Origin of the sequence: Enterobacter cloacae complex sp. S2, assembly GCF_015159675.1 — a bacterium.
In the GTDB taxonomy this organism is placed as follows: domain Bacteria; phylum Pseudomonadota; class Gammaproteobacteria; order Enterobacterales; family Enterobacteriaceae; genus Enterobacter; species Enterobacter intestinihominis.
Window position 1 is genome coordinate 1 of sequence record NZ_JADDTS010000016.1, and the last position, 57,671, is coordinate 57,671.

Genomic DNA, 57,671 nt, shown 5'->3' on the forward strand with positions numbered 1-57,671 from the left:
CATCCGCCGTGTCGATGGAGGCGCATTATAGGGAGTTCTCCGCAGGCCGCAACCGCTAAATGACAGAAAAATGACTGACTGCTGCATTCCCCAGCAAAACCCCGCCTTATACCATTTTACGCACAGAGTTATCCACAGCGCTTCGAAAAAGTGAAAATATGCGAGCGTTGCGCAAACGTTTTCGTTAAAATGCTCGCGCTTAACAAGGAGGCCTCGTCAGGTGTGTTAGATGAGTTTTTCGCTGGAAAATTCATCTAACGCTCTCTGTAATCGTGAAATCCAGGGGATTTACCATGCAACAACGTCGTCCAGTCCGCCGCGCTCTGCTCAGTGTTTCTGATAAAGCCGGTATCATCGAATTCGCTCAGGCACTTTCCGCACGCGGTGTGGAGCTGCTTTCTACAGGCGGTACCGCTCGCCTGTTAGCAGAGAAAGGTCTGCCGGTATCCGAAGTGTCCGACTACACCGGTTTCCCGGAAATGATGGATGGACGCGTCAAAACCCTGCACCCGAAAGTGCACGGCGGCATTCTGGGTCGTCGCGGTCAGGACGACGGCATTATGGAGCAGCACAATATTGCCCCCATCGACATGGTTGTCGTTAACCTCTATCCCTTCGCCCAGACCGTCGCCCGCGAAGGCTGTTCTCTGGAAGATGCCGTAGAGAACATTGATATCGGCGGCCCGACCATGGTGCGCTCCGCAGCCAAGAACCATAAAGATGTGGCCATCGTAGTGAAGAGCAGCGACTACAGCGCCATTATTAATGAGATGGACGCCAACGAAGGGTCCCTGACGCTTGATACGCGTTTCGACCTCGCCATCAAAGCCTTCGAACACACCGCCGCGTACGACAGCATGATCGCCAACTACTTCGGTAGCCTGGTTCCTGCCTACCACGGTGAAAGCAAAGATCCATCTGGTCGCTTCCCGCGCACCCTGAACCTGAACTTCATTAAGAAGCAGGATATGCGCTACGGCGAGAACAGCCACCAGCAGGCAGCCTTCTATATAGAAGAAGAGGTGAAAGAAGCCTCTGTTGCGACTGCTCAGCAGGTACAGGGCAAAGCCCTCTCTTATAACAACATTGCCGATACCGACGCCGCGCTGGAATGCGTGAAAGAGTTCAGCGAGCCGGCCTGCGTTATCGTCAAGCACGCCAACCCATGCGGCGTCGCAGTAAGCACCTCCATTATGGATGCCTACGATCGCGCCTACAAAACCGACCCGACCTCCGCGTTCGGCGGCATTATCGCCTTCAACCGCGAGCTGGATGCGGAAACCGCGCAGGCCATCATCTCCCGTCAGTTTGTCGAAGTGATCATCGCGCCATCCGCATCCGAAGAAGCGCTGAAAATCACCGCGGCGAAACAGAACGTGCGCGTGCTGGTTTGCGGCCAGTGGGCAGAGCGCGTGCCGGGCCTGGACTTCAAGCGCGTGAACGGCGGTCTGCTGGTTCAGGATCGCGATTTGGGTATGGTGACAGAAGCCGACCTGCGCGTGGTGACCAAACGTCAGCCGACCGAACAGGAGCTGCGCGACGCGCTGTTCTGCTGGAAAGTGGCGAAGTTCGTGAAGTCTAACGCCATTGTTTACGCCAAAGAGAACATGACCATCGGGATAGGCGCAGGCCAGATGAGCCGCGTTTACTCTGCGAAAATCGCGGGTATTAAAGCAGGTGACGAAGGTCTGGAAGTCAAAGGTTCCGCCATGGCCTCTGACGCCTTCTTCCCGTTCCGCGACGGTATCGATGCGGCCGCTGCTGTGGGCATCACCTGTGTGATCCAGCCTGGCGGTTCAATCCGTGATGACGAAGTGATTGCCGCTGCCGACGAACACGGCATCGCAATGATCTTTACCGACATGCGCCACTTCCGCCATTAATTTCCGGAGCAGAAAATGAAAGTATTAGTGATTGGTAATGGCGGGCGCGAGCACGCTTTGGCGTGGAAAGCAGCGCAGTCTCCGCAGGTTGAAACCGTCTTTGTGGCACCGGGTAACGCCGGTACCGCACTGGAGCCCGCGCTACAGAACGTCGCCATCGGCGTAACCGATATCCCGGCGCTGCTGAGCTTTGCCCGGAACGAGAATATCGATCTGACGATTGTGGGCCCGGAAGCGCCGCTGGTGATCGGCGTTGTAGATGCCTTCCGCGCCGCGGGCCTGAAAATTTTCGGCCCAACGGAAGGTGCCGCACAGCTGGAAGGTTCAAAAGCCTTCACCAAAGATTTCCTCGCGCGTCATAACATCCCGACGGCGGAATATCAGAACTTCACCGAGGTAGAGCCTGCTCTGGCTTACCTGCGTGAAAAAGGCGCGCCGATTGTGATTAAAGCCGACGGTCTGGCTGCCGGGAAAGGCGTTATCGTGGCGATGACCCTTGAAGAAGCGGAAGCCGCTGTGCAGGATATGCTGGCGGGTAACGCCTTTGGCGATGCGGGCCACCGCATCGTGATTGAAGAGTTCCTCGACGGCGAAGAAGCGAGCTTTATCGTGATGGTTGACGGTGAGCACGTCCTGCCGATGGCCACCAGCCAGGATCACAAGCGCGTAGGCAATGCCGACACGGGTCCAAACACCGGCGGGATGGGTGCTTACTCCCCTGCTCCGGTGGTCACTGACGAAGTACACCAGCGCACCATGGACCGCATCATCTGGCCAACCGTGAAAGGGATGGCGGCGGAAGGCAATACCTACACCGGTTTCCTCTACGCAGGCCTGATGATCGACAAGCAGGGTAACCCGAAGGTGATTGAATTCAACTGCCGCTTCGGCGATCCGGAAACTCAGCCGATCATGCTGCGCATGAAGTCCGATCTGGTTGATCTGTGTCTGGCGGCGTGCGAAGGCAAGCTGAATGAGAAAACTTCCGAGTGGGACGAGCGTGCCTCTTTAGGTGTGGTGATTGCTGCGGGTGGGTATCCGGGTAGCTACAACACCGGGGATGAGATCCACGGCCTGCCGCTGGAAGAGATTGACGGTGCGAAGGTGTTCCACGCCGGTACAAAGCTCTCTGACGATGACCGCGTGCTCACTAATGGTGGACGCGTGCTGTGTGCGACCGCGCTGGGTCATACCGTGGCAGAGGCGCAGAAGCGCGCCTATGCGTTGATGGCGGATATTCACTGGAACGGCAGCTTCAGCCGCCAGGATATCGGCTATCGTGCCATTGCGCGGGAGCAGGGGGAGTAATTTCCCCCTCACCCTAACCCTCTCCCTCAAGGGAGAGGGGACTTAAATCAAAAACTCTTTTCTGTCGGCTGCCAGGTGCAGAAATCTTCGTTCGCCACCAGCAACAGCTGAGAGCCTTCCGGCGCTTCCAGCCATGCCACACTCACCTCCACAGATGAATGCCGCTGACGACGCTGAATGTGTTCGGTTGCCCAGGATTCAAGCTCAGGCTTCACTGTCTGCCCTTCGCAGGTGGTCACCGTGCCGTCGGCATGCCAGCGCCCCTGGCGCAGCACCACGCGGCCCTGACGCAGCGCATCGCTGGTCTGGCGAAGTTGTTCAGCACGGTAGCGGTAGAGCGCGACCTGATCGCTGGAAAGCTGCTGTTTCAGTCCACTGACCTCATGCTGCATAAAGCTCAGCTCGCCTTGGTCGTCAAAACGCACCTTCACGTGTTCGGGAGTCTTACTGTAGATATTCAGTTCAATGAGCGACAGCGCATCGCCCTGCCAGCGGTATTCTGCGGTCGAGGTATTGCCGTTATGCCACGGGCTGAATGCGGTGAGCATATGGACTTCATCGCTGGAATCTTTGCGCCAGATCCTGACCGCACCCTGGTTGTCAGCATAGCCGCTGGCGGTAAACGGGGGGAGTGAGGAATCATGGCTACAGGCAGACAGCAACAGTACGCCTGCCAGCGCGAGCGTTCCACGCCAGAATGACAAAAGGGGCGTTGCCGCCCCTTCGTTAAAACTGTTCACTGCCACGCGTCTTACTTAACTGCGTCTTTCAGTGCTTTACCAGAAACAAATGCCGGCACGTTAGCTGCGGCGATTTTGATTTCTTTACCGGTCTGCGGGTTGCGGCCAGTACGCTCAGCGCGGTGGTTCACTTTGAAGGTACCGAAACCAACCAGTTGTACAGCATCGCCTTCTTTCAGAGACTCAGTAATAGCAGCCAGGGTAGATTCCAGAGCAGCTTTAGCCTGCACTTTAGACAGATCAGCCTTGTCCGCAATTACATCAATCAGTTGAGTCTTGTTCATAAGTTATCCTTTCAATGTGTTTATCGCTTGCTAAGCATCGAGTGCGACGAAAATGCCAAAAAAGCACTCTCCTGCATACACGCACCGATAGCCACTTTTTTTCGCCCCCCAAATGTAGACCAGACGGGGGGCGAAAGGGAAGAGTCGAGGAGTGACAAAACAGGCGTTAAATCACGTTTTGTTGTCTCATTGGTTAAAAATTATACCAATATTGCTCTCACCGGCCTCGCGCAGGTCCGCGCGAAGCCCTTTGATCAGCTCAATATCACGTTCTTCACACTCCGCCAGCAGACGGAAAATTTCCCACTGAATATCCCATTCCTGTTCAACCGCCGGGTTAGCACGCAGCTCTTCGTCGGTCATTTCACGGCCTTCCTGGGTCATTTCCAGCATCGCGACGGTGGTGATGGATGCCTTACTGACTTCAATGGCGTGCTCCAGGGTTTCACCGCTCAGACGGGAGTGGATCAGCTCGCTCAACGCCACACAGGCATCGATAGCCGGGTAGACGCCATACAGGTCGAAATCATCCGCAGCCGGAATAGCCTCTTCCAGCTTTTCGAGCTGAGAGTCAAAATTTACCTTCGCATCTTTGACCGTCAGCGTCTCCCAGATTAAATCCAGGATACGACGATAAATCTGGCCTTCGCCAAACGCCGTCTGCTTGCAGAACGCGGCATAGTTGGGATACATGCGCTCGCACAGGCAAGCCATAAACGTCACGTGCTGCCAGCTTTCCAGCTTCTCAAGGCGCAGATGAATCGGGTTTTGTAACATGATGATGTCTCGAATCGAAAATTAGCCGCAGTTTACCTGAATCACGGCTGAATTTCCTGCCAACGAATGAATGCCGGACGTGAAGAGGCCACGGCGTCAGCCCAGCGGGTTGGCTCCGGTAAACGGTAGCCCTTCATACAGCGTTGCACCCACGCCAGTGCGCTGTCCATGCTGACCCGATGCCCGGTGGCGATAAACAACGGGTTGCAGCGCGCTTTACTGCGCCAGACCCACGCCAGCTGCTCGCCTTTATGGATAAGCGGCGCCAGTGCGCCCGGTTCGGCAGAGAGCGGCTCAAACGCGCCGCACAGGCGTTTTTTCGCTACGCCGATGGTCGGCACGTCCACCAGCAGACCAAAGTGGCTGGCGACACCTAAGCGACGCGGATGGGAGATACCATGCCCATCAACAAACAGTAGATCGGGTTTTTGCGAGAGTTGCTCCCACGCGGCCAGCAGCGCGGGATATTCGCGAAAGGAGAGAAAGCCGGGGATATAGGGCATGGTGGTGGCGATACGCGCCACCTTGTACTCCACCAGCTCCAGCGAAGGGTATTTCAACACCACCATCGCCGCTCGCGTCACTTCACCGCCCTGCTCAAACCCGACGTCCGCCCCGCCAATGTACCGCGGAGGGTCCGTATCCAGACGATCCTCGCGGATCACTGATGAAGCCAGTTCGATTTGCTGAGCGCGTAGCGACGCGAGATCCATAACCACTCCTTACTTATGATACTGGGCAGAAAGCCGATGCACCGCCTCCACAAATACGCCAGCGTGTTCTGGCGGTACATCCTGATGAATACCGTGACCGAGGTTGAAGACGTGGCCTTCGCCCTGGCCGAAACCAGACAGTATAGTCGACACTTCTTCTTCGATACGGGCAGGCTGCGCATAGAGCATGGACGGGTCCATGTTGCCCTGGAGCGCCACTTTGTCCCCCACGCGACGGCGCGCATCGGCAATATCGGTGGTCCAGTCGAGGCCCAGCGCGTCGCAGCCGGTGGCCGCCATCGCTTCCAGCCACTGACCGCCGCCTTTGGTAAACAGCGTCACCGGCACGCGACGGCCTTCGTTTTCACGCAGCAGGCCATCGACAATTTTGTGCATGTAGTACAGGGAGAACTGCTGATAATCACGTCCGGTCAGCACGCCGCCCCAGGTGTCGAAAATCATCACCGACTGCGCGCCCGCTTTAATCTGCGCGTTGAGATAGAGCGTGACGCTCTTCGCCAGCTTGTCGAGCAGGGCATGCAGGGCCAGCGGCTCGGCGTACATCATCTTTTTGATGACGGTAAAGGCTTTGCTGCTGCCGCCTTCCACCATGTAGGTGGCCAGCGTCCACGGACTACCGGAGAAGCCAATCAGCGGCACGTCGCCTTTCAGTTCGCGGCGAATGGTGCGCACGGCGTTCATCACATAGCCCAGCTCGCCTTCAGGATCGGGGATCGGCAGCTTATCAACGTCGGCTTTGCTTTTGATCGGAGAGGTAAAACGCGGGCCTTCTCCGGTTTCGAAATAGAGCCCAAGGCTCATCGCATCCGGAATGGTGAGAATGTCCGAAAAAAGAATGGCGGCATCGAGCGGGAAGCGGCGCAGCGGCTGGAGCGTCACTTCACAGGCCAGCTCGGCGTTTTTGCACAGCGACATAAAATCGCCTGCCTGCGCGCGCGTGGCTTTGTACTCTGGCAGATAGCGTCCCGCCTGGCGCATCATCCACACCGGGGTGACATCAACGGGCTGGCGCAGCAGCGCACGCAGATAACGATCGTTCTTCAGTTCGGTCATTTTGCAGTTCCTTATTGCGTCAGTCCGTCAGTGTAACACTACTCATACTCGGCCCGACACATTGCCACGGTATCTTCTATCAGGCGACGCGCCACCGTTCCCGGTGGGGGCAGCAGCGGTAAATCGTCGTAGCGATACCAGTTCGCCTCCAGCAGCTCTTTCTGATCGATAACAATCTCGCCGCTGTCGTATTCCGCCATAAACGCGGTCATCAGGGACATCGGGAACGGCCACGGCTGCGACGTCACATAGCGCAGGTTTTTCACCTTAATGCCGCTCTCCTCCATCACCTCGCGCGCCACCGCCTGTTCCAGCGTTTCGCCGACTTCCACGAACCCGGCGAGGACGGTGTGAATGCCGTTGCGATGGCGGGTATGCTGCGCCAGCAGGATGGAATCATCACGGCGGATGGCGACAATGATGCACGGTGCGATTTGCGGGTAGTAGCGTTCACGGCAGTGGCCGCAGAGCATTGCCCACTCGGTTTTGCTCGGGTGCATGGTATGGCCGCAGTAGCCGCAGTATTTGTGCGAGCGATAAAACTCCGCCAGCTGCACGCCGCGCCCCGCCAGCTGGAACAGGCCGACGTCCAGATCCAACACCTGACGAACGGATCCCATATCCTGACGACGAGCCTGTTGGATCAACCATACCGGATCGCCCTGCCACTCGCCGATCCGCAGCGCAGGTTGCCCGACGAGATCGAAGATGTCTGCCGCGCCGTAGGGTATCTCCCCACCGGGCAGCCATAATTTTTGTTCGTGACTGACGATCCACCAACCCAGATCTGATTTTTCAATAATACGATCCATATCTATTGCACTACCTTCGCTTCACTGACATGTTGTTAGCATTGTGGTTACATTTTGGATAAGCAGATCCCATTCTAAACCTTATGGAGTCGACCATGTTAAACCAGCTGGAAAGCCTGACTGAGCGCGTTGGAGGAAGTAACACCCTGGTGGATCGCTGGCTACTTGTGCGCAAGCATCTACTCGTGGCGTATTACAATCTGGTTGGTCTTAAGCCTGGCAAAGAATCCTTTATGCGACTCAATGAAAAAGCGCTGGACGACTTTTGTCAGAGCCTGGTCGACTACCTCTCCGACGGCCATTTCAACCTTTATGAACGCATTATCCGCGAAATGGAAGGGACAACGCCGTATTTAGCGGCCAGTAAACTCTGTCCGTTGCTTGAAGCCAACACCCAGCAGATCATGGACTACTACGATTCCACGCTGGAGAACGCTATCGATCACGATAACTATCTTGAGTTTCAGCAGGCGCTTTCCGACCTTGGCGAAGCACTGGAAGAGCGATTCACGCTGGAAGACAAGCTCATCGCCCTCGTGCTGGACAACAACCTGACTATCAGCACCAGCGATAACGTTGCGCGCCCTGCTTGAGTTCTTAATCGTTAACGAGTAATTTACAACCATTCGCCCCTCTGCGGAGGGGGATTTTTCTTGTCGGAGTGCCCAGTGTGAAAGCACGGGCTGAGACCGTTAATTCGGGATCCGCGGAACCTGATCAGGTTAATACCTGCGAAGGGAACAAGAGTCACACTGCTGTTGTATCGCCTTCGGGCGATCTTCTCTTGCTTCATCCGTCGTCTGACAAGCCATGTCCTTCACATCTGGAATGAGCTATGTCTACAACAAAACTGACCCGCCGCGAACAGCGCGAACACGCACAACGCTTCATCGACACCCTGGAAGGCACCGCTTTCCCGAACTCAACGCGCATCTACATCACCGGTTCACAGGCCGATATCCGCGTGCCGATGCGCGAAATCCAGCTCAGCCCGACGCTTATCGGCGGCAGCAAAGAGCACCCGCAGTTTGAAGACAACGAAGCCGTGCCGGTGTATGACACCTCCGGCCCGTACGGCGATCCTGATGTTGCTATCAACGTGCAGCAGGGTCTGGCAAAGCTTCGCCAGCCGTGGATTGACGCCCGTAACGACTGCGAAGAACTGAGCGTGCGCAGCTCGGCGTACACCAACGCGCGTCTGGCCGACGACGGTCTGGACGAGCTGCGCTTTACTGGCCTGCTGACGCCAAAACGCGCTAAAGCGGGCAAATGCGTAACCCAGTTGCACTACGCGCGACAGGGTATCGTCACGCCGGAGATGGAGTTCATCGCCATCCGCGAAAACATGGGCCGCGAGCGCATTCGCAGCGAAGTGCTGCGCCACCAGCATCCGGGTGAAGGGTTTGGCGCTCGCCTGCCGGAGAACATCACGCCGGAATTCGTGCGTGATGAAGTAGCCGCCGGGCGCGCGATTATTCCCGCCAACATCAACCACCCGGAATCCGAGCCGATGATTATCGGCCGCAACTTCCTGGTGAAGGTCAACGCCAACATCGGCAACTCTGCCGTCACCTCTTCCATCGAAGAAGAGGTGGAAAAGCTGGTCTGGTCAACGCGCTGGGGCGCGGACACGGTGATGGACCTCTCCACCGGCCGTTACATTCACGAAACCCGCGAATGGATCCTGCGTAACAGCCCGGTGCCGATTGGCACCGTCCCGATTTATCAGGCGCTGGAGAAGGTCAACGGCATCGCCGAAAACCTCACCTGGGAAGCGTTCCGCGACACGCTGCTGGAGCAGGCGGAACAGGGCGTGGACTACTTCACCATTCACGCGGGCGTACTGCTGCGCTACGTGCCGATGACCGCGAAGCGTCTGACCGGTATCGTCTCACGCGGCGGTTCGATTATGGCGAAATGGTGCCTTTCCCATCATCAGGAAAACTTCCTCTACGAGCACTTCCGCGAAATCTGCGAGATCTGCGCCGCTTATGACGTTTCTCTGTCGCTGGGCGACGGCCTGCGTCCTGGCTCCATCCGTGACGCGAACGACGAGGCGCAGTTTGCCGAGCTGCACACGCTGGGCGAGCTGACCAAAATCGCCTGGGAGTACGATGTGCAGGTGATGATTGAAGGCCCGGGCCATGTACCGATGCAGATGATCCGCCGCAACATGACCGAGGAGCTGGAGCACTGCCACGAAGCACCGTTCTACACCCTGGGGCCGTTGACCACCGATATTGCGCCGGGCTATGACCACTTCACTTCCGGGATCGGCGCGGCGATGATCGGCTGGTTCGGCTGCGCCATGCTCTGCTACGTGACGCCGAAAGAGCACCTCGGGCTGCCAAACAAAGAGGACGTGAAGCAGGGGCTGATCACCTACAAAATTGCCGCCCACGCGGCGGATCTGGCGAAAGGCCATCCGGGCGCGCAAATTCGCGACAACGCCATGTCCAAAGCGCGCTTTGAATTCCGCTGGGAAGACCAGTTCAACCTGGCGCTGGATCCGTTCACCGCCCGCGCCTACCACGACGAAACCCTGCCGCAGGAATCGGGCAAAGTCGCGCACTTCTGCTCCATGTGTGGGCCGAAGTTCTGCTCGATGAAAATCAGCCAGGAGGTACGCGACTACGCCGCCGCGCAGACCATTGAAGTCGGCATGGCAGACATGTCCGAAACCTTCCGCGCCAAAGGCGGCGAAATCTACCTCAAAAAGGAGGAGGCGTAATGTACCAGCCCGATTTCCCACCTGTCCCCTTCCGCTTAGGGCTTTACCCGGTGGTGGACAGCGTGGCGTGGATAGAGCGCTTGCTGGAGGCAGGCGTTCGCACCCTCCAGCTGCGCATCAAGGATAAACGCGACGAAGAGGTGGAGGCCGATGTGGCCGCCGCTATCGCGCTGGGACGTCGCTACCACGCCCGCCTGTTTATCAACGACTACTGGCGGCTGGCGGTTAAACACCAGGCGTATGGCGTGCATCTGGGACAGGAGGATCTGGAAACGACCGATCTCAACGCAATCCGTAACGCCGGTCTGCGGCTGGGCGTTTCCACCCACGATGATATGGAGATCGACGTGGCGCTGGCGGCCCGCCCCTCCTACATCGCCCTCGGGCACGTTTTCCCGACGCAAACCAAACAGATGCCGTCTGCCCCACAGGGTTTGGCTCAGCTGGCGGCGCACGTTAAGCGCCTTGCCGATTACCCCACCGTCGCCATCGGCGGGATCAGCCTTGAACGTGCGCCCGCCGTGCTGGAAACCGGCGTCGGCAGTATCGCCGTCGTCAGCGCTATCACCCAGGCCGCAGACTGGCAGACCGCCACCGCACGGCTTTTACAACTGGCAGGAGCAGGCGATGAAAGATCGTGATTTTATGCGCTACAGCCGCCAGATCCTGCTGGAGGATATCGCCATTGACGGGCAGCAAAAGCTGCTCGCCAGCCGGGTACTGATTGTCGGTTTGGGTGGCTTGGGCGCGCCCGCCGCGCTGTATCTGGCCGGGGCGGGCGCGGGAACGCTGGTACTGGCCGATGACGATGAGGTACACCTCAGCAACCTGCAACGGCAAATCCTCTTCACGACAGAAGATGTTAACCAGCCTAAAGCACAGGTTACGCGCAAGCGGCTGAACCAGCTTAACCCCGATATTGAACTGGTGGCGCTCCAGACGCGGCTGAGCGGAAAAGATCTGCAACGCGAAGTTGCCCTTGCCGACGTGGTGCTGGACTGCACGGACAATATGGCGACGCGTCAGGCCATTAATGCGGCCTGTGTTGCACAGAACACGCCGCTGATCACCGCCAGCGCGGTCGGTTTCGGCGGGCAGATAATGGTGCTTACGCCGCCGTGGGCGCAGGGCTGCTACCGCTGCCTGTGGCCGGACGAGGCTGAACCGGAGCGTAACTGCCGCACGGCTGGCATTCTTGGGCCGGTGGTGGGCGTGATGGGTACCCTTCAGGCGCTGGAAGCCATCAAGTTGCTCAGCGGCATGGAAACAGAGCGCAACACGCTCCGGCTGTTCGACGCCCGTTCCAGCGGCTGGCGCCATCTGGCGTTAAACCGCGCCAATCGCTGCCCGGTATGCGGAGGCCGCGATGCGCATTCTGTTTAACGATGAGCCGATGACGTGCGACGACGATCTCACCGTTGCCGCCCTGCTCGACACGCTGCGCCAGATGAAGCCGGGAACGGCGCTGGCGCTCAATCAACAGATCCTGCCGCGCGAGCGGTGGGAACATCAGCAGGTCAATGAAGGCGACCAGATCCTGCTGTTTCAGGTTATCGCTGGGGGCTGAGATGTTACGTATTGCCGACAAAGTCTTTGATTCACATCTGTTTACCGGAACCGGAAAATTCGCCTCCCCGCAGCTAATGGTGGATGCTATTCGTGAAAGCGGCAGCCAGCTGGTGACGCTGGCGATGAAGCGTGTGGATCTGCGTCAGCACAACGATGCCATACTTGCGCCGTTACTGGAGGCAGGCGTGACGCTCTTACCCAATACCTCCGGTGCGAAAACGGCCGAGGAAGCAATTTTCGCTGCGCATCTGGCCCGGGAAGCGCTCGGCACCTGCTGGCTGAAGCTGGAAATTCATCCGGACGCCCGCTGGCTGTTGCCCGATCCGATCGAAACCCTGAAAGCGGCAGAGACGCTGGTGCAGCAGGGATTCACCGTTCTGCCCTACTGTGGTGCCGATCCCGTGCTGTGTAAGCGTCTGGAAGAGGTCGGCTGCGCGGCCGTGATGCCGTTAGGGGCGCCCATTGGCTCCAACCAGGGACTGGAGACCCGCGCGATGCTGGAGATCATCATCGAGCAGGCGACCGTGCCCGTGGTGGTGGATGCGGGCATCGGCGTACCCAGTCATGCCGCGCAGGCGCTGGAGATGGGGGCCGATGCGGTGCTGGTCAATACCGCGATTGCGGTGGCCGACGACCCGGTGATGATGGCGCGTGCGTTCCGCCTTGCCGTGGAGTCCGGTCTGCTGGCACGACAGTCCGGCCCCGGCTCGCGCAGCTTTCAGGCGCAGGCCACCAGCCCGCTGACCGGTTTTCTGGAGGCACTCTGATGGCTACCTTTACCGATCGCTGGCGTCAGCTTAACTGGGACGATATTGCCTTACGCATCAACAGTAAAACCTCTGCGGACGTAGAGCGGGCATTAACAGCCCGGCATGTGACCCGCGAGGATTTGATGGCCCTGCTTTCTCCGGCAGCCAGCGCATACCTTGAACCGATGGCGCAGCGCGCGCAACGCCTTACCCGCCAGCGCTTTGGCAACACGGTGAGCTTTTACGTGCCGCTTTATCTCTCTAATCTGTGCGCCAACGACTGCACCTACTGTGGCTTCTCAATGAGCAACCGCATTAAGCGTAAAACGCTGGATGAGCATGAGATCGCCCGCGAGTGTGCGGCTATTCGTGAGATGGGTTTTGAACATCTCTTACTGGTGACGGGTGAACATCAGGGCAAGGTGGGGATGGACTATTTTCGCCAGCATCTTCCGGCCATCCGCCGCGAATTTGCCTCATTGCAAATGGAAGTGCAGCCTCTGTCGCAAGAGGAATATGCGGAACTGAAAACCCTCGGGCTGGACGGCGTAATGGTTTATCAGGAAACCTACCATGAGGCGACCTATGCCCGACATCACCTGAAAGGGAAGAAGCAGGATTTCATCTTCCGGCTGGAAACGCCGGACAGGCTGGGGCGCGCCGGTATCGATAAAATTGGGCTGGGCGCGCTTATCGGTCTGTCCGACAGCTGGCGGGTTGACTGCTATATGGTGGCAGAGCATCTGCTGTGGCTACAGCAGTACTACTGGCAAAGCCGCTATTCCATCTCATTCCCACGGCTGCGTCCGTGTACGGGAGGCATTGAACCCGCCTCGCTGATGGATGAGCGCCAGCTGGTGCAAACCCTGTGCGCATTTCGCCTGTTCGCGCCGGAAGTGGAATTGTCTCTCTCCACGCGTGAATCCCCCGCGTTTCGCGACCGCGCGATCCCTCTGGCGATCAACAACGTCAGCGCCTTTTCCAAAACGCAGCCGGGCGGTTACGCGGACGATCGCCCGGAACTGGAACAGTTTGCACCGCACGACGGACGACGGCCCGACGCGGTGGCGGAAGCCCTGACTGCACAGGGGCTACAGCCCGTGTGGAAAGACTGGGACAGCTGGCTGGGAAGAGCTTCGCATTTGCGCTGAAACCGCCTGCAACAATGCGGAAAGGTTACGAGACGGCTCGTAAGATCAACGCCGGGCGATTGAGGAGATCTGCCCGGTTTTATTAGGATTAACCACGTCAGCAACGGACGCTGACCAGGGTGAAAATGCTTCTTCCTCGTTTCGCCCTGCCCTCCGCCCCTTAAACAAAATTTCAATTGATAAAATAAATACGTCGTTTCTTATCTACTCTTAAGATAAATCAACCCGTCGGAAATCGCTTTCTGTATAATTTACTACCAGCAATCTGACAGCGACTATGCTGAGGATATCGACAGACGCAACGCGTCTACCATCTGGATTGATGCACAACTCATGGCACTCCACAGTAAAAAGCTCTCTTTCACCCGACCAATTATGGTCAGCTTCGCGGGGATTCTGTTCAGTTTCGCGATAATCGCGATTCTGGTCATCCTTTCACAACGGAAGGATTTTATTGAGGATTATCATAAAATTAATGGTAACTTCACCCATAATCTGGCGGTGAACTATACCGAATCCATTCTGCGAGAAAACGACTATATTCTTGGTCGCGCTGCGATGTACTACGCCCGTGACGACAGAGTGAATCAGACGATAAATATCGATCCAGCACAGGGTTTGCAGATGTTAATGCATTTGCAGAACCTGATGCCGACGGTGTCGTCTATCTCTCTGGCGGACACCGAAGGGCACCATCTGCGCGCGCCGGAAGTACTGCCAACGGAGAAGAGTAGGTCGTTCGACGCACGAACACGCCCATGGTTTATCGGGCAAGCGGAAGCCAGCAACTTTCCTCACTATACCCGCCCCTATCTGGACTATTTCACCCAACATCCTACGGTCACCCTCTATAAACCGGTCATTTCACCGGAAGGCCGTCTGAAGGGCACGCTCGCTTTCCATCTTGATTTAACCTCCATGGGGTATACCCTGCGCCAGATGGTGGCACCGGTTCAGGGTGAGTTTTTTGTCGTGGAACGTGACGGCGCCGTTGTGCTGCATCCGGACACGGGGGCGCTCTTTAAGCAGTACGTAAGCGAAGCGCTGATGGACAAAATGACCAGCGGCGAAGGGCATCTTTTCGACCCCAAAAGTAAAACCTGGTATTACTACTACTCTTTCACCAATCCGGACTGGTTTGTGATTTATCGGGTCTCCGATGCCACGCTTTCCGTCATCACCCGGCATGAAACCACCGTCGTCGGCTGGGGATTTGCGCTGGCGGCAATCATCATCATTCTGTTCGGGCTCTATCTGCGCCATGCCTCGCGTTCTGTGCTGATGAACATTATCAACGCCATCAAAACCGGAGACGTCAATCAGGCGCCACGTCTTGAGGCGATGCTCAGCCATACCATTCGAACCAATAAAGAACGCGAGCTGGCCTATGTCCGTCAGGCCACCCATGATGCGCTGACAGGCTGCAAGAACCGCCGTGCTTTCGACAACGATGTGGATGAGCTGCTGACCGCTCATCAACCCTTCGTTCTGGCGCTGGTCGATATCGATAACTTCAAATCTATTAACGACACCTGGGGCCACCTGAGCGGGGATATTGTTCTGCGCAGCGTGGCGCGCGAAGGTATTCAGATCATGCAGCCGCACCACGTTTCCGTTTACCGCTACGGTGGGGAAGAGTTCGGGGTGATTTTCCCGGCCGAGCTGATGAACTCCGCGCACGCGCTACTGGAAGCCTGGCGCACCGCCGTGGAAAAACGGACCTGGCGGGAAGAGAACCTGCGAGTAACCTTCAGCGCGGGGGTGGGAGAGTGGCACTTCGAACCGCTGGAACAATTTATCGGCAGCGTAGATGAAGCGCTGTATACCGCTAAACAACAGGGTAAAAACCGCATCGTAAGCACGGCCAGCCGATAATACCCTTCCTGAAATTCCGCCCGTTAAGACGGGCAGAATGCTTTCATGTATAAAATTGTAACCGGTTTCAGAAAAATGCCGATTTCTTTGTGATGCCTGACACACAATCGCGGTAAAGCGGTTGTTGAAGCGGTCTGCGCGGGATAATTATCAATAAACACATGTAGATCGAGGCTGACTATGAAGAACATCGTTTTATGCTGTGCAGCGGGAATGTCAACCAGCATGCTGGTTCAACGTATGAAAGATGCCGCGCAGAAAAAAGGAGTCGAAGTAACCATTAAAGCCGTTCCGGTCGCGGAGTTTAAAGATAACATCGCGACGGCTGATATCGTATTACTGGGGCCACAGGTTAAATACGAACAGGCAAAACTCCAGGCGCAGGCCGATCCGCTCGGAAAAAAGGTCGCGGTTATCGACATGATGGATTACGGCATGATGAAAGGTGATGCCGTACTGGAAAAAGCGCTCAAACTTCTGGAGTCATAATGGAAGACTTAGAAACTACAATCATGGAGCTACTGGTCAATGCAGGTGCGGCGCGCAGTGCGGCCCTGACAGCGTTGCAGATGGCGCGAAAAGGTGACTTTGACGAAGCCGAGAAAGCGATGGAAGAGTCGCGTGAATATGTGAAACATGCGCATACTATCCAGACGCAGCTCATCGGTCTTGACGAAGGGACCGGGAAACTTCCGGTTAACCTGATCACCGTTCACTCTCAGGATCACCTGATGAACGCGATGGTCATTCAGGATCTGGCGGGCGATATGATTGAGCTTTATCGACGCATCCCGTTAGTGAATTGAAGACATACAGACGTAAAAAAACCCGCCGAGGCGGGTTTTTTATTGTCGGGTGGCGCTGCGCTTACCCGACCTGTGATTCATATGCCCGGTAATTTTACCTACCGGGCATCAACGATTACTCGTTGTCGGAACCGCCCAGACCTGCGTTCAGCAGTTCTGCAAGGCTCGCGGATGCATCTTCGGCAGTCACCTGCGGTGCAGCTGGCAGTTCACCCGCTGCACGACGACGCATACGATCCTGGTGGTACGCATAACCGGTACCGGCCGGGATCAGACGACCCACGATAACGTTCTCTTTCAGACCGCGCAGTTCATCACGTTTACCTGCAACAGCCGCTTCGGTCAGGACACGAGTGGTTTCCTGGAACGATGCAGCAGAGATGAAGGACTCGGTTGCCAGAGACGCTTTGGTGATACCCAGCAGATCGCGTGCAAAGGTCGCACCGATTTTGCCGTTCGCTTCCAGATCGCGGTTAGCGATCTTAACGCGTGAGTATTCAACCTGCTCGCCTTCCAGGAAGTCGGAGCTGCCCGCGTTTTCGATGGTGGCTTTACGCAGCATCTGACGAACGATAACTTCGATGTGCTTATCGTTAATCTTAACGCCCTGCAGACGGTATACGTCCTGTACTTCGTTAACAATGTAACGAGTAACAGCATGCACACCACGCAGACGCAGGATGTCGTGCGGCGCTTCTGGACCATCGGAGACCACGTCACCACGTTCCACGCGTTCACCTTCGAACACGTTGAGCTGACGCCACTTAGGAATCATCTCTTCGTACGGCTCGCTGCCATCTACTGGCGTGATAACCAGACGGCGCTTACCTTTGGTCTCTTTACCGAAGGAGATGATACCGCTGATTTCAGCCAGGATAGCAGGCTCTTTCGGACGACGTGCTTCGAACAGGTCCGCAACGCGTGGCAGACCACCGGTGATGTCCTTGGTACCGCCGGATTCCTGAGGAATACGCGCCAGGGTGTCACCAGAGCTGATCTGTACGCCATCTTCCAGCTGTACAATCGCTTTACCCGGCAGGAAGTACTGCGCAGGCATATCGGTGCCAGGGATCAGAACGTCGTTACCCTGAGCATCAACGATTTTCAGTGCAGGACGCAGATCTTTACCACCGGTAGTACGTTCAGCAGAATCCAGAACCACCAGAGAAGACAGACCGGTCAGCTCGTCGGTCTGACGAGTAATGGTCTGGCCGTCGATCATGTCAGTGAAGCGGATGAAACCACTTACTTCGGTGATAACCGGCATGGTGTGTGGATCCCAGTTTGCTACGGTTTCGCCGCCGGCAACCTGCTCGCCATCACCTTTCGCCATAACCGCACCGTAAGGCACTTTATAGCTCTCTTTGGTACGACCGAATTCGTCGATCAGCTTCAGCTCGGTGTTACGAGAAGTCACAACCAGCTTGCCTGCGGAGTTAACAACAGACTTCGCGTTGCTGAGCTTGATGCTACCTTTGTTTTTCACCTGGATGCTGGATTCAGCAGCCGCACGAGATGCCGCACCACCGATGTGGAACGTACGCATCGTCAGCTGTGTGCCCGGCTCACCGATGGACTGTGCTGCGATAACGCCGATAGCCTCACCTTTGTTGATGATGTGGCCACGCGCCAGGTCACGACCGTAGCAGTGCGCACACACACCAAAGTCGGTGTCACAGGATACAACGGAACGCACTTTCACAGAGTCAACAGAGTTCGCTTCCAGCAGGTCACACCACTGTTCGTGCAGCAGAGTGTTGCGTGGAACCAGAATGTCTGCGGTGCCCGGCTTCAGGATGTCTTCCGCGGTCACACGACCCAGTACGCGATCGCGCAGCGGCTCTTTAACATCACCACCCTCGATAACCGGGGTCATGGTGATACCTTCGAGGGTGCCACAATCGTCTTCGGTGACGACCAGATCCTGCGCAACGTCAACCAGACGACGCGTCAGATAACCGGAGTTCGCCGTTTTCAATGCGGTATCCGCCAGACCTTTACGCGCACCGTGCGTGGAGATGAAGTACTGGAGTACGTTCAGACCTTCACGGAAGTTCGCGGTGATTGGCGTTTCGATGATGGAGCCATCTGGCTTCGCCATCAGACCACGCATACCTGCCAGCTGACGAATCTGTGCCGCAGAACCACGCGCACCGGAGTCGGCCATCATGTAGATGCTGTTGAAGGAGACCTGCTGCTCTTCTACGCCGTCACGGTTAATCACGGTTTCGGTTTGCAGGTTATCCATCATCGCTTTGGATACACGATCGTTCGCCGCAGCCCAGATATCGATAACTTTGTTGTAACGTTCGCCTGCGGTTACCAGACCAGACTGGAACTGCTCCTGGATCTCAGCAACTTCAGCTTCCGCTTCAGAGATGATCTCGTGTTTCTTCTCTGGGATGACCATGTCATCGATACCAACAGATGCACCTGAACGCGCTGCATAAGCAAAGCCGGTGTACATTGTCTGGTCAGCGAAGATAACGGTCGGCTTCAGGCCCAGAATGCGGTAACAGGTGTTCAGCATTTTGGAGATCGCTTTCTTGCCCAGCGCCTGGTTGACGATGGAGAAAGGCAGACCTTTCGGTACGATCATCCACAGAATCGCACGGCCAACGGTCGTGTCTTTCAGGCTGGTAATCGCCACGAATTCGCCGTTTTCATCTTTTTCGTATTCGGTGATACGCACTTTAACGCGCGCATGCAGAGAGGCCAGGCCAGCGCGATAAATACGCTCAGCTTCTTTCGGGCCAGTCAGCACCATGCCTTCGCCTTTGGCGTTAACACAGTCACGGGTCATATAGTACAGACCCAATACAACGTCCTGAGAAGGAACGATGATAGGTTCACCGTTCGCTGGAGACAGGATGTTGTTGGTAGACATCATCAGCGCACGCGCTTCGAGCTGGGCTTCCAGCGTCAGCGGTACGTGAACAGCCATCTGGTCACCATCGAAGTCGGCGTTATAGGCCGCACAAACCAGCGGGTGCAGCTGGATCGCTTTACCTTCGATCAGGACTGGCTCAAATGCCTGGATACCCAAACGGTGCAGAGTTGGTGCACGGTTCAGCAGTACCGGGTGTTCGCGGATCACTTCGTCCAGGATATCCCAAACGACAGCTTCTTCACGCTCAACCATTTTCTTAGCGGCTTTGATGGTGGTGGCCAGGCCACGCAGTTCCAGCTTGCCGTAGATGAACGGTTTGAACAGCTCCAGAGCCATTTTCTTCGGCAGACCGCACTGATGCAGACGCAGGTATGGACCTACGGTGATTACAGAACGACCGGAGTAGTCAACACGCTTACCGAGCAGGTTCTGACGGAAACGACCCTGCTTACCTTTGATCATGTCGGCCAAAGATTTCAGAGGACGTTTGTTAGAACCGGTGATCGCACGACCGCGACGACCGTTATCCAGCAGGGCATCTACCGCTTCCTGCAGCATACGTTTTTCGTTGCGTACGATGATGTCCGGCGCAGCCAGATCCAGCAGACGTTTCAGACGGTTGTTACGGTTGATCACGCGACGGTACAGATCGTTCAGATCCGACGTTGCGAAACGACCACCATCCAGCGGAACCAGCGGACGCAGATCTGGCGGCAGAACCGGCAGAACGGTCAGGATCATCCACTCTGGTTTGTTACCAGACTGAACGAACGCTTCCAGCAGTTTGATACGCTTGGTCAGCTTTTTACGCTTGGTTTCGGAGTTGGTTTCGTTCAGCTCTTCGCGCAGAGTTTCACACTCTTGCTCCAGATCCATGCTCTTCAGCAGGGCCTGGATAGCTTCCGCACCCATCTTCGCGTCGAATTCGTCACCGAACTCTTCCAGCGCGTCCAGATACTGTTCTTCGGTCAGGATCTGGTTACGTTCCAGATTCGTCATCCCGCCTTCGATCACAACATAAGATTCGAAGTACAGAACACGTTCGATATCGCGCAGCGGCATATCCAGCAGCAGGCCGATACGGGACGGCAGAGATTTCAGGAACCAGATGTGAGCAGTTGGAGACGCCAGCTCAATGTGGCCCATACGCTCACGGCGTACTTTGGTCTGGGTCACTTCAACGCCGCACTTCTCACAGATCACACCACGGTGTTTCAGGCGCTTGTACTTACCGCACAGGCACTCGTAGTCTTTTACTGGCCCGAAAATACGCGCACAGAAAAGGCCGTCACGCTCAGGTTTGAACGTACGGTAGTTGATGGTTTCCGGCTTTTTAACTTCACCAAAAGACCATGAACGGATCATGTCTGGCGAAGCCAGAGCAATTTTGATCGCATCAAACTCTTCGGTTTTAGTCTGCGCTTTCAGAAACTTTAATAAATCTTTCACGGATTTGCTCCCGTCGGAGTTAGCACAATCTGGTGTCGGGGGTTAACCCGACACCAGTGACCTGTTTGAGCGAGAATTACTCGTCTTCCAGTTCGATGTTGATACCCAGCGAACGAATCTCTTTCAACAGTACGTTGAAGGATTCTGGCATGCCCGGTTCCATCTGATGGTTGCCGTCTACGATGTTCTTATACATCTTAGTACGACCATTCACGTCATCAGACTTAACGGTGAGCATTTCCTGCAGGGTGTATGCTGCGCCGTATGCTTCCAGCGCCCACACTTCCATCTCCCCGAAGCGCTGACCACCGAACTGAGCCTTACCACCCAGCGGCTGCTGAGTAACCAGGCTGTAAGAACCGGTAGAACGAGCGTGCATCTTGTCGTCGACCAGGTGGTTCAGTTTCAGCATGTACATGTAACCTACGGTTACCGGACGCTCGAACTGTTCACCGGTACGGCCGTCAAACAGCGTAATCTGACCAGACGTTGGCAGACCACCCAGTTGCAGCAGCTCTTTAATTTCAGCTTCTTTTGCACCGTCGAATACCGGCGTTGCAATTGGCATACCCTTACGCAGGTTTTCCGCCAGACGCAGAACTTCATCATCGCTGAAGGTGTTCAGGTCGACTTTCTGACGCACGTCGGTACCCAGATCGTAGGCACGCTGGATGAACTCGCGCAGTTTCGCGACTTCTTCCTGCTGCTTCAGCATGGCGTTAATCTTGTCGCCGATACCTTTCGCAGCCATACCCAGGTGGGTTTCCAGGATCTGACCGATGTTCATACGAGACGGTACACCCAGTGGGTTCAGTACGATATCTACCGGCGTACCGTTAGCATCGTGCGGCATATCTTCGATCGGGTTGATCTTAGAGATAACACCCTTGTTACCGTGACGACCTGCCATCTTGTCACCAGGCTGGATCTGACGTTTAACAGCCAGATACACCTTAACAATCTTCAGCACGCCTGGTGCCAGATCGTCGCCCTGAGTGATTTTGCGGCGTTTCGCTTCGAGTTTTTTCTCGAACTCGTGTTTCAGTTCGTCATACTGCTCAGCCAGCTGTTCCAGCTGATTCTGTTTCTCTTCGTCGGTCAGGCCCAGCTCCAGCCAGCGATCGCGTGGCAGTTTGTCGAGCTTCTCAGCTTCAACGCCACCGGCAACCAGCACCGCATAGATACGGCTGAACAGACCCGCTTCGAGGATTTGCAGTTCTTCAGACAGGTCTTTCTTAGCCTGTTTGAGCTGCATCTCTTCGATTTCCAGCGCACGCTTATCTTTCTCAACGCCGTCACGAGTGAAGACCTGAACGTCGATAACCGTACCGGAAACACCGTTTGGTACGCGCAGAGAAGAGTCTTTAACGTCAGACGCTTTCTCACCGAAGATAGCACGCAGCAGTTTCTCTTCTGGCGTCAGCTGGGTTTCGCCTTTCGGTGTAACCTTACCAACCAGAATGTCGCCGCCGGTCACTTCCGCGCCGATGTAAACAATACCGGATTCATCCAGTTTAGAGAGCGCAGCTTCACCCACGTTAGGGATGTCGGCAGTGATCTCTTCTGGCCCCAGCTTGGTGTCACGGGACACACAGGCCAGTTCCTGAATGTGGATGGTGGTGAAACGATCTTCCTGAACCACACGCTCGGAGACGAGGATGGAGTCTTCGAAGTTGTAACCGTTCCACGGCATGAACGCTACGCGCATGTTCTGACCGAGCGCCAGTTCACCGAGGTCGGTGGACGGACCGTCTGCCAGCACGTCGCCGCGCTCAACTGGCTCACCCAGAGATACGCAAGGCATCTGGTTGATACAGGTGTTCTGGTTAGAACGGGTGTATTTGGTCAGGTTGTAGATGTCGATACCCGCTTCGCCCGGATACATCTCGTCTTCGTTAACTTTGATAACGATACGGGATGCGTCAACGTACTGAACGGTACCGCCACGCTTAGCAACTGCTGTAACACCGGAATCAACGGCAACAGCACGTTCCATACCGGTACCAACCAGCGGCTTATCAGCACGCAGAGTTGGAACGGCCTGACGTTGCATGTTCGCACCCATCAATGCACGGTTGGCGTCATCGTGTTCCAGGAACGGGATCAGGGACGCACCGACGGATACCACCTGTTGGGTGGATACGTCCATGTAGTCAACCTGGTCGCGACTGAACAGGCTGGATTCGCCTTTGCTACGGCAGGTAACCAGATCTTCTACAAAGTGGCCTTCGTCATCCAGGTTGGAGTTCGCCTGAGCGATAACGTAGTTGCCTTCTTCGATAGCAGACAGGTAATGAATTTCGTCGGTAACCACACCGTCGGTCACTTTACGATACGGGGTCTCAAGGAAACCGTATTCGTTTGTCTGTGCGTACACGGACAGGGAGTTGATCAGACCGATGTTTGGACCTTCAGGCGTTTCGATTGGACATACGCGACCGTAGTGAGTCGGGTGTACGTCTCGAACTTCAAAGCCTGCACGTTCACGGGTCAGACCGCCTGGGCCGAGTGCAGAGATACGACGTTTGTGCGTGATCTCAGACAGCGGGTTGTTCTGGTCCATGAACTGAGACAGCTGGCTGGAACCGAAGAACTCTTTCACTGCCGCAGAAATCGGCTTGGCGTTGATCATATCCTGAGGCATCAGGGTATCCAGATCGCCCAGAGACAGACGCTCTTTCACCGCACGCTCTACACGAACCAGGCCAACTCGGAACTGGTTTTCCGCCATTTCGCCTACGGAACGGATACGACGGTTGCCGAGGTGGTCGATATCGTCCACTTCGCCTTTACCGTTACGGATATCGATGAGCTTCTTCATCACTTCAATGATGTCGTCTTTGCTCAGGATACCGGAACCTTCGATTTCGTCGCGCAGCAGAGAACGGTTGAACTTCATACGTCCTACCGCGGACAGATCGTAGCGGTCTTCGGAGAAGAACAGGTTCTCGAACAGGCTTTCAGCCGCTTCGCGAGTTGGTGGCTCACCAGGACGCATCATGCGGTAGATTTCAACCAGCGCGCTCAGACGATCGTTGGTTGGGTCGACGCGTACAGTCTCAGAGATGTACGGACCGTGGTCCAGATCGTTGGTGAACAGCGTTTCGATACGTTTGTGGCCAGACTGGCTCAGCTTAGCCAGCAGATCCAGGCTCAGCTCCATGTTCGCCGGGCAGATCAGCTCGCCAGTTGATTCATCAACGTAATCTTTCGCGGCTACTTTTCCTGCAATGTATTCAACCGGAACTTCGATGTGTTTGATATCATCTTTTTCCAGCTGGCGGATGTGGCGCGCGGTGATACGGCGACCTTTTTCCACATACACTTTGCCGTCGGCTTCGATGTCGAACGACGCGGTCTCACCACGCAGACGTTCCGGCACCAACTCCATCTGCAACTTGTTGTCGCGGATTTCAAAGATCACTTTCTCAAAGAACAGGTCCAGGATCTGCTCAGTGGTATAGTTCAGTGCACGCAGAATGATGGTTGCAGGCAGCTTACGACGACGGTCGATACGGACAAACAGGTTGTCTTTTGGATCGAATTCGAAGTCCAGCCATGAACCACGGTAAGGAATGATGCGTGCGTTATACAGTACTTTACCGGAAGAGTGCGTTTTACCTTTATCGCTGTCGAAGAAGACGCCCGGGCTACGGTGCAGCTGGGAAACGATAACACGCTCAGTACCGTTGATAACGAAAGTACCGTTGTCCGTCATGAGTGGAATTTCACCCATGTAGACTTCTTGTTCTTTAATGTCTTTTACGGTGCCTTCCGGCGCTTCGCGCTCGTAGATCACCAGACGCAGTTTTACGCGCAGCGGTGCGGAATAGGTCACGCCACGGATCTGACATTCCTGAACGTCAAACACCGGTTCGCCAAGGCGGTAGCTGACGTACTGCAGCTCGGAATTACCGCTGTAGCTCTGAATCGGGAACACGGAACGGAAGGCTGCTTCCAGGCCGTACTGCCCTTCAGGATCTTGCTCGATAAACTTCTGGAACGAGTCAAGCTGGATAGAAAGGAGATATGGAATGTCCAGAACTTGTGGACGTTTACCAAAATCCTTACGAATACGTTTTTTCTCGGTATAGGAGTAAACCATAGGGTTCCTCAGCTCGCTGACAAGTCGACCCATCTGTCCGACGAAGGGACAGTTTGTGCAACACCATTTTGTGGACCGGAAAATTGAATACTTTCCGCAATACCTGTTGCTATCACGCTTAAACCATTTCATTGCGATTTACACAGAGCGAGCACCCTGTCGCAGTATATTAAGTCGTCGATAGAAACAAGCATTGTCAGGACAACCAGCAGTCAAACAGTGTGAAATGCTGCTGATGCCTTACAGCGCAAAAAGGCTGGTGACTAAAAAGTCACCAGCCATCAGCCTAATTACTTAGGCTGCAACCAGAAAAGTTGGCTTATTTAACTTCAACTTCAGCGCCAGCTTCTTCCAGAGATTTTTTCAGTGCTTCTGCGTCGTCTTTGCTCACGCCTTCTTTCAGCGCAGCTGGAGCAGATTCTACCAGGTCTTTAGCTTCTTTCAGACCCAGGCCAGTTGCGCCACGTACTGCTTTGATTACAGCAACTTTGTTCGCGCCAGCAGCTTTCAGAATTACGTCGAATTCAGTTTTTTCTTCAGCAGCTTCAGCCGGGCCCGCAGCTACAGCTACAGCAGCAGCAGCAGAAACACCGAATTTTTCTTCCATTGCAGAAACCAGCTCTACAACGTCCATTACGGACATAGCTGCTACTGCTTCAATGATTTGATCTTTAGTGATAGACATTTAAATTGTTCCTGAAAATCAGAATAAGTTTATACGTAAGCAAATGCTTTATAAAGATAACTGCGATTAAGCAGCTTCTTTCGCATCGCGTACAGCAGCCAGAGTGCGAACCAGTTTGCCAGCCGCAGCTTCTTTCATGGTTGCCATCAGGCGTGCAATTGCTTCTTCGTAGGTCGGCAGGGTGGCCAGGCGATCGATTTGCGATGCCGGGATCAACTCACCTTCAAAGGCTGCAGCTTTGACCTCAAATTTTGCATTCGCTTTCGCGAACTCTTTGAACAGACGAGCAGCAGCGCCCGGGTGTTCCATAGAGTATGCAATCAGGGTCGGACCAACAAACGTGTCTTTCAGGCACTCGAACTGAGTACCTTCAACTACGCGACGCAGCAGGGTGTTACGAACAACACGCATGTATACGCCAGCTTCACGACCTGCTTTACGCAGTTCAGTCATTTTGTCTACAGTAACGCCACGGGAATCCGCAACTACTGCAGACAGCGCGCCTTTGGCTACTTCGCTGACTTCAGCAACAATCGCTTGTTTGTCTTGAAGATTTAAAGCCATTAGCTTTGCTCCTGGATGTTTGCCGGAACTCATGTTCCGGAACTCACTTCACTCGACCCAACGGGAAGAGCGTCTTAATACGGTGAGCAGAAACAAGCCAGAGTATTTAAAATAATCTTAGCGTTCTGTCACCGTCTACGCAGGGGATTAAGTTTCTTGCGAAACACCTGCGGTCTTCGACGGAGGCCTGGATAGGCCAGGCTCCAACGAACAATTCTTTTAGCCGCTAACTTTTGTTAGCAAACGTGGGGGTAAGATTGTAGACAAAATCACCGCCCACGTAAAGGCATTAGTTTGCAGCAGCGCTCAGGCCAGCCTGGTCAACTGCAACACCTGCACCCATGGTGGTGGAGATGCTAACTTTCTTGATGTACACGCCTTTCGCCTGAGTTGGTTTAGCTTTTTTCAGCGCAACCAGCAGAGCTTCCAGGTTTTCTTTCAGTTTGTCAGCGTCAAAGTCCACTTTACCGATGGTGGTGTGGATGATGCCGTTTTTGTCGTTACGGTAACGAACCTGACCTGCTTTAGCGTTCTTAACCGCTTCAGCAACGTTAGGAGTTACAGTACCCACTTTCGGGTTTGGCATCAGGCCGCGTGGACCCAGAACCTGGCCCAGCTGGCCAACAACGCGCATTGCATCTGGAGAAGCAATAACAACGTCAAAGTTCATTTCGCCTTTCTTGATCTGATCAGCCAGATCTTCCATACCTACCAGTTCAGCGCCGGCAGCTTTAGCCGCTTCAGCGTTTGCACCCTGAGCAAATACAGCTACGCGTACGGAACGGCCAGTACCGTGTGGCAGTACAGTTGCGCCACGAACGTTCTGATCGGATTTACGAGCGTCGATGCCCAGGTTAACGGCAACGTCAACGCTTTCAACGAACTTAGCAGTTGCCAGTTCTTTCAGCAGAGCGATAGCTTCGTTGATGTCGTACTGTTTGGTCGCATCAACTTTGTCACGGATCACGGACATGCGCTTGGTCAGTTTAGCCATTTCTTAGTCCTCCACTACCAGGCCCATGGAACGTGCAGTACCTTCAATGGAGCGAGTCATCGCTTCAATGTCGGAACCAGTCATGTCGGCAGCTTTGGTCTGCGCGATTTCCTGCAGCTGAGCGCGGGAAATTTTACCCACTTTGTCTTTGTTCGGCTTACCGGAACCAGACTTGATGCCCGCTGCTTTCTTCAGCAGAACTGCTGCTGGAGGGGTTTTGGTAACGAAAGTGAAAGAACGGTCAGCGTAAACAGTGATTACAACTGGGATTGGCAGACCTTTTTCCATGGATTCAGTTTTGGCGTTGAACGCTTTACAGAATTCCATGATGTTCACACCCTGCTGACCCAGAGCTGGACCAACTGGTGGACTTGGGTTCGCCATACCTGCTGCAACCTGCAGCTTGACGTAGGCTTGTACTTTCTTAGCCATTCTAAAATCCTCTGATTGGGTAATAACGCCTCGGAGAGGCTCCCCGTGAATAAAATTCGTTTTACGGGTCGGAACCCATAAAAACAAAAGGCGCGAAATTGTATTCCAATCTCGCGCCCTGTGCAACGATTAAATCGTCGCTTTTTTGATCGCTGCTTAGGCTTTTTCTACCTGAGCAAAGTCCAGCTCTACCGGGGTCGCACGACCAAAGATAGAAACGGAAACTTTCAGGCGGGACTTCTCGTAGTCCACTTCTTCGACGACGCCATTAAAGTCAGCAAACGGACCGTCGTTAACACGAACCATCTCACCCGGTTCAAACAGCGTTTTCGGACGCGGTTTATCACCCACCTGCTGGAGGCGGTTCATAATCGCATCAACTTCTTTGTCGCTGATTGGCGCCGGACGGTCAGATGTGCCGCCGATAAAGCCCATCACGCGTGGTACGCTGCGCACCAAGTGCCAGCTCGCGTCGTTCATCACCATCTGAACCAGCACGTAACCCGGGAAGAATTTACGCTCGCTTTTGCGACGTTGGCCGCCACGGATCTCAACCACTTCTTCGGTCGGAACCATAACTTCGCCAAATAACTCTTCCATATTGTGTAATTTGATATGCTCACGCAGCGACGTAGCTACGCGGCCTTCAAAACCGGAAAACGCCTGAACGACGTACCAGCGCTTTTTAGGGGCTTCAGACATCTCAGAACCTCAGGCCAGTGATAAAGGATACCAGGCGAACCAGAATACCATCCAGTCCCCACAGGATCAGTGACATTACAGCGGTTACCGCCGCTACAATCAGCGTGGTGTGCAATGTTTCCTGGCGAGTCGGCCAAATGACCTTGCGGACTTCGGTACGCGCTTCGCGGGCAAACGCAACGGTCGCTTTGCCTTTCGTCGTCAACAGCGCGACACCACCCGCCGCAGCAATCAGAATTACCACTGCAAGCGCGCGTAGCGGCAGCATCATGTCACGATAAAGATAGTTGCCGACAATCGCCACAATCAGCAGCACGGCTACAACTACCCATTTCATCGCTTCCAGGCCGCGCCCGCTCCCTTGAGCTTCGGTATTCGCACTCATAAACCAACCTGTCAGAAGTATTCTACAAACATTTTCACCCCGCGAGTGCGAGGCAAACCAATCGAAATGCTATTCGCTTTTCGTATTATACGCTCTCCGCAGAGCCTGTCTCAGCAATGATTATGACAAAATTAATCACTGATGAGCCAGGTTCTGATGTGAAAGCGTGCAAAAAGGGCATCAAATGATGCCCTTTTATTGCGCATTGCGTCAAATGTTATCAGCGATTAGCCGAGAACTTTAGCAACAACGCCCGCGCCAACGGTACGGCCGCCTTCACGGATTGCGAAACGCAGACCGTCGTCCATCGCGATTGGGTGGATCAGAGTCACAACCATCTTGATGTTGTCGCCTGGCATTACCATCTCTACGCCTTCTGGCAGTTCGATGGTACCGGTCACGTCAGTTGTACGGAAGTAGAACTGTGGACGGTAGCCTTTGAAGAACGGAGTATGACGGCCGCCTTCGTCTTTGGACAGAATGTACACTTCAGATTCGAACTTGGTGTGTGGCTTGATTGAGCCTGGCTTCGCCAGAACCTGACCACGTTCGATTTCTTCACGTTTGATACCACGCAGCAGAACACCAACGTTCTCACCAGCACGGCCTTCGTCCAGCAGTTTGCGGAACATTTCAACGCCAGTACAGGTAGACTTCGCAGTCTCTTTGATACCAACGATTTCAACTTCTTCACCAACTTTGATGATACCGCGCTCTACACGACCGGTAACAACGGTACCACGACCGGAGATGGAGAATACGTCTTCGATTGGCAGCAGGAATGGCTTGTCAATCGCACGCTCTGGTTCTGGGATGTAAGAATCCAGGAAGCCAGCCAGTTCGATGATTTTCGCTTCCCACTCTGCGTCGCCTTCCAGCGCTTTCAGCGCGGAACCACGAACGATTGGAGTGTCGTCGCCTGGGAAATCGTACTGAGACAGCAGTTCACGAACTTCCATCTCTACCAGTTCCAGCAGCTCTTCGTCATCAACCATGTCGCATTTGTTCAGGAACACGATGATGAAAGGAACGCCTACCTGACGACCCAGCAGGATGTGCTCACGAGTCTGAGGCATAGGGCCGTCAGTCGCAGCAACAACCAGGATCGCGCCGTCCATCTGCGCAGCACCGGTGATCATGTTTTTAACATAGTCGGCGTGGCCTGGGCAGTCTACGTGTGCGTAGTGGCGAGTCGGGGTGTCATACTCAACGTGAGAGGTGTTGATGGTGATACCACGAGCTTTTTCTTCTGGTGCGTTATCGATCTGATCGAAAGCACGAGCAGCACCGCCGTAGGTTTTAGCCAGTACGGTAGTGATTGCAGCGGTCAGCGTTGTTTTACCATGGTCAACGTGGCCGATAGTACCGACGTTAACGTGCGGTTTTGTACGTTCAAACTTTTCTTTAGACATCGATTGTCCCTCTAAGACACGGATAAATCGGTGATATCACCACATCAACCAGGCGAAAATGCCTGAACTGTTGAATACATTTACATTGAAACAGAGAGAAAGGGAGGGAGAAGTGAAGTGGTGCTGATACCCAGAGTCGAACTGGGGACCTCACCCTTACCAAGGGTGCGCTCTACCAACTGAGCCATATCAGCACGTATTGGAGCGGGCAGCGGGAATCGAACCCGCATCATCAGCTTGGAAGGCTGAGGTAATAGCCATTATACGATGCCCGCATCCTGAAACTCGGCTACCCAGTTCTTTCTGTAACAAAAAAAGAGATTTCTCTCTTTTCTGTTCGAGCTGGTCAATTTTTCCAACCAGCTCCGGCGGCGTTGACGCTGCCAGAAAGTGGTGGTGGGGGAAGGATTCGAACCTTCGAAGTCTGTGACGGCAGATTTACAGTCTGCTCCCTTTGGCCGCTCGGGAACCCCACCGGACTTGATGGTGCCGACTACCGGAATCGAACTGGTGACCTACTGATTACAAGTCAGTTGCTCTACCTACTGAGCTAAGTCGGCATCAAGTAGCGCGCATTCTATGGAGACCTGCGCAGTCATGCAACTAAAAAATTGCATAAAACGTTCTTTCGCTCACATTTTATTCGAAACCAGGGCTAACCGCTGTAAATTCATCCGCTCGTGATTAAAAATCCAACATGAACGCCTGATTTCGGCACGCTATAGCCCCGGGTGATGCCTGCCCGGTTAAGCATCGCTTTCCCATATTTTTTCTTATTATTCCTCTCATCTGGTGTTAACCTCCTGCCCATTGTCCAAAATTAACTATGTGATGAGCCCGCACCCGCCGTTTCGTGATGGTTCACAGAAGCATGCTTATGAGCAAAAAAGAGCAAACGTTAATGACGCCCTATCTTCAGTTTAACCGTAGCCAGTGGGCAGCCCTGCGTGACTCCGTCCCTATGACACTGACGGAAGGTGAAATCGCACGGCTAAAAGGGATAAACGAAGATCTCTCCCTGGAAGAGGTGGCAGAAATCTATCTCCCCCTCTCTCGCTTGCTTAACTTTTACATCAGCTCCAACTTGCGTCGTCAGGCCGTACTGGAACAGTTCCTCGGCACGAACGGTCAACGTATTCCTTATATCATCAGTATTGCGGGCAGCGTGGCAGTGGGTAAAAGTACCACCGCGCGCGTGCTACAGGCGCTGCTGAGCCGCTGGCCGGAACACCGCAGCGTGGAGCTGATCACCACCGACGGCTTCCTGCATCCCAATGAGGTGTTGAAAGAACGCGGCCTGATGAAGAAGAAGGGCTTCCCGCTCTCTTATGATATGCACCGCCTGGTAAAGTTTGTCTCTGATTTAAAATCGGGCGTGCCGAACGTTACCGCACCGGTCTACTCGCATCTGATCTACGACCGCATCCCGGATGGTGACAAAACGGTGGTGCAGCCCGACATCCTGATTCTGGAGGGCTTAAACGTACTGCAAAGCGGGATGGATTACCCTCACGATCCGCATCACGTGTTTGTCTCTGACTTCGTCGATTTCTCAATTTATGTGGATGCGCCTGAAGATCTGTTGCAACGCTGGTATATCAACCGCTTCCTGAAGTTCCGTGAAGGGGCGTTCACCGACCCGGATTCTTACTTCCACAACTACGCTCAGCTCTCTGAAGAAGAGGCTATCAACGTGGCGACCGGGCTGTGGAATGAGATCAACTACGTCAACCTCAAAGAGAACATCCTGCCGACGCGCGAACGTGCAAGCCTGATCCTCACCAAGAGTGAGAAACACGCCGTTGACCAGATTCGTTTGCGGAAGTAGATCTCAGACGTAAAAAAACCGGCTTATCGCCGGTTTTTTCCTTTATGCATGCGGCTTTTCGCCGTTTTCATCCTGATCGACCGCGAAGCAGGCCACCAGCTGTCCGCCATAATCTTTCAGTTGTGGCTGCAACTGCGTACACGGACCGAAGCGGCGACGGCAGCGGGCGTTGAACGCACATCCCGGCGGCGGGTTAAGCGGGCTTGGTAACTCGCCGGTCAACTTAATGCGCTCACGACGGTCATCCGGGTTCAGTCGCGGCGTCGCAGACAGTAGTGCCTGAGTATATGGATGACGCGGGTTATTAAAGATCTGATCTTTCGTCCCCTTCTCTACGCAGCGTCCCAGATACATCACCATCACCTCATCGGTAATGTGCTCAACCACAGACAGGTCATGGGAGATGAAAACGTACGACAGCCCAAGATCCTGCTGTAAATCCATCATCAGGTTCAGCACCTGCGCACGCACGGATACGTCGAGCGCCGAAACCGGTTCATCGGCAATCACCACGTCCGGGTCGAGCATCAGACCACGGGCGATGGCGATACGCTGACGTTGACCGCCAGAGAACATATGCGGATAGCGATCGTAATGCTCGGTTTTCAGGCCCACCTTCGCCATCATCGCCAGCGCTTTTTCACGACGCTGCTCTTTGCTCAGGTTGCTGTTGATCAGCAGCGGCTCTTCCAGAATCTGCCCCACTTTTTTTCGCGGGTTCAGCGAACCATACGGATTCTGGAACACAATCTGGATTTTCTGACGTCGCAGTTTCTGCGCCTGCGGATCGTGCTTGAGCAGATCCTGGCCCTGATAGTAAAGCTCGCCGCCAGTCGGAACTTCAATCATCGTTAACAGACGGCCCAGCGTGGACTTCCCACAGCCAGATTCCCCTACCACCGCCAGCGTTTTTCCGCGTTCGAGAGTAAAGGAGACACCATCCAGCGCTTTTACCAGGCGCTCAGGAGCAAAGAGGCCCTTCTTCACCGGGTAATGTTTTTTCAGGTCGATGGCCTGCAACAGCATTTGTTGCGTACTCATAGTGTTGGCCTCCCGGCATCATCGAGTGGGTAGTGGCATTTCGACTGACGTCCGCCAGCTAACAGGTTCAGCTCCGGCTCGTCGACGCGGCATTTATCCGTCGCATACGGGCAGCGCGGGTTAAGCAGACAGCCCTGAGGACGGTCATATTTACCCGGTACCACCCCCGGCAGCGAGGCCAGACGCGCTTTATCCTGCGCGAACTCCGGCAGCGCGCGCAGCAGCGCCTGCGTATAGGGATGACGCGGGGCCCGGAAGATATCGTGTGAACTCCCGGTCTCCACCACCTGGCCTGCATACATCACAATGATTTTGTGTGCCGCTTCAGCCACCAGCGCCAGATCGTGCGTAATCAGCACCAGCGCCATATTCTCTTTCTGCTGCAACTCCAGCAGTAGCTCAATAATTTGCGCCTGAATGGTCACGTCCAGCGCGGTTGTCGGTTCATCGGCAATCAGCAGTTTTGGACGACAGGCAATGGCCATCGCGATCATTACACGCTGACTCATCCCACCGGACAACTGGTGCGGATAAACGTCCAGACGCGATGCCGGATCGGGTATACCCACCTGCGTCAGCAGGTCAATAGCGCGCTGGCGACGGGTTTGCTTGTTACCGCCCTGGTGCACCTTAATGGCTTCCATAATCTGGAAACCCACGGTGTAACACGGGTTCAGACTGGTCATCGGGTCCTGGAAGATCATCGCCACTTCCGCTCCCACCAGTTGGCGGCGCTGTTTTTCGGAAATGCGCTGCAGATCCTGACCATTGAACTCCAGGCTTTCCGCCATTACGCGGCCGGGATAGTCAATCAGCCCCATGATTGCCAGTGAACTCACTGACTTACCGGAACCGGACTCCCCAACGATACCAACCACTTCGCCCTGATTTACGCTATAGCTGATGCGGTCCACAGCACGAAACGGTGTGCCTTCATCGCCGAAGTGCACCGATAATTTATCTACATTTAATAACGCCATCTCGTGCCTCTTACTGCTTCAGTTTGGGATCAAGTGCATCACGCAGACCATCACCCATCAGGTTAAATGCCAGCACCGTCAGCAGAATCGCCAGACCCGGGAAGGTGACGACCCACCAGGCGCTTTGCGCGAACTGCAACACGTCGGAGAGCATGGTGCCCCATTCCGGTGTTGGCGGCTGCGCACCCATGCCAAGGAAGCCAAGAGCGGCCATATCGAGAATGGCGTTAGAAAAACCGAGCGACGCCTGAACAATCAGCGGTGCAAGGCAGTTAGGAAGAATATTGACGAACATCTGGCGCATCGCCCCCGCACCCGCCACTCGAGATGCTGTCACATAATCGCGGTTCACCTCGACCAGCACGGCCGCACGGGTTAATCGGACATAGTGAGGAAGCGCAACGAACGTTAGCGCGAGCGCGGCATTGCCTATCGAAGGACCAAAGACCGCGACCAGCACCAGGGCCAGCAGAAGGCTTGGCAATGCCAGCATGATATCGACGATACGCATGATGACGTTATCAACGATGCCGCCGAAGTAGCCCGCCACCAGACCAAGCACAACGCCCATGATCAGCGACAACACCACCACGAGACAGCCAACCAGCAGAGAGAGGCGCGCACCGTACATCAGACGAGACAGCACATCGCGGCCAACGTCATCAGTACCGAGCAGGTGCGTCAGGCTACCACCTTCCTGCCAGGCCGGTGGCGCGAGCAGCGCATCACGGAACTGGTCCGCGGGGTTATACGGCGCAAGGAAGTTCGCAAACACCGCAATCAGGATCATAATGGAAACATACACCAGCCCGACGACCGCGCCTTTGTTGCGCTTGAAGTAGTGCCAGAATTCCTGCATCGGCGTCATTGGCACCGGTGCGGTAACCGCTTTATTTTGAGTAACTTGTGACATGATGGCCCCTTACTTCTTATGACGAATACGCGGGTTCACCACGCCGTACAGCAAATCGACCAGCAGGTTGACGAGGATAATCATCGTCGCGACCAGCAATACACCGCCCTGCACAACCGGATAGTCACGGCGTTGCAGCGCATCAATCAGCCAGCGTCCAAGGCCTGGCCAGGAGAAGATGGTTTCGGTCAGGATCGCCCCGGCCAGCAGCGTACCGACCTGCAAACCGATAACGGTCACCACCGGCAGCATGGCGTTACGCAGGGCATGAATGATGATGACGCGCATACGGGTCAGACCTTTAGCGCGGGCAGTCCGAATATAATCTTCGCCCAGCACTTCCAGCATGGAGGAACGAGTCATACGCACGATCACCGCAAGTGGGATGGTGCCCAGCACCATTGCAGGCAGGATCATGTGCGCAACCGCATCAATGAAGTTGCCCTCTTCGCCCCAGATCGCCGTATCAATCAGCATAAAGCCGGTTAACGGGTTGGTGTCGTCAAGGAAAACCATATCGCTGACACGTCCGGAGACCGGCGTCAGGTTCCACTGCACCGAGACCAGCATGATCAGCATCATGCCCCACCAGAAGATAGGCATGGAGTAGCCGGTCAGTGCCAGGCCAACGGCGGTGTGGTCGAAAATAGAGCCACGCTTAACGGCAGCCAGCACGCCGACGGGAATCCCCACCGCGGTCGCGAAGATCATGGCGCAGATGCCGAGTTCCAGCGTCGCCTGGAAACGCGGCACGAACTCGTCCCACACCGGAAGACGGCTTTTCAGTGAAATCCCTAAATCGCCGTGTAATACGCCCCAGATGTAGTGGAGGTACTGCTGCCACATCGGCTTATCAAGGCCGAGTTCAGCCAGCAGTTGCGCATGACGTTCAGGGGAGATACCACGCTCGCCCGCCATAATCATCACCGGATCACCCGGGATCATATGGACGAAGGCAAAAGTGAGAAGGGTGATACCGATAAACGTCGGGATAACCAGTCCCAGACGTCGGAGGATGAACTGCAACATAACCCGGATTCTCTCTGATGACGCACGCTCAGTAGCGTGACGTCTGTATTGCTCACAAATGTAAATTCCCTCTCCCTTCGGGAGAGGGTTAGGGTGAGGGGATGCATGCACGCCCCTCACCCCTGCCCTCTCCCACAGGGAGAGGGAGAACACCCTACTTATTATTCAACAGACACGTTTTCGAAGTGGTGTTTGCCCAGTGGATCGACCACGTAGCCCTTCACTTCTTTACGCACTGGCTCGTACACGGTGGAGTGAGCAACAATCAGCGCCGGAGCCTGATCGTGCATGACAACCTGCGCTTGCTTGTACAGTTCGATACGTTTGTTGTGATCATCGGTCGCACGCGCCGGCTGGATCAGGTCTTCAAACGGCTTGTAGCACCAGCGAGAGTAGTTGGAACCGTCTTTCGCTGCCGCACAGCTGAACAGGGTCGCGAAGAAGTTGTCCGGATCCCCGTTGTCGCCGGTCCAGCCCATCATGACCGCCTGGTGTTCGCCCGCTTTGGCGCGTTTCAGGTACTCGCCCCACTCGTAGGTCACAATTTTGGCCTGTACGCCAATCTTCGCCCAGTCAGCCTGAACCATTTCCGCCATACGACGTGCGTTCGGGTTGTAAGGACGCTGTACCGGCATCGCCCACAGCTCAACGGTGAAACCTTTATCCTGGCCCGCTTCTTTCAGCAGCGCTTTCGCTTTCTCAGGATCGTAGGTGTAGTCCTTAATGTCGTCGTTATAGCCCCACATGGTTGGTGGGATCAGGTTCTTGGCCGCAACGCCAGCGCCCTGGTAAACGGCTTTGATGATCGCTTCTTTGTTCACCGCGTAGGTCAGCGCCTGACGCACTTTCACGTCATCGAACGGTTTCTTCTCGGTGTTGAAGGAGAGATACCCCACGTTCAGGCCCGCCTGCTCCATCAGGTTGATATTTTTGTCCTGCTTCATGCGCGCGATGTCAGCCGGGTTTGGATACGGCATCACCTGACATTCGTTTTTCTGCAATTTTGCGTAACGCACGGATGCGTCAGGCGTGATGGAGAAGACCAGACGGTCGATCTGCGGCTTGGTGCCCCAGTAGCCCGGGAAGGCTTTATACAGAATACGGGAATCTTTCTGGTACTGAAGCAGCTGGAACGGGCCGGTACCGATTGGGTTCAGGTCCACTTTTTCCGGCGTGCCGGCTTTCAGCATGTTGTCCGCGTACTCTTTAGAGAGAATAGAGGCGAAGTCCATCGCCAGGTCAGCGAGGAATGGCGCTTCCGGACGCGTCAGCACAAACTGAACGGTTTTATCGTCCACTTTTTTCACTTCAGCAATCAGGTCTGGCAGACCCATCCCTTCGAAGTATTCATAGCTGCCGCCAGACACTTTATGGTACGGGTTCTGGGCATTTTTTTGACGGTCGAAGGAGAACACTACGTCGTCGGCGTTAAAGTCGCGCGTAGGTTTGAATTCTTTGCTGTCCTGCCACTTCACGCCCTGACGCAGGTGGAAGGTATAGGTTTTACCGTCTTCGCTGATATCCCACTTTTCAGCCAGGCCAGGAATCACTTCCGTGGTGCCGGTTTTAAATTCAACCAGACGGTTATAGATCGGTACAGAGCTTGCGTCGTAAGTCGTACCAGAGGTAAAGAGCTGTGGGTTAAAGCCTTCCGGAGAGCCTTCAGAACAGTAAACCAGGGTTTTTGCCTGTACGCTTGCTGCGACGGTCATGCCCACCAGGCTCAGACCAAGCTTCAGCATCCCTGACTTCTTCAAGGAAATACTCATTATTGTGCTCCAATGTGATGTTTTGCTTTGTTGTGTTACGCCGCCTGACCTTTATTTATTTTTTACCCGGTCCGGTCGGTGATGCCCGAGGGCGTTAAAAGGGATAGAGAATCCTTTCAGAAGAGCGTTTGAGTTGCAGCGCAGATCCTCCCTGAAATGCCCCTCGTGCCCTACAATCTGTCAACAGAATGTGAAAACGTCAATACAGGTGGCGGGGATTTACGTGGAGTGTGAGAAACCGCAAACAAAGATTAAAAAAACTCTGAATGCCAGTTTTCAGCAGAGAAATTTATGCTACTCGCCATGTTGCAGCACAAACCCCTCCCTATTTCGCAACACCCAGTGATTAAGTTTTATTCAGAATGGGTAAATTTTCTTACAGAATGGTGATTATCTGAGCACTAAATACCGCGAACGTTAAAACGCACAGCGAAAAATGCTGAGGTTATCCATAAGCAACGCGAAAAAAGATCAAACTATATATAAAAAAATACAATGGATTATGTCACAAAACCGTAAGCAGGCAGGGGGAAGCAGGGCTAAGGGGTATTTTGAGGACTCGTGTGGGGTAACGCGTTAATGCAAAAAGGGCTAACCTTGCGGTTAGCCCTTTTTAGAATGTGGTCGGCGAGAGAGGATTCGAACCTCCGACCCACTGGTCCCAAACCAGTTGCGCTACCAAGCTGCGCTACTCGCCGAATGCGGAGCGCATCTTACTGCTGAGGTGCGCCCTCGTCAATCCCTTATTTTCAAAAAGCCATTCAACTGGCGATATTCTCGCCAGACCAGCTACTGCGCGGCTTTTGTGGTGTTATCAGGGAGTTTACACCAGTTGTTGTTTTCGTTAATCCCACCGTTCGGTGAGGTATAGCCGAGACAGCCCATAATAGTGTCGTACAGCTCAACGTGACGGCGCGGTACCTTAATCTCTGCCTGCTGTTTCAGGTGGGCAAACATTTTGGCTTTGTCCGGGTTTTCCAGATACTTGTCCGACATCCACATGATCATCGGCACGCGGAACTGCTCTGGTGGCGCCAGCTTACGCGGCGTACCGTGTAAATGCTCTTTCTCGTTGATGGACTCGCCGTGGTCGGCCGCGTAGATCACAATCGCTTTCTTATCGCGAAGCTGGTCAATCACCCGGCTGAGGAAGGTATCCACATACAGAATCGAGTTATCATAGGCATTGATCAACTCCTGCTTGCTACAGTTCTTGTTAATGCCGACGCACTCAGGCGTCCATTTGGCGAAATCGCGCGTGTAACGCTGATAGTAGCTGTAGTGTGACCCTTTGGTATGCAGAACAATAAGGTGCTTACCCTGCGGATGGTTTTTCAGCGACTGTTCCATTTCAGAGAGCAGCAGCATGTCATCAACGTTCTTTCCGCGGTTACGCGGCTCGGCGCCAATCTGCTCGCGGTAGGCGATGTTATCCGCCATGGTGTTGGTGTAGAACCACATCTCACTTTGCATGGCGAACAGATCGGAGCTAAATCCAAGCTGCTTCAGAACAGCAAATACGTTTTGCTCTTTGAGAGTGCGCTGAGGGTTATCACTCGCACCGCCCTCGCGAACAAACATACAGCGCAACGAGAGCTTCGTGGCGGTATCGCAGGAGTAGCCGCGGTATGCCACCAGATTCTTTTCCTGCGCCAGTTTCGGGGTGGTATCGCGGTCATAACCGAGAATACCCATATGATCCCAGCGCGTCGTTTCGCCGATAACGAAGACCACGTAAGTATCATCCAGCCCGTCAGCCGGAGCCTGGTAGGTGAACTTTTTGGTCGGGTTAATCAGCGATTTCACATCGCTGGATTCGTCCGCCTGAGCCCATGCATAAAGACCTAACGCCGACAGCCAGTTAGACGGCAGGTACGAGTTAGCCACCACGCCGCCGTAGCTTGGCATATCCACGCCTGTCGCTTTTTCGATCCGTTTTTGCTGCTTTTCCATCAGGCGAATAGGCGCCCATACCAGCAGACCCGCCAGAAGAACGACGGCGACGTTGCGGATGCGCTGTCCCCGGGTACGCAACTGGCGTAACAGGGTGTAGCGACAGGTGTTACTCCAGATAAAGAAGAGCGGGATCAGGCAGGTCAGAATTGTCCACAGGATGAACCCTTGACCCACCACCTCTTTCGAGAGGTCGATGTCCGTGGTCATCACCGAGGCCACAATACCGTAGCCAATGACCACGTTCATGAATGTCATGTAATAGCTTGCGGCGGCGGAGATAATCACCACCAGCGAGGCCAGAATTTGCCATGTACGACGACCAAAGAGAGAGAGCAGGCGTAACAGGAAGAAGGTCGCCAGAATTGAGCCAAACACTTCAATCGCGGCAAAAATTCCATTTCTTACAGTGAGGTGTTCGAAATAACCTTCCACTCGTCTGAACAGCACCGCGCCATTCAGAAACAAACCGATATAGACAGCCAGCATCAGACACAATCTTTGCTGGGTAAGAGACCTAATATATTTCATGCAAACAACCCTGGGGGAAGGGGTATAAAAACCCGCCGAATCTCAGTGAGAAAGCTGACAGAGTAAGTAGATGCGAGAGAAACCGTTATCAGAAACGTCTACAAGCGCGATAAGTAGACCACAGCAGGGAAGAAAAGTGGCAGCAGAGAATGTGAATCGATGAAGATTTTTACAAAATAGCAAGTCCGGAAGCGATTTAGAAATAAATAAAAGAGGCCCTGCGGCCTCTTTTCATCGCATCATACATGCGCTTCTTTATACAGTTCGCGCTGCGGCTGACGGATCGTGGTGGACAGCGCCAGCGAAATAATCAGCAAAGCGAATATCACGCAGAAGGTCACGTAGAAGCCGCCAAACAGCGAGGCAATCAGTGAACCGCAAATACTGCCGATACCGAAGCCGAGATAAATGACGCCGTAGTTTTTCGCCAGGTTGTTCAGGCCGAAGAACTCGCTCACCAGTGACGGGAAGACGGTAATAGTGCCGCCAAAGTTAAAGGCTACGCAGGCAATTGCTGCAAAGAATGTCGCCTCGTTCAGCGGAGCGAACAGCAGTGCTGCCATACCCACCAGGGAGATGACCTGCCCCAGCGTAATCACACGCATACGGGCGATTTTGTCAGACAGGATACCCAGTACCAGACGACCCGAGAGGTTAGCGATGGAGATGACCGTTACCGCGTTTGCCGCCGTCGCCGCGTCCAGTTTTACCATCCCCTGCGCGATATCTTTCGCCACACCGATGACATACAGACCGCTCATGCAGGCCGTCAGGAACATCACCGCCAGCATCCAGTACTGCGGCTTACGCATGGACTGAGCGAGGGTGAAATCGTTCTCCACCACGCCGTTAACGGTTTTCACTTCCTGCTGCGGCGCATCTTTCATCAGCGTGGCGCCGAAGAGGATCATTACCAGCACAATCACGCCCCAGATCATAAAGGTTTTCTCAAGCCCCACCGAGGCCAGCAGATGGGAGTCAATGAATTTGAACCCCAGGCTGCCCAGGCCATATGAACCAATGGCAAACGCGGAAATAAGCCCTTTACGCTCCGGGAACCACTTCACGCAGTTAGACAGCGTCAGCAGATAACCTGCGCCGTCCGCCAGACCCACCAGCACCCCGGCGCTTAGCCACAGCATCATCAGGTTGTTTGAATGTGCCGTCAGGAAGAAGCCCACGCCCAGCAGGATCCCGGAGGCCATGGTTACGCGCTTCACGCCGAAGCGCTCCTGAAGTTTGCCCGCCACGGAAGAGGAAATCGCTAATCCAAGGCTCAGCAAGCCGAAGGAGAATGCCACCTGGCTTATCGGTGCGCCGAGCTTATCGGACAGGGCGCTGTTAAACAGGCTCCAGGTATAGACCGAGCCCAGTGCGAACTGGGTAACGATGGTGCCGAAAAGCGTCAGCCAACGCGTGCGGTTATAAGTTGATGTGTTCATGGCAGTGTCCTGCAAGAGAAATTAAGGAAGTTCGCTGAGGACACGATAAACAAAACCCCAAAACGCCAGGGGTAAAACGGCATGAAATGCAGGAGATACGGAATGAAATGCCTGGAAGCGGGAATGAATGACCTTGCCGGAAAAGAAAACGCTTAAAGGTGAGTGACCACTATCACCACAGCCCGCGCCGTTATTGTATTAAATATGTTACCGCAGCGTTTAAAAAAGTAACAATCCTAAAATTTGGCGCTTAAGCCCAGGGTGTACAAATATTCTTCCTCCGACTGCTGGTTGTAGCTGATCTTCGCCCAGGGATGTAAATCACCATACTGCGTATCAACGCGCCACCCCAACGAGTTCACGCTGGCATGCCAGAGGGGATCGGTAAGCGGCTGCGTGGTAGTTGCCTCACCAAATGCATTCACCGTTGCAGGGAGAGCGCCATCAGTGCGCCACGCCATGACGGGGCCGGTGGTAAAATGTCCCGCCACGGGAAAATTCCAGCCAACGCTCAGAACGGTTTCCGCATCTGAACCGGATGGGTCGTTCAGGGCAAAGCCCGCAGCATTCTGCGAATGGTTGATACGCTCCGCGAGAATATCTTCATAACGAGGTTGGTGATCGGCGTCCCATGTATAGCGTTCCGTCGTATTACTTTGTGCATCTGAAACGATATATTCCTGTTGCCACGCAAAAGCGGTGTTACATATAAGCAGGCAGGCTGAGACACCCACCAGGCCAGAAGCAGCATGGCGACCACTGATTTTTTTTAACATCATCAAAGCGACTCCAGAAAGAGCCGAGTTCGGCGATATATGTCATTGTTCGAAGAGGTATTAGGGCGTATAGCCCTGTATTAACTATTGTCTCTTTAGCAAACACGTCAAGCCGGGCAGATTGAAATTTTTGCGTTTACCGTATCAGGAAGGGAGATGACCTATGCAACGTTGCGGCTGGGTAAGCCAGGATCAGCTTTATATCGATTATCACGACAAGGAATGGGGCGTGCCGGAAACCGACGGTAAAAAACTGTTTGAAATGATTTGCCTTGAAGGCCAGCAGGCCGGGCTGTCGTGGATCACCGTTCTGAAAAAGCGTGAGAACTATCGCAAGGCCTTCCACCATTTCGATCCGGTTGCGGTGGCCGCCATGACCGACGAAGACGTGGAAAGGCTGGTTCTGGATACCGGTATCATCCGCCATTGCGGTAAAATTCAGGCCATTATTGGTAACGCGCGTGCTTATCTGGCGATGGAGCAAAACGGCGAACCCTTCTCAGCTTTTGTCTGGTCGTTTGTGGATAACGAGCCGAAGGTGACGCAGGCCGCCACGCTTGCAGAGATCCCAACGTCGACCCCCGCCTCAGATGCCCTGTCAAAAGCGCTGAAAAAACGCGGCTTTAAGTTTGTGGGCACCACCATCTGTTACTCCTTTATGCAGGCCTGCGGGCTGGTCAATGACCATATTAAGGGCTGCTTCTGCCACCCGGAGGGCCACCATGATCCGCAAATGGCAAAGTGAGGATACCGCTCCGCTTTTGAGTCTGTGGCTGGAGAGCACCACCGAGGCGCATCCGTTTATCGACGCAAGTTACTGGCAAGCGAATGAAGCGGTAGTGCGGGATGATTACCTTCCCGCCGCCGAGACCTGGGTCTGGGAGGAAAACGGTACCCTGTGCGGTTTTATCAGCGTCATGCAGTTCCAGTTCGTGGGGGCGTTGTTTGTCGCCCCGGCGTTCATCGGAAGGGGGATCGGGCGTGCGCTGCTGAACTATGTTCAGCAGCACTACCCGTATTTAACCCTGGAGGTGTATCAGAAAAACGTGCGGGCGGTGAATTTCTATCATGCTCAGGGTTTTCGCATCGAAGACAGCGCCTGGCAGGATGATACCCAACACCCGACGTGGATCATGAGCTGGCAGGCGGATCAAATGCCGTAAGGGGAAGCGCCGGCCCCTCATATTTCTCCACCCATGCCAGCGCCGTATTCCCCGCACAGCCATTCCCCAGCTTCGAGCTGGGGAGATCTTTGGTCAGCACGTTTACGGCGCCGTTCTTACAAATACCGCCCTCGTCCAGCGCCAGATCCGGCCATGCTCCCTGATGAATGCAGAACACGCCTGGGCGGATCCCGTCACTCACCACGGCGCCAGCCAGCACCTGCCCGCGTGCGTTCCAGACGCGAACGAGATCGCCGTCGTTAATCCCCCGCGCCTTTGCATCGTCGCTATTCAGCGCGATCGGCTCACGACCCGCCACCGCATACTGCTCGCGCAGAGCCGAATAGTTGAGCTGGCTGTGCAGACGATGGGCAGGATGGGCAGACAGCAGCTGAAGCTGCCCCGGCTGCGCATTGCCATGCCATTCGTCCGGCTCCAGCCACGCCGGGTGCGGCGGGCAGTCCGCGTAGCCAAAGCTGGCGATGCGCTCGCTGTGGATCACAATCTTCCCGCTTTCGGTTTTTAACGGGTTATTCTCCGGATCGCGACGGAAGTCAGCAAAGCGCACAAACCGCGCGTTCTGCTCGCTTTCCGGCATTTCGAAGAGTTGATTCGCCTCCCAGAACTCAGCAAATGGCGGCAGCGTCACGCCCTGCGCAGCCCCGCGCTGGCAGGCAATCTGGTAAAACGTTTCCAGCCATTGCAGATCCGTTTTACCCTCGGTGAAACGCTCCCGTCCGCCCGCTTCCCATAATTCACTCAGGTCAGCAAAGACGTCATAATCATCCCGCGCTTCATCCCGGGGAGCCACTACGCGCTTCATCGGCACCATATGCTGGTTGCTGTAATCCCCCGTCATGGTGAGATCGTTACGCTCGAACGAGGTCGTGGCGGGCAAAACGATATCGGCATGTTTCGCTGACGCGGTCCAGAAGCACTCCGAGATCACCACCAGCTCCGGTTTCTGCCAGGCGCGGATCAGGCGGTTGGTATCCTGGTGATGGGTGAAGTTGGCCCCACCCGCCCACCAGACAAACTTAATATCCGGGAAATGGCGATCCTGACCGTTGTGCTGATAAAACCCGCCGGGGTTCTCCAGAGCTTCAACAATGCGTGCCACCGGAATTTTATCCACAGCGACCACGCCCCCCTGCACCGAGCCCTGCATGGACGCCAGCACCGCCGCTTTACGCGTCGGGTTGCCGCCGTTGGCAAAGTGATAGGAAAGGCCAAAACCGCCGCCGGGTGTGCCAATCTGCCCAAGCATCGCGGCGAGCGTCACCAGCATCCAGTGCTTCTGCTCGCCAAACTGCTGGCGCTGCATCCCCCATCCGGACATGAGCATCGTGACATTGCTATGGAATAACGCTGCCAGTTCGCGGATTTTAGCGGCATCAACGCCGCAAATCGCCGCAGCCCACTCTGCGGTTTTGGCGATACCATCGGTTTTGCCCGTCAGATAGTCGGCAAATTTATCGAACCCCGTTGTGCAGCGCGTCAGAAATTCCGTGTCGTGCCAGCCGTTCTCCACCAGGGTGTGGGCGATACCCAGCATCATCGCCACGTCGGTGCCCATATGCGGCGCGATCCACTCGGCGCTGTCGCCGAAGAAATCAAGCGTTTCAGAACGCATCGGATCGATACAGATGATGCGCTTGCCGCTTTTGCGCAGCGCATCGAAGTAGGAAACGCCCTGCTCGTCGGACGCATTCCAGGCAATTTTAAGGGTATTGAGCGGGTTGGCGCTCCACAGCACCACCACCTCTGTATGCTCCAGCACCAGCGGCCAGCTGGTCTGCTGCTGATAAACCTCATTCCCGCCCACGACATACGGCATGATCGCCTGCGCCGCGCCGGTCGAGTAATCACCCAGATGGCCGGTATATCCTCCGGCCAGGCTCATGTAGCGTTGCAGCAGGGTTGCGGCCTTATGCAGCACGCCGTTTGAGCGCCAGCCATAGGAGCCGGCAAAAATGGACGACGGGCCATAGCTGTCGCGGATGCGTTTATGCTGCGTATGGATCAGCGCCAGGGCATCGTCCCAGCTCACGCGCACGAACTCATCCTGCCCGCGAATACCTTGCGGTTTATCCGGTGACGCCAGAAAGCCTTTACGCACCATCGGCCAGCGTACGCGAGTTTTGCTATGTACCTGATCGCGAACGACGGTCTGTAAAGAGTTGAGATGGCGCGAAGGCAAAGCCCCGCGAGACGACAGCACGGTGTCGCCATCGGTTTCGACCAGCATCGGCCCCCAGTGGGCGGCGGTCAGAATGGTTTTTGTTGAGGTGCTCAAAGCGTGCGCTCCTGGTTGCGTGCAGGTATGACGGCCTTTCATTGAGGCAGTTTATCGTTTGTGACAAATTTCAGAGTTATACACTGAATTTTCTCCGTATTCGGACGTCATAATCCACTGCCACGTCCGTCGTGGCAAAGAATAAAAAGGATTAAGGAAATAAGATGAAAAAACGCGTACTCGTTATTGCCGCTCTGGTGAGCGGTGCTCTGGCTGTTTCAGGCTGCACAACCAACCCTTACACCGGCGAACGCGAAGCGGGTAAATCCGGCATTGGCGCGGGTATTGGTTCCCTGGTGGGCGCTGGCGTTGGCGCACTCTCCTCCTCCAAGAAAGATCGCGGTAAAGGTGCGCTGATTGGCGCAGCGGCAGGCGCAGCCCTGGGCGGCGGCGTGGGTTATTACATGGATGTGCAGGAAGCAAAACTCCGTGACAAAATGAAAGGTACAGGCGTGAGCGTGACGCGCAGCGGTGACAACATCATCCTGAACATGCCAAACAACGTGACCTTTGACAGCAGCAGCGCGACGCTGAAACCCGAAGGCGCGAACACCCTGACCGGCGTGGCCGCGGTGCTGAAAGAGTACAACAAAACTGCCGTGAACGTGATTGGCTACACCGACAGTACCGGCAGCCAGGATCTGAACATGCGTCTGTCGCAGCAGCGTGCCGATTCCGTGGCCAGCTCGCTGATCACCCAGGGCGTAGAAGCGAACCGCATCCGCACCAGCGGCATGGGTCCGGCTAACCCGATCGCCAGCAACAGCACGGCGGAAGGCAAAGCGCAGAACCGCCGCGTTGAGATTACGTTGAGCCCTGTGCAGTAGGTAAAAGCAAAACGGCAACCCCGTTGCCGTTTTTAGTGTTTGCGCCCTCTCCCGTGGGAGAGGGCTGGGGTGAGGGCATCAGACCGCCACCTGGCAAATTGCTTGATTCGTCAGATTTTCCCGCTAAGGTATTCTCACTAAGTTCAGGAAAATCAGCGATGAGCAAACCAACCCGGGCCACCATCAGCGACGTGGCGAAAGCCGCCAAAACCGGTAAAACCAGCATTTCACGCTACCTCAACGGCGAGAAACACCTGCTTTCCGATGCGCTGCTGGCGCGAATTGAACAGGCCATTGCCGATCTCGACTACCGTCCCAGCCTGATGGCGCGCGGCCTCAAGCGGGGTCGTACCCGTCTGATTGGCCTCATCATCGCCGATATCACCAACCCTTACTCCGTTAACGTCCTCAGCGGCATTGAGGCGGCGTGCCGTGAGAAAGGCTTTACCCCGCTGGTCTGTAACACCAATAACGAAGTTGATCAGGAGTTGCACTACCTCGATCTGCTGCGCAGCTATCAGGTGGAAGGGATCGTGGTCAATGCCGTCGGGATGCGCGAAGAGGGACTAAATCGCCTGCAACAATCGTCGCTGCCGATGGTGCTTATTGACCGCAAAATCCCGGAATTTGCCTGCGATGTGGTCGGGCTGGATAACACCCAGGCGGCCACCACTGCCACCGAACATCTGATTGAACAGGGTTTCGAAGCCATTTTGTTCCTGAGCGAACCGCTGGGTATGGTTAACACCCGCCGCGACCGCCTGGCTGCATTTCGTGCCACGCTGGCGCGTTATCCCGGTGTGATCGCCGAAAATGCCGAAATCTCCCTCCATGAAGCCGATCAGCTGGATAATACCCTGCGCCAGTTCCATACCCGCCATCGGGGTATGCGCAAAGCGGTGATCTCCGCGAACGGGGCGCTGACGCTTCAGGTTGCCCGCTCGCTTAAACGCATTGGCCTGCACTGGGGCAGCGACATCGGCTTACTCGGCTTTGATGAACTGGAGTGGGCTGAACTTGCTGGCGTAGGCATTACCACCCTCAAACAACCCACCTGGCAGATCGGCTATGCCGCGGTTGAACAAGTGGTTCGCCGTATTGAAGGCACCCGCGACGCCGTACGCGAGCAGGTTTTTTCTGGCGAGCTGATCGTTCGCGGCTCTACTGCCCGTTAATTTCCCCTTCGTGACAGCGATCATAAATTCAGCATCCCGATCTTTTCTTTGGAACCGGTTCCATCTAGCGTAATACTATCGATTACGCCCTGGAGTCAGGAAATGAGCAGGAAAATTATGGTGGTCACCGCCGCGTATGGCGCGGATCAGGTGCGACAAGCAGGCGGTCAACGGGCGATGCTTCCCGTTATTGCCGGCGCAGGGGCTGATGGCGTTGAAATCCGCCGCGAGCTCTTCAGCAGCGACGAGTTAATGGCCCTGCCTGCGCTCGGCGAGTCCATTGAACTGCTGGGTTTACTGGCGTGCTACTCCGCCCCGGCCCCCCTGTTTATGCCCGATGGAACCCTCAACCCGGATCTTCCGCGCTACCTTAGCGAAGCCAGCACCCTGAACGCCCTGTGGCTTAAAGTCTCGCTGGGCCATTTCAGCGACAAACAACCGCTTGAAGCCCTGCGCGTACTGCTGGATGAAAGCGGCATGACGCTGGTGGTGGAAAACGACCAGACCGACTGCGGTCAGCTCGCTCCGATGCAGCGCTTCAAAGCCGCCTGCCGGGTAATGGCGCTGCCGGTCACGCTGACGTTCGATTTGGGCAACTGGCTGTGGGTTGGCGACTCCCCGGAAGAGGCTGCACGTCAGTTGGCTCCCGCCGTGAGCTACATTCATGTGAAGGCCGCGGTCCCGCATAAGGCGCAATTCCGCGCCGTCGCGCCGGATCAGACCGATTCTCGCTGGCGGGATCTGCTTAATCAACTCCCTGCCGATGCGCCACGCGGTATCGAATTTCCGCTGGAAGGGACGGATCTCACCGCCGTCACCCGCCATTACGTCAACCTGCTGCGCGAGGAGTAAACCATGCACAAGACGCTGGATGTCATCACCATCGGCGAGGCCATGGCGATGTTTGTCGCCACCGAAACAGGCGAGCTGAGCGCAGTGGAGCACTTTATCAAACGCGTTGCAGGTGCTGAGCTGAATGTTGCTACCGGCCTTGCGCGGCTGGGGCTGAATGTTGGCTGGGTAAGCCGCGTGGGAAATGACAGCTTTGGCCATTTCGTACTCGACTCGCTGAAAAAAGAGGGCATTGATGCCGCAGGCGTGACTCTCGACGGATGCTTCCCGACGGGCTTTCAGCTGAAATCTAAAGTTGAAAATGGAACCGATCCCATCGTGGAGTATTTCCGTAAAGGCTCAGCGGCAAGCCATCTCTCCGTGGATGATTATCACGCCGCGTATTTCTCCTCCGCGCGCCACCTGCACCTGAGCGGCGTGGCGGCGGCGCTCTCGGCCAGTTCGTACGATTTACTCGATCATGCCGCTTCGGCAATGAAAGCGCTGGGCAAAACGATCTCCTTTGATCCGAACCTGCGTCCGGTGCTGTGGAAAAGCGAAGCGGAGATGGTTGAGAAACTCAACCGACTGGCGTTTCAGGCGGACTGGGTATTGCCGGGGGTAAAAGAGGGAATGATCCTCACTGGCGAGAGCACGCCGGAAGGCATTGCTGATTTTTACCTCAACAAAGGAGTAAAAGCCGTGGTGCTGAAAACCGGTGCCGACGGTGCATGGTTCAAAACTGCCGACGGCGAGCAAGGCGCCGTCGCTGCGGTAAAAGTCGATAACGTGGTCGATACCGTGGGTGCGGGCGATGGGTTTGCCGTCGGGGTCATCAGCGCCCTGCTGGAGGGCAAACCGCTGTCGCAGGCCGTGGCGCGAGGCAACAAAATTGGTTCGCTGGCGATTCAGGTGCAGGGCGACAGCGAAGGATTACCAACACGAGCAGAGCTCGGAATCTGAATTCCCTCTCCCTGTGGGAGAGGGCCAGGGTGAGGGCAGCAATCCGCACCAGATAATTAAGCCACCGTGTACCCTACAGACAACGGCGGCAACAACCTCAACAACAGAGGCAAGCCTATGAACAGTTCGACCAATGCAGTAAAACGCTGGTGGTACATCATGCCAATCGTGTTTATCACGTACAGCCTGGCGTACCTGGATCGTGCCAACTTCAGTTTTGCATCCGCCGCCGGGATCAACGAAGACCTCGGGATCACCAAAGGGGTCTCCTCCCTGCTGGGCGCCCTCTTCTTCCTGGGTTATTTCTTCTTCCAGATCCCCGGCGCGATTTACGCTGAACGCCGCAGCGTGCGAAAGCTCATTTTCATCTGCCTGATCTTATGGGGTGCATGTGCATCGCTGACTGGCGTGGTGAATAACATTCCTGCTCTGGCGGCTATTCGCTTTATTCTCGGCGTGGTTGAGGCGGCCGTCATGCCAGCAATGCTGATTTACATCAGCAACTGGTTCACAAAATCTGAGCGTTCACGTGCCAATACGTTCCTGATACTCGGTAACCCGGTCACCGTGCTGTGGATGTCGGTGGTTTCCGGCTATCTGATCCAGTCCTTCGGCTGGCGCGAGATGTTCATCATCGAAGGGGTTCCCGCGATTATCTGGGCCTTCTGCTGGTGGGTGCTGGTGAAAGATAAGCCAGCCCAGGCAAAATGGCTTTCTGAAGACGAAAAAGCCGCACTCCAGGCGCAACTGGATAAAGAGCAGCAGGGGCTGAAAGCGGTACGTAACTACGGCGAAGCCTTCCGCTCCCGGAACGTTATTCTGCTATGCGCACAGTATTTTACCTGGAGTATTGGCGTGTACGGCTTTGTTCTGTGGCTGCCGTCGATTATCCGCAGCGGCGGTGAAAACCTTGGCATGGTGGAAGTGGGCTGGCTGTCATCAGTGCCTTATCTGGCTGCAACCATCGCGATGATTATCGTCTCCTGGGCATCGGACAAGCTGCAAAACCGTAAGCTGTTCGTCTGGCCACTCCTGCTGATCGCTGCTTTTGCCTTCATTGGTTCCTGGGCCGTAGGCGCGAACCACTTCTGGGCCTCGTATACGCTGCTGGTGATTGCGGGTGCGGCCATGTATGCCCCGTATGGTCCGTTCTTTGCCATCATCCCGGAAATGCTGCCGCGTAACGTCGCAGGGGGCGCGATGGCGCTGATCAACAGTATGGGTGCGCTGGGTTCGTTCTTTGGCTCGTGGTTTGTGGGCTATCTGAACGGCGCCACCGGCAGCCCTTCAGCTTCTTACATCTTTATGGGGGTGGCGCTTTTTGCCTCGGTATGGCTTACTCTGATCGTTAAGCCTGCTAATAATCAACAGCTACCCGTCGGCGCACGCCACGCCTGAATCCTTTTAAATCAACGGAGATTAGCATGAAGCCGTCCGTCATTTTGTACAAAGCACTGCCTGAAGATCTGCAAAAACGCCTGGAGGAACACTTTACCGTTACCCGGGTAAAGAACCTCAGCCCGCAAACCGTGGCACAGCACGCCGACGCGTTTGCCTGCGCCGAGGGCCTGCTGGGTTCAAGCGAAAAGGTGGATGCAGCGCTACTGGAGAAAATGCCGAAGCTTCGTGCAACCTCAACCGTTTCTGTGGGCTACGACAATTTCGACGTGGATGCGCTTAACGCGCGCAACATCCTGCTGATGCACACGCCACATGCTCTGACGGAAACCGTCGCCGACACGCTGATGGCGCTGGTGCTCAGCACTGCTCGTCGCGTGGTGGAAGTTGCTGAGCGCGTGAAAGCGGGCGAATGGACGAAAAGCATTGGCCCGGACTGGTTCGGCGTGGACGTACATGGCAAAACGCTGGGGATTGTTGGGATGGGCCGTATCGGTCTGGCGCTGGCACAGCGCGCCCATTTCGGCTTCAACATGCCCATTCTGTATAATGCCCGCCGTCATCACGCTGAAGCTGAAGAACGCTTCAATGCCCGCTACTGCGAGCTTGATACGCTGTTGCGGGAAGCCGACTTTGTCTGCCTGATCCTGCCGCTGACGGATGAAACGCGTCATCTCATCGGCAAAGCGGCGTTTGAAAAGATGAAGAAATCGGCCATTTTCATCAACGCGGGTCGTGGTCCGGTGGTCGATGAGAAGGCGCTGATTGAGGCACTGCAAAACGGTGAGATCCACGCCGCTGGTCTGGACGTGTTTGAACAGGAGCCGCTGCCGGTAGATTCTCCGCTACTGACCATGCCGAACGTCGTCGCCCTGCCCCACATCGGCTCTGCCACTCATGAAACACGCTACAATATGGCGGCGACCGCCGTGGATAACCTGATTGCCGCGCTCGGCGGTAAAGTGGATAAAAACTGCGTTAACCCGCAGATACAACAGTAGATACGAAAAAACCCGCCAGAAGGCGGGTTTTTGAATTTTGTGCTACTGGGTTGGAAGCTTACAGGCTTACAACGTTACCAGCTGCTGGGCCTTTAGCGCCGCTTTCGATGGTGAAGGAAACTTTCTGACCTTCATCCAGAGATTTGTAGCCATCGTTCTGGATAGCAGAGAAGTGTACGAACACGTCTTTAGAGCCATCGTCAGGAGTGATGAAGCCGAAACCTTTATCAGCGTTGAACCATTTTACCAGACCAGTCATTTTAGCAGACATAGAAATTACCTTATTAACAAATATATTGTGCCTTCCGGCTTGATGGATTGCGTTACAGATTTTTAAGCGATGAAGGAAGGGTCACTACGAAGGGTATCTATGGATAACAATCTGGACTGCTTTACTAAACTGCTTTAGGTCTGTGTAACAAACCGACGAACATAGTTATACCGATGTGGTAGATGAATGACAAGCGTTATTTTCATCAAGCATAAAAAAAACCCCGCCGAAGCGGGGGTTTTTCTTATTCCGTAGCAGCGACCGCTGCGCTCCAGGCCTGGCTAAAGGCCTGATGCTGGGACGCGAGCGGCCCGATCAGCGCGTTGTACTGGCTCGCCTGCTGGGAGGTCGGGAACTGGATACCGTTAGAGACGAAGCTCACCTGCGTACCTTGTTCACTGATAAAGTCACCCACCTGAACCAGCTGCTGAGTAAAGACCTGCGCCGCCGGGATCAGTGGTTGCAAGGCGTTTGACGGCTTGGTCACGACTTTCTCATACACCTGGTCATAGACCGGTTTGAGATCCTCGCCCTGCTTCAACGCGGAACGCGACGCATCAGCCTGCATTTTGGCATTTTGCAGCTGCTGGCTCAGTACCCCAAGCGCGCCATTTGACTGGCGCAGCGGTTCGCGCTGGGTCATATAATCCTGTGGAACGCGGATGGCATTCACGCTATCCACTACCGGGCGAATACCGGAATCCATCGCCTGGCTTACCTGCTGTGAATAGCCATACAGAATGGCGTAATCCGATACGAATGGACCAAACTGTTTTTTCTGATCCGCAGTCAGCGTTGGTAAACGCTCGCCGCTACGCATCACTGTATTCTGTAAAAAATCGATAAACGCTTTGCGCTGATCGCCTTCTTTATCGAAACACCCACTCAGGCTAACAACCATCAACAACGCCGCAATAGGCGCAAACCAGCGAGAGCAGGACTTTCCTGTCGCCATTTTATTACTCCTTTCACCCAAAAAGCGCACACCGGCACACGCGTGCCCAACGCTGACAAGGATAGTCCAGGTCAGCCTTGCAAGATAGAGTTTTCATGCAAAACGGGTATTGCCGTTTTTGTACTGACTATTTACAAAAAAATACCTGTGCATCCCTACATATGATTAATCAGGTAATTAGCATAACTATCCATATAGCTGAAACGGGTAAAGCGATCGTTATCGCACAATTAATCACAACCGTGACGATCCTGTGTTTGGTTTAGGGACTATTCTTAACATGCTCTCTGATGTTCATGATCCCGATGTGTGATTTATGAGGAGTTCTCAATGGAATTAAAAGATCCTGAGTTTGAGCTGCTGAGCAGCCTGGAACAGATTATTTTTAAAGATGTACCGCCGACGGTTACCCTGAATCAAAAGTCCAATCCTTTTAGTGAATTTGAGCGTTTACGCAAAGGGTCGGGCCTGAAAACAGATGAATTCGCAAGAGCGATGGGTGTCAGCGTAGCGATGGTGCTGGAGTGGGAGTCAAAGCGTGAAAAACCTACCCCAGCCGAGCTAAAGCTGATGCGCCTGATACAGGCAAACCCTGACCTTCGCAAGCAGTTAGCCTGATAAAGTTTGTTTGCCCCCGCCCTTGCGGGGGCTTGTGTTTAGAAGCTTTCACATCGCCATCCCGACTCTTCCCACACCAGCTCATGCGTCAGCTTTAATCCTGCTAAAAACGCTTCATCGTGCGACACCACCAGCAGCGCGCCGGGATAATCGGCCAGGGCCGCTTCAATGGCCTGAACAGAAGCCAGATCGAGGTGGTTGGTAGGCTCATCCAGAAGCAACAGCTGCGTTGCCGCTTCACGCCACAATACGCAGGCCAGCGCGGCCTTCAGGCGCTCGCCGCCGCTTAGATCGGCCAGTGGAAGTGTCACTTTCTCTGCGCCCAGCTGAAGCTGCGCTAAACGGGTACGCAGCGCCCCCTCTTCGAGCGGCGTATTGCCCAGGCTAAGGTGTGTCATCACCGACTGCGACAGATCCAGCCGGGAAAGATGCTGATCGAGATAAGCACATCTGACGGAGACCTTACAGGTTCCCGTAACAGGGGCGGTTTCGCCCAACATCACTTTCAACAGCGTGGATTTCCCACAGCCGTTCGGCCCGCGTAGCGCCATGCGCATCGGGCCATCCATTCGCCAGTTTATCGGGGAGACAGGCACGTGCGGAAGCACCAGTTCTTCCAGCACCAGCACCTGTTTTCCTTCCGGGATTTCACTGCCCGGCAGGGTAAACATCACCGCGTTATCTTCTTCAACCCGCTCGCGTGCCTGGTTAACCGCAGCGTTCAGGGCATGATTTTGATCGCTATGCTGTTTTTTCCAGGAACCAATCCGCTCTTTCGCCGCCCCTTTGTATTTGACCCGTTCAAACGAGGCGATGTTAAGGCTGTCGACCGTGCGAAGCGTTTTGGCCGAACGCCGCTGGCTGTCGTCATGCTCTTTATGCATACGGGCGCGGGTACGCTTGCGTTCGGTGGCAGCATGCTCCAGCGCGGCGCGGGCAGCCAGTTGCTCAGCATCACGCTGGGTTCGATAGTCAGCATAATTCCCGCCGTAGCTGCGCAAGCCCAACGCGCTCAGTTCAAGGATACGCGGTACCTGGGCCAGCAACTCACGGTCGTGAGAGGCCACCAACACCCCGCCCTGATACCGGGAAAGCTGCTCGTAGAACCACACGCGGCCTTGCCTGTCGAGGTGGTTGGTCGGTTCGTCCAGCAGCAGGTAATCAGCATCCGCGGTGAATGCGCCGCACAGCAAGGCACGAATGCGCTCGCCGCCGCTTAGCTCTGCCGCGCGTTTGTTCGGCTCAAAAGAGGGAAGTTTTGCAGCGATAAAAGCCTGGCTTAGCCGTTCAGCCAGATCCCAGTAACCATCGAGCGTGTCGAGATCGTCGGGTTCATAATGACCGCCGTCGATGCGCGTGCGCGCCGCAAAGATCGCGTCGTAACCAAGCAGTCCGGCAAGAGTCGTATCCGCAGAAATATCCTGCTGCTGCGCCACATAGACGTGTGAACCAAAGCGCTCAACGTGACCGCTGGCGGGTTCATCAACCCCTGCCAGCAGACGCAGAAGGCGTGTTTTACCGCTGCCGTTGCGGCCAACCAGCGCACACACTGACGCATCCAGAGAAAGATTCAGTGGACCAAAAAGGATATCGCCCGTCGCAAACTGACAGGTGACCTGATGCAAAATAAAAGAGGGGGATTGCGCAAAATGAGCCATAAGCACTCCTGAATGAAATCAAAACATCCCCTGCCGACGCGATGCGTTGAGCAAGGATCGAAATTCATCAGTCGTGTTTGTTCATTTTTGGGGGGCGCTCCTGAGGGCGAAATTTAACGGGAACAAGAATAACGGCAATGCGCCGCCCATTTCAAGGTTAAATTTTCACCAGCGCTATTGCCCGAGCGTAAAAAACCCGCCGAAGCGGGTCTCACAATCAGATAAACGCAAACGCATCGCCAAACAGACGATCTTCCCGCGCGTCACGCTCATTGCAGAACAGGTCGCGGGCAATTTTCGCCATTTCAAAGCGACCGGCAATGTAGATATCGTGCCCGGCCAGCGTTCCGTGATCCTGCAATACCGCAGTCAGCACCGTACCGCTGCGCCCGCGCCAGCCCTCTTCCGGCTGCTCGACAACCGGCTCGATGCGCAGGTTTGGATGATTGACGCTCAGCGCTTCCAGCTCAGACAGATCGTAAAGGTGCTTCTCTTCACGGCCGCCCCAGTAGATGGTGATATCGCGATTTGGATTACGCGCCAGCGCCGTCAACAGAATAGAGCGGACATAGGAGAAGCCTGTACCACCGGCAATCAGGATCAGCGGACGGTCTTCGTCTTCACGCAGCCAGGCCTCGCCATGAGGAATATCGACCACGATTTCACGCTCTTTCAGGATGCGATCCATCACGGCCATCGCGTACAGGTTAAGCTCAGACGCACCAATATGCAGCTCAATAAATTCCTTCTCTGCTGGCGTTGAGGCCATAGAGAAAGGACGCTTATCACGCTCGTCCATCACGACCATCAGGTACTGACCGGCACGGAATGAGAATGCCGCTTCAGGAACCAAACGGACGCGATATACGGTGTCGGTAATAGCATCTACCGACGTCACTTTACAGCTTAAGGTTGTCATTCGCTCTCTCTGTCGGGAAGTCTATAGGGCTAAACGGTCTTATTCTGCCTTACCGTTATTCATTATGGCCAGCTCGTCCCAGATCGCGTCAATTCGCGCGGTCACGGCAGGATCTTTTTCGATCGGGCGACCCCATTCACGGTCGGTTTCGCCAGGCCATTTGTTCGTGGCATCCAGTCCCATTTTTGAGCCAAGGCCGGAAACCGGCGAGGCAAAGTCCAGATAATCAATCGGCGTGTTTTCCACTAACACCGTATCACGCGCCGGATCCATACGCGTGGTGATGGCCCAGATGACGTCATTCCAGTCGCGGGCATTGACGTCATCATCGCAGACAATCACAAACTTGGTATACATAAACTGGCGCAGGAAAGACCATACGCCCATCATCACGCGCTTAGCGTGACCGGCATACTGCTTCTTCATCGTCACCACCGCCAGGCGATACGAACACCCTTCCGGCGGCAGATAAAAATCAACAATTTCCGGGAACTGCTTTTGCAGGATCGGCACGAACACTTCGTTCAGCGCCACGCCAAGTACCGCCGGTTCATCCGGTGGGCGGCCGGTGTAGGTAGAGTGATAAATGGCATCTTCACGCTGGGTAATGTGCGTGACGGTGAATACCGGGAAGTTATCCACTTCGTTGTAATAGCCGGTGTGGTCGCCGTACGGTCCTTCGGGTGCCAGCTCGCCCTGTTCAATGTAACCTTCCAGCACGATCTCTGCGCTGGCTGGCACTTCCAGGTCATTGGAGATGCACTTCACCACTTCGGTTTTGGTGCCGCGCAGCAGCCCTGCAAAGGCATATTCAGACAGCGTATCAGGAACAGGCGTCACCGCGCCCAGAATGGTTGCCGGATCGGCACCCAGCGCTACGGAAACCGGGAAGCGTTCGCCCGGATGGGCCGCGCACCACTCCTGGAAATCCAGCGCGCCACCGCGGTGGGACAACCAGCGCATGATGAGCTTGTTCTTGCCAATCAGCTGCTGGCGATAAATGCCGAGGTTTTGACGCTCTTTATGCGGCCCACGCGTCACGGTGAGGCCCCAGGTAATCAGCGGTGCGGCATCTTCAGGCCAGCACTGCATAATGGGAATTTTGGTCAGATCAACTGCATCGCCTTCCAGCACTTTTTGCTGGCATGGCGCGCCGCGCAGGCGTTTGGTGGGCATATTCAACACCTGCTTAAACTGCGGCAGCTTGTCGAACAGGTCGCGGAACCCTTTTGGCGGCTCCGGCT

At 55.0% G+C, this 57,671-nt stretch carries 51 protein-coding genes, 5 tRNA genes and 1 riboswitch (1 of these 57 running past the window's edge); of the genes, 22 read left to right on the forward strand and 34 right to left on the reverse strand.

Features of this window, described 5'->3' with window-relative positions; translation table 11 throughout:
• The first annotated feature begins 293 nt into the window (after positions 1-293).
• Positions 294-1,883 carry a bifunctional phosphoribosylaminoimidazolecarboxamide formyltransferase/IMP cyclohydrolase gene (purH, locus tag IPZ49_RS08205; RefSeq protein WP_063146980.1) on the forward strand — a complete coding sequence of 530 codons (1,590 nt, stop codon included), beginning with the start codon at positions 294-296 and terminating at the stop codon, positions 1,881-1,883.
• 15 nt (positions 1,884-1,898) lie between these two features.
• The gene (gene purD, locus IPZ49_RS08210; RefSeq protein WP_022646714.1) at positions 1,899-3,191 is read left to right on the forward strand and encodes a phosphoribosylamine--glycine ligase; all 1,293 of its coding nucleotides are present in this window, start codon (positions 1,899-1,901) and stop codon (positions 3,189-3,191) included.
• Positions 3,192-3,238: 47 nt separating this feature from the next.
• Here purD and IPZ49_RS08215 read toward each other — a convergent pair whose 3' ends face one another.
• The 6 genes from IPZ49_RS08215 to nudC form a co-directional block, all read right to left on the reverse strand.
• Positions 3,239-3,931: a DUF1481 domain-containing protein gene (locus IPZ49_RS08215; RefSeq protein WP_063146981.1), complete on the reverse strand. Its 693-nt coding sequence runs from the start codon at positions 3,929-3,931 to the stop codon at positions 3,239-3,241.
• Positions 3,932-3,942: 11 nt separating this feature from the next.
• Positions 3,943-4,215, reverse strand: a complete 273-nt coding sequence (gene hupA / locus IPZ49_RS08220) for a nucleoid-associated protein HU-alpha (protein WP_002445246.1) — start codon at positions 4,213-4,215, stop codon at positions 3,943-3,945.
• 186 nt (positions 4,216-4,401) lie between these two features.
• Positions 4,402-4,992, reverse strand: coding sequence for a YjaG family protein (locus IPZ49_RS08225; protein WP_003862310.1), 591 nt, complete (start codon positions 4,990-4,992; stop codon positions 4,402-4,404).
• A 41-nt stretch (positions 4,993-5,033) separates the two neighbouring features.
• Complete coding sequence (gene nfi / locus IPZ49_RS08230) at positions 5,034-5,705, reverse strand: deoxyribonuclease V (RefSeq protein ID WP_003862312.1); 672 nt, start codon at positions 5,703-5,705, stop codon at positions 5,034-5,036.
• A gap of 9 nt (positions 5,706-5,714) precedes the next feature.
• Entirely contained in the window at positions 5,715-6,779 is a 1,065-nt protein-coding gene (gene hemE, locus IPZ49_RS08235; protein WP_193762838.1) for a uroporphyrinogen decarboxylase, read from the reverse strand.
• Between the two features lie 38 nt (positions 6,780-6,817).
• Positions 6,818-7,591 (reverse strand): NAD(+) diphosphatase, encoded by a 774-nt coding sequence (nudC, locus tag IPZ49_RS08240; protein WP_047052401.1) that lies wholly within the window; start codon positions 7,589-7,591, stop codon positions 6,818-6,820.
• 95 nt (positions 7,592-7,686) lie between these two features.
• Here nudC and IPZ49_RS08245 point away from each other — a divergent pair, with 95 nt between their 5' ends.
• The 10 genes from IPZ49_RS08245 to IPZ49_RS08290 all read left to right on the forward strand — a co-directional run bounded on the left by IPZ49_RS08245 (position 7,687) and on the right by IPZ49_RS08290 (position 16,472).
• The gene (locus IPZ49_RS08245) at positions 7,687-8,184 is read left to right on the forward strand and encodes an Rsd/AlgQ family anti-sigma factor (RefSeq protein WP_063146982.1); all 498 of its coding nucleotides are present in this window, start codon (positions 7,687-7,689) and stop codon (positions 8,182-8,184) included.
• A gap of 54 nt (positions 8,185-8,238) precedes the next feature.
• A riboswitch (TPP riboswitch) is annotated at positions 8,239-8,348 on the forward strand.
• A 78-nt stretch (positions 8,349-8,426) separates the two neighbouring features.
• Positions 8,427-10,322 carry a phosphomethylpyrimidine synthase ThiC gene (gene thiC, locus IPZ49_RS08250; RefSeq protein ID WP_023299074.1) on the forward strand — a complete coding sequence of 632 codons (1,896 nt, stop codon included), beginning with the start codon at positions 8,427-8,429 and terminating at the stop codon, positions 10,320-10,322.
• Positions 10,322-10,963: a thiamine phosphate synthase gene (gene thiE / locus IPZ49_RS08255; protein WP_063146983.1), complete on the forward strand. Its 642-nt coding sequence runs from the start codon at positions 10,322-10,324 to the stop codon at positions 10,961-10,963. Before thiC ends, thiE begins: the two co-directional genes overlap by 1 nt.
• Positions 10,950-11,705, forward strand: a complete 756-nt coding sequence (thiF, locus tag IPZ49_RS08260; protein WP_046620949.1) for a thiazole biosynthesis adenylyltransferase ThiF — start codon at positions 10,950-10,952, stop codon at positions 11,703-11,705. Before thiE ends, thiF begins: the two co-directional genes overlap by 14 nt.
• Complete coding sequence (gene thiS, locus IPZ49_RS08265) at positions 11,689-11,889, forward strand: sulfur carrier protein ThiS (RefSeq protein WP_023305244.1); 201 nt, start codon at positions 11,689-11,691, stop codon at positions 11,887-11,889. Before thiF ends, thiS begins: the two co-directional genes overlap by 17 nt.
• A gap of 1 nt (position 11,890) precedes the next feature.
• Positions 11,891-12,658: a thiazole synthase gene (gene thiG, locus IPZ49_RS08270; protein ID WP_023299071.1), complete on the forward strand. Its 768-nt coding sequence runs from the start codon at positions 11,891-11,893 to the stop codon at positions 12,656-12,658.
• On the forward strand, positions 12,658-13,791 hold the full coding sequence (thiH, locus tag IPZ49_RS08275; RefSeq protein ID WP_022646704.1) for a 2-iminoacetate synthase ThiH: 1,134 nt from the start codon (positions 12,658-12,660) through the stop codon (positions 13,789-13,791). The genes thiG and thiH overlap by 1 nt, the downstream gene beginning before the upstream one ends.
• A 333-nt stretch (positions 13,792-14,124) precedes the next feature.
• Positions 14,125-15,666, forward strand: coding sequence for a sensor domain-containing diguanylate cyclase (locus IPZ49_RS08280; RefSeq protein WP_063146984.1), 1,542 nt, complete (start codon positions 14,125-14,127; stop codon positions 15,664-15,666).
• Positions 15,667-15,846: 180 nt separating this feature from the next.
• Positions 15,847-16,155: a PTS sugar transporter subunit IIB gene (locus IPZ49_RS08285; RefSeq protein WP_010425948.1), complete on the forward strand. Its 309-nt coding sequence runs from the start codon at positions 15,847-15,849 to the stop codon at positions 16,153-16,155.
• Positions 16,155-16,472: a PTS lactose/cellobiose transporter subunit IIA gene (locus IPZ49_RS08290; RefSeq protein WP_003862327.1), complete on the forward strand. Its 318-nt coding sequence runs from the start codon at positions 16,155-16,157 to the stop codon at positions 16,470-16,472. Before IPZ49_RS08285 ends, IPZ49_RS08290 begins: the two co-directional genes overlap by 1 nt.
• 115 nt (positions 16,473-16,587) lie before the next feature.
• Here the strand turns inward: IPZ49_RS08290 and rpoC are convergent, their stop codons facing one another.
• From rpoC to IPZ49_RS08355, 13 genes are all read right to left on the reverse strand, one after another.
• Positions 16,588-20,811, reverse strand: a complete 4,224-nt coding sequence (gene rpoC / locus IPZ49_RS08295) for a DNA-directed RNA polymerase subunit beta' (RefSeq protein ID WP_023299069.1) — start codon at positions 20,809-20,811, stop codon at positions 16,588-16,590.
• Positions 20,812-20,887: 76 nt separating this feature from the next.
• Positions 20,888-24,916 carry a DNA-directed RNA polymerase subunit beta gene (gene rpoB / locus IPZ49_RS08300; protein ID WP_023299068.1) on the reverse strand — a complete coding sequence of 1,343 codons (4,029 nt, stop codon included), beginning with the start codon at positions 24,914-24,916 and terminating at the stop codon, positions 20,888-20,890.
• Positions 24,917-25,235: 319 nt separating this feature from the next.
• Positions 25,236-25,601, reverse strand: a complete 366-nt coding sequence (gene rplL / locus IPZ49_RS08305) for a 50S ribosomal protein L7/L12 (protein ID WP_002445276.1) — start codon at positions 25,599-25,601, stop codon at positions 25,236-25,238.
• 66 nt (positions 25,602-25,667) lie between these two features.
• Positions 25,668-26,165, reverse strand: coding sequence for a 50S ribosomal protein L10 (rplJ, locus tag IPZ49_RS08310; RefSeq protein WP_003862338.1), 498 nt, complete (start codon positions 26,163-26,165; stop codon positions 25,668-25,670).
• A gap of 289 nt (positions 26,166-26,454) precedes the next feature.
• The gene (gene rplA, locus IPZ49_RS08315; protein WP_006810530.1) at positions 26,455-27,159 is read right to left on the reverse strand and encodes a 50S ribosomal protein L1; all 705 of its coding nucleotides are present in this window, start codon (positions 27,157-27,159) and stop codon (positions 26,455-26,457) included.
• Positions 27,160-27,162: 3 nt separating this feature from the next.
• Positions 27,163-27,591 carry a 50S ribosomal protein L11 gene (rplK, locus tag IPZ49_RS08320; RefSeq protein WP_003862340.1) on the reverse strand — a complete coding sequence of 143 codons (429 nt, stop codon included), beginning with the start codon at positions 27,589-27,591 and terminating at the stop codon, positions 27,163-27,165.
• A 156-nt stretch (positions 27,592-27,747) separates the two neighbouring features.
• Positions 27,748-28,293 (reverse strand): transcription termination/antitermination protein NusG, encoded by a 546-nt coding sequence (gene nusG, locus IPZ49_RS08325; protein WP_003862341.1) that lies wholly within the window; start codon positions 28,291-28,293, stop codon positions 27,748-27,750.
• Position 28,294: 1 nt separating this feature from the next.
• Positions 28,295-28,678 (reverse strand): preprotein translocase subunit SecE, encoded by a 384-nt coding sequence (gene secE / locus IPZ49_RS08330; protein ID WP_003862342.1) that lies wholly within the window; start codon positions 28,676-28,678, stop codon positions 28,295-28,297.
• Between the two features lie 227 nt (positions 28,679-28,905).
• Positions 28,906-30,090 (reverse strand): elongation factor Tu, encoded by a 1,185-nt coding sequence (gene tuf, locus IPZ49_RS08335; protein WP_022646700.1) that lies wholly within the window; start codon positions 30,088-30,090, stop codon positions 28,906-28,908.
• A gap of 118 nt (positions 30,091-30,208) precedes the next feature.
• Positions 30,209-30,284, reverse strand: a tRNA-Thr gene (locus IPZ49_RS08340).
• Positions 30,285-30,290: 6 nt separating this feature from the next.
• A tRNA-Gly gene (locus IPZ49_RS08345) sits at positions 30,291-30,365 on the reverse strand.
• Between the two features lie 116 nt (positions 30,366-30,481).
• Positions 30,482-30,566: transfer RNA gene (locus tag IPZ49_RS08350), tRNA-Tyr, on the reverse strand.
• Positions 30,567-30,574: 8 nt separating this feature from the next.
• Positions 30,575-30,650, reverse strand: a tRNA-Thr gene (locus tag IPZ49_RS08355).
• A 317-nt stretch (positions 30,651-30,967) separates the two neighbouring features.
• On the opposite strand from IPZ49_RS08355, the gene coaA reads away from it, so the two are divergent.
• Positions 30,968-31,918: a type I pantothenate kinase gene (coaA, locus tag IPZ49_RS08360; RefSeq protein WP_032622068.1), complete on the forward strand. Its 951-nt coding sequence runs from the start codon at positions 30,968-30,970 to the stop codon at positions 31,916-31,918.
• A 42-nt stretch (positions 31,919-31,960) separates the two neighbouring features.
• Here the strand turns inward: coaA and dppF are convergent, their stop codons facing one another.
• The 9 genes from dppF to IPZ49_RS08405 form a co-directional block, all read right to left on the reverse strand.
• On the reverse strand, positions 31,961-32,959 hold the full coding sequence (dppF, locus tag IPZ49_RS08365; RefSeq protein ID WP_063146914.1) for a dipeptide ABC transporter ATP-binding subunit DppF: 999 nt from the start codon (positions 32,957-32,959) through the stop codon (positions 31,961-31,963).
• Positions 32,956-33,939, reverse strand: a complete 984-nt coding sequence (gene dppD / locus IPZ49_RS08370; protein ID WP_063146913.1) for a dipeptide ABC transporter ATP-binding protein — start codon at positions 33,937-33,939, stop codon at positions 32,956-32,958. The genes dppF and dppD overlap by 4 nt, the downstream gene beginning before the upstream one ends.
• Before the next feature lie 10 nt (positions 33,940-33,949).
• Positions 33,950-34,852: a dipeptide ABC transporter permease DppC gene (gene dppC / locus IPZ49_RS08375; RefSeq protein ID WP_022646697.1), complete on the reverse strand. Its 903-nt coding sequence runs from the start codon at positions 34,850-34,852 to the stop codon at positions 33,950-33,952.
• Between the two features lie 9 nt (positions 34,853-34,861).
• On the reverse strand, positions 34,862-35,881 hold the full coding sequence (gene dppB, locus IPZ49_RS08380) for a dipeptide ABC transporter permease DppB (RefSeq protein ID WP_022646696.1): 1,020 nt from the start codon (positions 35,879-35,881) through the stop codon (positions 34,862-34,864).
• A gap of 161 nt (positions 35,882-36,042) precedes the next feature.
• Positions 36,043-37,650 (reverse strand): dipeptide ABC transporter periplasmic-binding protein DppA, encoded by a 1,608-nt coding sequence (gene dppA, locus IPZ49_RS08385; RefSeq protein WP_113788230.1) that lies wholly within the window; start codon positions 37,648-37,650, stop codon positions 36,043-36,045.
• Positions 37,651-38,271: 621 nt separating this feature from the next.
• Positions 38,272-38,348 (reverse strand) — tRNA-Pro (locus IPZ49_RS08390).
• A gap of 91 nt (positions 38,349-38,439) precedes the next feature.
• Positions 38,440-40,134: a kdo(2)-lipid A phosphoethanolamine 7''-transferase gene (gene eptB, locus IPZ49_RS08395; protein ID WP_022646694.1), complete on the reverse strand. Its 1,695-nt coding sequence runs from the start codon at positions 40,132-40,134 to the stop codon at positions 38,440-38,442.
• Between the two features lie 239 nt (positions 40,135-40,373).
• The gene (locus IPZ49_RS08400; protein WP_063146911.1) at positions 40,374-41,576 is read right to left on the reverse strand and encodes an MFS transporter; all 1,203 of its coding nucleotides are present in this window, start codon (positions 41,574-41,576) and stop codon (positions 40,374-40,376) included.
• Between the two features lie 236 nt (positions 41,577-41,812).
• On the reverse strand, positions 41,813-42,355 hold the full coding sequence (locus tag IPZ49_RS08405; protein ID WP_022646692.1) for a lipase: 543 nt from the start codon (positions 42,353-42,355) through the stop codon (positions 41,813-41,815).
• 160 nt (positions 42,356-42,515) lie between these two features.
• Here IPZ49_RS08405 and tag point away from each other — a divergent pair, with 160 nt between their 5' ends.
• Positions 42,516-43,097, forward strand: a complete 582-nt coding sequence (tag, locus tag IPZ49_RS08410; RefSeq protein ID WP_032626511.1) for a DNA-3-methyladenine glycosylase I — start codon at positions 42,516-42,518, stop codon at positions 43,095-43,097.
• Entirely contained in the window at positions 43,075-43,515 is a 441-nt protein-coding gene (locus tag IPZ49_RS08415) for an N-acetyltransferase (RefSeq protein WP_022646690.1), read from the forward strand. Before tag ends, IPZ49_RS08415 begins: the two co-directional genes overlap by 23 nt.
• Here IPZ49_RS08415 and IPZ49_RS08420 read toward each other — a convergent pair.
• Entirely contained in the window at positions 43,484-45,853 is a 2,370-nt protein-coding gene (locus IPZ49_RS08420; protein ID WP_063146910.1) for a molybdopterin guanine dinucleotide-containing S/N-oxide reductase, read from the reverse strand. The two genes, IPZ49_RS08415 and IPZ49_RS08420, sit on opposite strands and share 32 nt — an antisense overlap.
• 122 nt (positions 45,854-45,975) lie before the next feature.
• Between IPZ49_RS08420 and IPZ49_RS08425 the strand changes: the two genes are divergently transcribed.
• The 6 genes from IPZ49_RS08425 to ghrB all read left to right on the forward strand — a co-directional run bounded on the left by IPZ49_RS08425 (position 45,976) and on the right by ghrB (position 52,006).
• Positions 45,976-46,638: an OmpA family lipoprotein gene (locus IPZ49_RS08425; RefSeq protein WP_063146909.1), complete on the forward strand. Its 663-nt coding sequence runs from the start codon at positions 45,976-45,978 to the stop codon at positions 46,636-46,638.
• A gap of 158 nt (positions 46,639-46,796) precedes the next feature.
• A complete protein-coding gene (locus tag IPZ49_RS08430) occupies positions 46,797-47,813 on the forward strand; it encodes a LacI family DNA-binding transcriptional regulator (protein WP_063146908.1) in 1,017 nt (338 codons plus the stop codon).
• A 102-nt stretch (positions 47,814-47,915) separates the two neighbouring features.
• Positions 47,916-48,665 (forward strand): sugar phosphate isomerase/epimerase, encoded by a 750-nt coding sequence (locus IPZ49_RS08435; protein WP_063146907.1) that lies wholly within the window; start codon positions 47,916-47,918, stop codon positions 48,663-48,665.
• A gap of 3 nt (positions 48,666-48,668) precedes the next feature.
• Positions 48,669-49,607, forward strand: coding sequence for a sugar kinase (locus tag IPZ49_RS08440; protein ID WP_063146906.1), 939 nt, complete (start codon positions 48,669-48,671; stop codon positions 49,605-49,607).
• A gap of 117 nt (positions 49,608-49,724) precedes the next feature.
• Entirely contained in the window at positions 49,725-51,005 is a 1,281-nt protein-coding gene (locus tag IPZ49_RS08445) for an MFS transporter (protein WP_001089079.1), read from the forward strand.
• 26 nt (positions 51,006-51,031) lie between these two features.
• The gene (ghrB, locus tag IPZ49_RS08450; protein WP_063146905.1) at positions 51,032-52,006 is read left to right on the forward strand and encodes a glyoxylate/hydroxypyruvate reductase GhrB; all 975 of its coding nucleotides are present in this window, start codon (positions 51,032-51,034) and stop codon (positions 52,004-52,006) included.
• 58 nt (positions 52,007-52,064) lie between these two features.
• Here ghrB and cspA read toward each other — a convergent pair whose 3' ends face one another.
• Both cspA and IPZ49_RS08460 read right to left on the reverse strand, forming a co-directional pair.
• The gene (gene cspA, locus IPZ49_RS08455; protein ID WP_003860775.1) at positions 52,065-52,277 is read right to left on the reverse strand and encodes an RNA chaperone/antiterminator CspA; all 213 of its coding nucleotides are present in this window, start codon (positions 52,275-52,277) and stop codon (positions 52,065-52,067) included.
• Between the two features lie 244 nt (positions 52,278-52,521).
• The gene (locus tag IPZ49_RS08460) at positions 52,522-53,232 is read right to left on the reverse strand and encodes a DUF3053 domain-containing protein (RefSeq protein WP_017383576.1); all 711 of its coding nucleotides are present in this window, start codon (positions 53,230-53,232) and stop codon (positions 52,522-52,524) included.
• A 330-nt stretch (positions 53,233-53,562) separates the two neighbouring features.
• On the opposite strand from IPZ49_RS08460, the gene IPZ49_RS08465 reads away from it, so the two are divergent.
• Complete coding sequence (locus tag IPZ49_RS08465) at positions 53,563-53,850, forward strand: HTH-type transcriptional regulator (protein WP_003860776.1); 288 nt, start codon at positions 53,563-53,565, stop codon at positions 53,848-53,850.
• A gap of 38 nt (positions 53,851-53,888) precedes the next feature.
• On the opposite strand, the gene IPZ49_RS08470 is transcribed toward IPZ49_RS08465, so the two are convergent.
• The 3 genes from IPZ49_RS08470 to ubiD all read right to left on the reverse strand — a co-directional run.
• Entirely contained in the window at positions 53,889-55,508 is a 1,620-nt protein-coding gene (locus tag IPZ49_RS08470; protein WP_063146904.1) for an ABC-F family ATP-binding cassette domain-containing protein, read from the reverse strand.
• A gap of 217 nt (positions 55,509-55,725) precedes the next feature.
• The gene (gene fre, locus IPZ49_RS08475; RefSeq protein WP_003860778.1) at positions 55,726-56,427 is read right to left on the reverse strand and encodes an NAD(P)H-flavin reductase; all 702 of its coding nucleotides are present in this window, start codon (positions 56,425-56,427) and stop codon (positions 55,726-55,728) included.
• A gap of 39 nt (positions 56,428-56,466) precedes the next feature.
• Positions 56,467-57,671, reverse strand: partial view of a 4-hydroxy-3-polyprenylbenzoate decarboxylase gene (ubiD, locus tag IPZ49_RS08480; protein WP_088581798.1) — the 3' portion only. It continues 289 nt past the right edge of the window; only the last 1,205 of its 1,494 coding nucleotides appear in the window; its start codon lies beyond the right edge, outside the window; it ends in the stop codon at positions 56,467-56,469.

Bases quoted from the DNA above. Each gene is read 5' to 3' on its own strand.
- IPZ49_RS08460 (WP_017383576.1), bottom strand. From the start codon at position 53,232: ATGGCGACAGGAAAGTCCTGCTCTCGCTGGTTTGCGCCTATTGCGGCG.
- thiF (WP_046620949.1), top strand. From the start codon at position 10,950: ATGAAAGATCGTGATTTTATGCGCTACAGCCGCCAGATCCTGCTGGAG.
- IPZ49_RS08290 (WP_003862327.1), top strand. From the start codon at position 16,155: ATGGAAGACTTAGAAACTACAATCATGGAGCTACTGGTCAATGCAGGT.
- IPZ49_RS08430 (WP_063146908.1), top strand. From the start codon at position 46,797: ATGAGCAAACCAACCCGGGCCACCATCAGCGACGTGGCGAAAGCCGCC.
- IPZ49_RS08405 (WP_022646692.1), bottom strand. From the start codon at position 42,355: ATGATGTTAAAAAAAATCAGTGGTCGCCATGCTGCTTCTGGCCTGGTG.
- rpoB (WP_023299068.1), bottom strand. From the start codon at position 24,916: ATGGTTTACTCCTATACCGAGAAAAAACGTATTCGTAAGGATTTTGGT.
- IPZ49_RS08280 (WP_063146984.1), top strand. From the start codon at position 14,125: ATGGCACTCCACAGTAAAAAGCTCTCTTTCACCCGACCAATTATGGTC.
- dppD (WP_063146913.1), bottom strand. From the start codon at position 33,939: ATGGCGTTATTAAATGTAGATAAATTATCGGTGCACTTCGGCGATGAA.
- dppC (WP_022646697.1), bottom strand. From the start codon at position 34,852: ATGTCACAAGTTACTCAAAATAAAGCGGTTACCGCACCGGTGCCAATG.
- IPZ49_RS08420 (WP_063146910.1), bottom strand. From the start codon at position 45,853: ATGAAAGGCCGTCATACCTGCACGCAACCAGGAGCGCACGCTTTGAGC.
- IPZ49_RS08470 (WP_063146904.1), bottom strand. From the start codon at position 55,508: ATGGCTCATTTTGCGCAATCCCCCTCTTTTATTTTGCATCAGGTCACC.
- ghrB (WP_063146905.1), top strand. From the start codon at position 51,032: ATGAAGCCGTCCGTCATTTTGTACAAAGCACTGCCTGAAGATCTGCAA.
- tuf (WP_022646700.1), bottom strand. From the start codon at position 30,090: ATGTCTAAAGAAAAGTTTGAACGTACAAAACCGCACGTTAACGTCGGT.
- IPZ49_RS08225 (WP_003862310.1), bottom strand. From the start codon at position 4,992: ATGTTACAAAACCCGATTCATCTGCGCCTTGAGAAGCTGGAAAGCTGG.
- fre (WP_003860778.1), bottom strand. From the start codon at position 56,427: ATGACAACCTTAAGCTGTAAAGTGACGTCGGTAGATGCTATTACCGAC.
- IPZ49_RS08440 (WP_063146906.1), top strand. From the start codon at position 48,669: ATGCACAAGACGCTGGATGTCATCACCATCGGCGAGGCCATGGCGATG.
- thiG (WP_023299071.1), top strand. From the start codon at position 11,891: ATGTTACGTATTGCCGACAAAGTCTTTGATTCACATCTGTTTACCGGA.
- cspA (WP_003860775.1), bottom strand. From the start codon at position 52,277: ATGTCTGCTAAAATGACTGGTCTGGTAAAATGGTTCAACGCTGATAAA.
- IPZ49_RS08245 (WP_063146982.1), top strand. From the start codon at position 7,687: ATGTTAAACCAGCTGGAAAGCCTGACTGAGCGCGTTGGAGGAAGTAAC.
- secE (WP_003862342.1), bottom strand. From the start codon at position 28,678: ATGAGTGCGAATACCGAAGCTCAAGGGAGCGGGCGCGGCCTGGAAGCG.
- tag (WP_032626511.1), top strand. From the start codon at position 42,516: ATGCAACGTTGCGGCTGGGTAAGCCAGGATCAGCTTTATATCGATTAT.
- thiC (WP_023299074.1), top strand. From the start codon at position 8,427: ATGTCTACAACAAAACTGACCCGCCGCGAACAGCGCGAACACGCACAA.
- dppA (WP_113788230.1), bottom strand. From the start codon at position 37,650: ATGAGTATTTCCTTGAAGAAGTCAGGGATGCTGAAGCTTGGTCTGAGC.
- eptB (WP_022646694.1), bottom strand. From the start codon at position 40,134: ATGAAATATATTAGGTCTCTTACCCAGCAAAGATTGTGTCTGATGCTG.
- IPZ49_RS08425 (WP_063146909.1), top strand. From the start codon at position 45,976: ATGAAAAAACGCGTACTCGTTATTGCCGCTCTGGTGAGCGGTGCTCTG.
- nfi (WP_003862312.1), bottom strand. From the start codon at position 5,705: ATGGATCTCGCGTCGCTACGCGCTCAGCAAATCGAACTGGCTTCATCA.
- thiE (WP_063146983.1), top strand. From the start codon at position 10,322: ATGTACCAGCCCGATTTCCCACCTGTCCCCTTCCGCTTAGGGCTTTAC.
- dppB (WP_022646696.1), bottom strand. From the start codon at position 35,881: ATGTTGCAGTTCATCCTCCGACGTCTGGGACTGGTTATCCCGACGTTT.
- purH (WP_063146980.1), top strand. From the start codon at position 294: ATGCAACAACGTCGTCCAGTCCGCCGCGCTCTGCTCAGTGTTTCTGAT.
- IPZ49_RS08445 (WP_001089079.1), top strand. From the start codon at position 49,725: ATGAACAGTTCGACCAATGCAGTAAAACGCTGGTGGTACATCATGCCA.
- rplK (WP_003862340.1), bottom strand. From the start codon at position 27,591: ATGGCTAAGAAAGTACAAGCCTACGTCAAGCTGCAGGTTGCAGCAGGT.
- hupA (WP_002445246.1), bottom strand. From the start codon at position 4,215: ATGAACAAGACTCAACTGATTGATGTAATTGCGGACAAGGCTGATCTG.
- rplA (WP_006810530.1), bottom strand. From the start codon at position 27,159: ATGGCTAAACTGACCAAGCGCATGTCCGTGATCCGTGACAAAGTTGAT.
- IPZ49_RS08465 (WP_003860776.1), top strand. From the start codon at position 53,563: ATGGAATTAAAAGATCCTGAGTTTGAGCTGCTGAGCAGCCTGGAACAG.
- rplJ (WP_003862338.1), bottom strand. From the start codon at position 26,165: ATGGCTTTAAATCTTCAAGACAAACAAGCGATTGTTGCTGAAGTCAGC.
- thiS (WP_023305244.1), top strand. From the start codon at position 11,689: ATGCGCATTCTGTTTAACGATGAGCCGATGACGTGCGACGACGATCTC.
- hemE (WP_193762838.1), bottom strand. From the start codon at position 6,779: ATGACCGAACTGAAGAACGATCGTTATCTGCGTGCGCTGCTGCGCCAG.
- IPZ49_RS08400 (WP_063146911.1), bottom strand. From the start codon at position 41,576: ATGAACACATCAACTTATAACCGCACGCGTTGGCTGACGCTTTTCGGC.
- IPZ49_RS08415 (WP_022646690.1), top strand. From the start codon at position 43,075: ATGATCCGCAAATGGCAAAGTGAGGATACCGCTCCGCTTTTGAGTCTG.
- purD (WP_022646714.1), top strand. From the start codon at position 1,899: ATGAAAGTATTAGTGATTGGTAATGGCGGGCGCGAGCACGCTTTGGCG.
- rplL (WP_002445276.1), bottom strand. From the start codon at position 25,601: ATGTCTATCACTAAAGATCAAATCATTGAAGCAGTAGCAGCTATGTCC.
- thiH (WP_022646704.1), top strand. From the start codon at position 12,658: ATGGCTACCTTTACCGATCGCTGGCGTCAGCTTAACTGGGACGATATT.
- IPZ49_RS08285 (WP_010425948.1), top strand. From the start codon at position 15,847: ATGAAGAACATCGTTTTATGCTGTGCAGCGGGAATGTCAACCAGCATG.
- IPZ49_RS08435 (WP_063146907.1), top strand. From the start codon at position 47,916: ATGAGCAGGAAAATTATGGTGGTCACCGCCGCGTATGGCGCGGATCAG.
- dppF (WP_063146914.1), bottom strand. From the start codon at position 32,959: ATGAGTACGCAACAAATGCTGTTGCAGGCCATCGACCTGAAAAAACAT.
- nusG (WP_003862341.1), bottom strand. From the start codon at position 28,293: ATGTCTGAAGCCCCTAAAAAGCGCTGGTACGTCGTTCAGGCGTTTTCC.
- coaA (WP_032622068.1), top strand. From the start codon at position 30,968: ATGAGCAAAAAAGAGCAAACGTTAATGACGCCCTATCTTCAGTTTAAC.
- nudC (WP_047052401.1), bottom strand. From the start codon at position 7,591: ATGGATCGTATTATTGAAAAATCAGATCTGGGTTGGTGGATCGTCAGT.